Below are 55,653 nucleotides of genomic sequence, written 5' to 3'. Positions count from 1 at the left end.
CGCTGGCCTTCAGCAGGCCGGCGCCGTCCAGCCCGTTCTCGTCGGCGATCTGCGCCAGCGTGGCCGCGTCGGCGATGTTGCGCTGCTCGGCCCAGACCGCGCGCGTGATGGCGCCGGTCAGCGCCAGCGCGCGCGCCGTGCCATGGGCCAGCTGTGCCGCGATGATCAGCCGGGCGGCGGCATCGCCGGACACCGGGAAGAACGTCGGATGCAGGTTCAGCGGGATGTCCAGGAACCGGCTCCAGCGCTCCAGTTCCACCAGCCGGTACGCCTGGCGCTGCGGCGGACGCTGGGCCAGCGGCAGCCCGCCGGACACCGAGAACACGCGGCCCAGGTCCGCCGGCTTCAGCAGCACCTGCGCCTGGTGGCGGTTGGCGATCTCCATGAAGCGGGCGTGGCCCAGGTAGACGAACGGTGACTGGGGCGCCAGGAAATACTCGACCTGCTTGCTCATCACGACCTCATCGAAAACAGTTGGGATCCGACAGATTAGAACGGCTTTACGACAACCAGAATCACGATGGCCAGCAACACCAGCACCGGCAGCTCGTTGAACCAGCGGTAGAACGTGTGCGACCGGGCATTGGCGCCACGCTCGAACTTGCGCAGCAGCACGCCGCAGCCGTGGTGATAGCCGATCAGCACCAGCACCAGCGCCAGCTTGGCATGCATCCAGCCCTGCCCCGTGCCGCGCCCGATGCCGTAGCCCAGGTAGAGCCACAGCCCGAACACCACCGCCGGCACGGCCAGCATGGTCATGAAGCGGAACAGCTTGCGCGCCATCAGCAGCAGCCGCTGCACGGCGGCCGGCTCGGTCTCCATCGCCAGGTTGACGAAGATGCGCGGCAGGTAGAACAGCCCCGCGAACCACGACACGACGAACAGGATATGGAAGGTTTTGACCCAGAGCATCTACGTTCCCCGCCGTTGATCAGGTGCGCACTTCGCCGTGGCCGAAGACCACGTACTTCAGCGACGTCAGCCCTTCCAGCCCCACCGGGCCGCGGGCGTGCAGTTTGTCGTTCGAAATGCCGATCTCGGCGCCCAGGCCGTACTCGAAGCCGTCGGCAAAGCGCGTGGACGCGTTGATCATCACGCTGGCCGAATCCACCTCGCGCAGGAAGCGCATGCCGGTGCTGTAGTTCTCGGTGATGATCGAGTCGGTGTGGGCCGAGCCGTAGGTGTTGATGTGGGCGATGGCGGCGTCCAAGCCGTCCACGGTGCGGATGGCCAGCACCGGCGCCAGGTATTCGGTGTGCCAGTCCTGCTCGGTGGCGTCCACCAGGTTCGTGAACCCGGCCGCCTCCAGCGTGGCGCGGGTGTCGGTGCAGACGTGCAGTTCCACGCCCTTGTCCTGGTAGATGCGGCACAGCGGCGGCAGCACGGCCGGGGCGATCCGGCGCGACACCAGCAGCGTCTCCATCGTGTTGCACGGCGCGTAGCGCTGGGTCTTGGCGTTGTCGCAGACGCGCACGGCCTTTTCCACGTCGGCATCGTCGTCGACGTAGACGTGGCAGATGCCGTCCAGGTGCTTGATCATCGGCACGCGGCCTTCCTCGATCAGGCGCGCGATCAGGCTCTTGCCGCCGCGCGGCACGATCACGTCCACGTACTCGGTCATCGTGATCAGCCGGCCCACGGCGGCGCGGTCGGTGGTCTCGATGACCTGCACGGCCTCGGCCGGCAGCCCGGCGCTGGCCAGCCCCTCGGCCACCAGCGCGGCCAGCGCCGTGTTCGATTCGATGGCTTCGGACCCGCCGCGCAGGATCGTGGCGTTGCCCGACTTCAGGCACAGCGCCGCGGCGTCGATCGTCACGTTCGGGCGCGACTCGTAGATGATGCCGATCACGCCCAGCGGCACGCGCATCTGGCCCACCTGGATGCCGGTGGGGCGAAACTTCATGTTGCTGATCTCGCCGATCGGGTCCGGCAGCGCGGCAATCTGCTCCAGCCCGGCGGCCATCGTGTCGATCGCCTTGTCGGACAGCGTCAGGCGGTCCACGAACGCGGCGTCCTGGCCGTTGGCGCGGGCGCGCTCCACGTCGCGCGCGTTGATGGCCTTGAGCTTGCCGGCGTCGCGGCGGATGGCGGCGGCAATCGTCAACAGCGCGCGGTTCTTGTCGGCCGTGGAGGCCCGCGCCATGGCGCGCGACGCCGCGCGGGCCTGCTGGCCGACGCGGGACATGTAAGCGTGGAGATCGAACTCGGTCATGATGGTGTCCGGGCCGTGCCCGGTCTGCTGTGGGTGCCGCGATGTCGAGGCGCCGGCGCGGCTGCCGGCTGTGTTCGTTTTGGCTGGCGTGGCCGGCGCGTCAGGCTGGCCGCGCGATCCGCAGCGCCAGTTGCAGCAGCCCGTCCCATGGTTCGGCCGGCAGGCTGCCCGCCGCGCCACCCGCGCCTGGCAGGTCCGACAAGCCCTTGACCTGCCGGTCCAGCCGCGCGGCCATGGCCAGCGCGGCCTCCAGCTGCGGCATCGACAGCCGCTGCGCGGCCTGCGGCACCAGCCGTTCGCGCGGGCCCCAGACGCGCAGCTCGCGCATCAGCACGCCCGCCGGCTTGCCGGCCGCCAGCCCTTGCCGGACCTTGGATAATACGCGAATTTCCTCGGTCAGCGCCCACAGCACCAGCACCGTGGCCTCGCCCTCGCCGCGCAGCCCTTCGAGCATCCGGGTCAGGCGCGGCACGTCGCCGCCCAGCATGGCCTCGGACAGCTTGAAGACGTCGTAGCGGGCCACGTTCAGCACCGCGTCGTGCACTGCATCGAAGGTCAGCACGCCCGGCGGGTACAACAGGCCGAGTTTCTGGATTTCCTGGTGCGCGGCCAGCAGGTTGCCTTCCACCTTGTCGGCGATGAACTGCAGCGCACGCCGGCCGGCCTCGCCCGGCTCCACCCGCTGCTGCTGCAGCGCCAGCCGGTCGCCCACCCACGCCGGCAGCCGCGTGCGGTCCACCGCGTCGACCTTGATCGACACGCCGGCCGATTCCAGCGCCTGGAACCAGGCCGACTTGGACGCGGCGAAGTCCAGCCGCGGCAGCGTCACCAGCATCACCACGTCGGGCGACGGCTGGGCCGCCACGGCCCGCAGCGCCTCGCCGCCGTCCTTGCCGGGCTTGCCCGACGGCACGCGCAGTTCCACGATCTTGCGGTCGCCGAACAGCGACATCGACTGCTGGGCCTCGGTGAGCTGGCTCCAGTGGAACCCGCGTTCGGCCACCAGCACCTCGCGCTCGGTGTAGCCGGCCTCGCGCGCGGCGCGGCGCAGGCGGTCCACCGCCTCCAGCACCAGCAGGTGCTCGTCGCCATGCACCACGTAGAGCGGCGCCAGGCCCCTGGCCTGGGCCTGCTTCAGGTGGCCTTCGAGTCCGTCGAGCTTGAGCTGCATCCCGGCCCTGGCCGCCTCAGATCGTCTTGACCGCGGCCAGCCGGCGCATCAGTTGCTGCACGATGTCCTTCTGCATGTCGCGGTAGAGCTGCTGCTCTTCGTACGTCTTGGCCAGCGTGTTGGCTTCGTTGTAGGTCAGGTCGCGCGTCAGCAGCAGCGTGGACGGCGCGATCAGTTCCTTGCCGGCCGCGTCGCGCAGCCTGAAGGTGAAGCGCTGCGTCAGCCGGTATTCGCGCACCACGCCCTGGGCCGTGATCGACAGGATCGAGCGGTACTGCGCGTCCTGCAGCACGTCCAGCAGCGCGTCGGCCTGCGCCTGGTCCTCGACGATCAGCGTGTCGGAGCCGTTGCGGATGTTGCGGCGCAGGTCCGCGCCCATCAGCGAATTGGCCGGCAGCCCGATGTAAAGCTTCTTGAACGCGAAGTCCGCGCTGCCGCGCATGTGAAAGCCGCAACCGGCCAGCAGGCCGGCCGCCACCGTCGCCGCACCGAGGGCGAGAAATCCGCGGCGTCCCATGTCCGGTCGATCCATTGCCATGTCTTCCTGGTTAAGGGGTCTCAGAGCACCACGTTGACGAGCCGGCCCGGCACGACCACGATCTTCTTGGGCGCGCCGCCGTTGGCAAACTTCGCCACGATGTCGCTGCCGGCGGCCGCGGCCTCGATGGCGGCGCGGTCGGCATCGGCCGGCACCGTCAGGCTGCCCCGGACCTTGCCGTTGACCTGCAGCACCAGTTCGATCTCGCTGCGCACCAGCGCGGCCTCGTCCACCTGCGGCCAGGCGGCGTCGAGGATGTCGCCGGCCTCGGCCGCGTAGCCCAGCTCGGCCCACAGGCCGTGGGCGATGTGCGGCACCACCGGGTACAGCACGCGCAGCAGGATGCTGAAGCCCTCGCGGCGCGCGGCCGGCGACGCGCCCTTGGCGTCTTCCAGCGCGTTCAGCATCTTCATCGTGGCCGACACGACGGTGTTGTACTGGATCCGCTCGTAGTCGTAGTTGGCCTGCTTGAGCACCGTATGCAGCTCACGGCGCAGGTCGGCATCGGCGGCGGCCGGCTGGCTGCCCGCGCCGTCGCGGATTGCCGCGGCGTTGGCGTAGCCATAGTTCCACACGCGGCGCAGGAAGCGCGACGCGCCTTCCACGCCCGATCCGCTCCATTCAAGCTGCTGCTCGGGCGGCGCGGCGAACATCACGAACAGGCGCGCGGTGTCGGCGCCGTACTGGTCGATCAGGGCCTGCGGGTCGATGCCGTTGTTCTTGGACTTCGACATCTTCTCGACCCCGCCGATCACCACTGGCTGGCCGTCGGCCTGCAGCGTGGCGCCGGACGGGCGGCCGCGCTCGTCGGTCTGCACGTCGACCTCGGCCGGGTTGTACCAGGTCTTCTTGCCGCTGGCGTCCTCGCGGAAGTACGTCTCGTTGAGCACCATGCCCTGCGTCAGCAGGTTGGTGAACGGCTCGTCGAACTTGACCAGGCCCAGGTCGCGCATGACCTTGGTCCAGAAGCGCGCGTACAGCAGGTGCAGGATTGCGTGCTCGATCCCGCCGATGTACTGGTCCATCGGCATCCAGTAGTCGTTGCGGGCATCGACCATCGTGGCGGCGTCCGGGCACGTGTAGCGCATGTAGTACCAGCACGAGTCGATGAACGTGTCCATCGTGTCGGTCTCGCGGCGCGCCGGCTTGCCGCATGACGGGCAGGTGCATTCCAGGAAGCGTGCGTCCTTGTTCAGCGGGTTGCCCGTGCCGTCCGGCACCAGGTCTTCGGGCAGCACCACGGGCAGGTCCTGCTCGGGCACCGGCACCACGCCGCAGGCGTCGCAGTGGATCAGCGGGATCGGCGTGCCCCAGTAGCGCTGGCGCGAGATGCCCCAGTCGCGCAGGCGCCAGGTCACCTTCTTCTCGCCCAGGCCCTTGGCGGCCAGGTCCGCGGCGATGGCGTCCACCGCCGCCTTGTAGGCCAGGCCGTCGTACTTGCCGCTGTCGATGCAGACGCCCTGCTCCTTGTCGCCGTACCACTCCTGCCAAGCGTCGGTCGAATACGGCTGGCCCTTGACGTCGATGACCTGGCGGATCGGCAGGCCGTACTTGTTGGCAAACGCGAAGTCGCGCTCGTCGTGCGCCGGCACGCCCATGACCGCGCCGTCGCCGTAGCTCATCAGCACGTAGTTGCCCACCCAGACGTCCACCTGCTCGCCGGTCAGCGGGTGCGTGACCTGCAGGCCGGTGGGCATGCCTTTCTTCTCCATGGTCGCCATGTCGGCTTCCATGACCGAGCCGTGCTTGCATTCGTCGATGAAGGCGGCCAGTTCGGGGTTGGTGGCGGCGGCGTGCGTGGCCAGCGGGTGCTCGGCGGCCACGGCGCAGAACGTCACGCCCATGATCGTGTCGGCGCGCGTGGTGAACACGTAGAGCTTGCCGTCCTGGATCGGCTGGCCGGCGGCGTCGCGGATGTCATGCGGGAACGCAAAGCGCACGCCCTCGCTGCGGCCGATCCAGTTCTGCTGCATGATCTTGACGCGCTCGGGCCAGCCCAGGCCGTCCAGGTCGCCCAGCAGTTCCTGCGCGTAGTCGGTGATGCGCAGGTAGTACATCGGGATCTCGCGCTTTTCCACCACGGCGCCCGATCGCCAGCCGCGGCCGTCGATCACCTGCTCGTTGGCCAGCACGGTCTGGTCCACCGGGTCCCAGTTCACGGTGCCGGTCTTGCGGTAGGCAATGCCGCGCTCCAGCATCTTCAGGAACAGCCACTGGTTCCAGCGGTAGTAGTCGGGGCTGCACGTGGCCACCTCGCGCGACCAGTCGATCGCCAGGCCCATCGACTGCATCTGCTTCTTCATGTAAGCGATGTTGTCGTAGGTCCAGGCGGCCGGCGCCACCTTGTTGTTCAGCGCGGCGTTCTCGGCGGGCATGCCGAACGCGTCCCAGCCCATCGGCATCAGCACGTTGCGGCCGTTCATGCGCAGGTAGCGCGCCATCACGTCGTTGATCGTGTAGTTGCGCACGTGGCCCATGTGCAGCTTGCCCGACGGGTACGGCAGCATCGAGCAGGCGTAGAACTTGGCTTTTTCCTTGCCGTCCGGTCCGACCGCGTGCTCCGATACCCGGTAGGCATCGATGGCTTGCCAATGCTGCTGGGCGGCTTGTTCAACGGCGGACGGAAGATATTTGTCTTGCATGGTCGGGACGACGGGTCTGGACAACGGGCTCGCGCGGCAACGGGCGCGCCGGGCGGCCGGGGGGATCGGAATGCGAAAGCAGCGATTATAACCGTGGCCGGCCCCGAATCCGGGCCGCCACGGGGCGCTGCAAGTCTGCGGAAAGCCGGCGCCTGGCCGCCCCGAGGCGGCGCGCCGGACGGATTACTTCAGGCCCAGCACGTCCTGCATGTCGAACATGCCGGCCGGCTTGTCCGCGAGGAAGCGGGCGGCACGGACGGCACCATCGGCATACGACTGGCGGCTCGACGACTTGTGGCTGATCTCGATCCGCTCGCCGATGCCGGCGAACATCACGGTGTGATCGCCGACGATGTCGCCGCCGCGCACCGTGGCAAAGCCGATGCTGTTGGCGTCGCGCGGACCCGTGTGGCCTTCGCGGGCATAGACGGCGCAGTCGTCAAGGTTGCGACCGAGTGCATTGGCAATCACCTCACCCATCGTCAGCGCGGTGCCGGACGGGGCATCGACCTTGTGGCGATGGTGCGCCTCGATGACCTCGATGTCGTAGCCGGTGGACAGCAGCCGGGCGGCCACGTCGAGCAGCTTGAACGTGGCATTCACGCCCACGCTGAAGTTCGACGCGAACACGACGCCGATGGACTTGGCGGCGTCGGCCAGCGCCTGCTTGCCCGCCGCGTCGAAGCCCGTGGTGCCGACGACGATCTTCTTGCCCAGCCGGCGGGCCGCGTCCAGGTGCACGAGCGTGCCTTCCGGGCGTGTGAAATCGATCAGGCAGTCGGCGGCGGCCATGACGGCGTCGATGTCGGCCGTGATCGGCAGCCCGGTGTTGCGGCCCAGGAACAGCCCGGCGTCCTGGCCCAGCGCGGGCGAGGCGGCATGTTCGAGCGCCCCGGCCAGCGTCACGCCGTCGGTGTTCAGCACGGTTTCGATCAGCATGCGGCCCATGCGGCCGGAAGCCCCTGCGATGGCGATTTTCATGATGGGTATCGGGGAGACGGACGCCCGGCGGATCTGCCGGGCGCGGGGTGCGATGAGATGCCGGTCGGAACGGGCCGGCGGCCGTGGCCGGTCAGCTGGCCGGTTTGTCCTGGGCGGCGCTGGTGGCCGGTGCCTGCGCGGCCGGCTCGGACGCCGGCGGCGTGCCCACCGCCGCATCGGCAGCCGGGGTCGCCGGTGCAGCCGGGGCCGCCTGGGCGGCGGATGCGGCCGGGGCGGACGAAGAGGACGACGAGGACGACGACCCGACACCGATCTTCTGGTTGCGCTGGGCGGCCTTCATGCCGTCGATTTCGGCGATCAGTTCGTATTCCGACGGCAGGTCGTCACCCTGCCACTTGGTCAGCGTGTCGCCATCGAAGAACACCGTGAACTTGCGCGACTGGACTACCGGCGTGGCACCCCGGCGGAACGAGAAGTAGTAGTCCCAGCGGTTGCCGTGGAACACGTCCTGCAGCAGCGGCGTGCCCAGCAGGAAGCGCACCTGGTCGCGCGTCATGCCTTCGCGCAGTTGCGCCGCCGCCTCGCGCGAGACGAAGTTGCCCTGGACGATGTTGATGCGATAAGGCGTGATGGCTTCTGCCACCTTGCGCGACGTGCTGTCGTAGGCCGAGCAGGCACCGGCCAGCAGCGCGGCGGCCAGCAGGGATGAAACCAGCGCCGGGCGCATGGCGGACGAACGGAATGAACGCATGTATCTCGCTTCCAGACGGGAATGGTTCTGTGCCGGAACCGGCGCACCGCGCGAGAGCGGCGGCGTCCGGCACGGCCAGGCGCATCGCGGGTACGCCACCCTGCGGGCGGCGTCCGGGCGCCATGGCACCGGGGCGACTTTTGTCGCCAAAACCCTTATGATTCAACTATCCAGACATTGTACTCTAGGGAGTCACGCCCATGCCGAGTCCGGCGGACCTCAAAAACATCGGCCTCAAGGCGACCGTCCCCCGCCTGAAGATTCTTGAAATCTTCCAGACCAGCGAACAGCGCCATCTCAGCGCGGAAGACGTCTACCGGATCCTGCTCAACGAGCATATGGATATCGGCCTCGCCACGGTCTATCGCGTCCTGACCCAGTTCGAACAGGCGGGCCTGCTGTCCCGCAACAACTTCGAATCGGGCAAGGCCATCTTCGAACTCAACGAAGGCAAGCACCACGACCACCTGGTGTGCCTGGACTGCGGTCGCGTCGAGGAATTCTTCGACGGCGACATCGAGCAGCGCCAGCAGAGCATCGCGCGCGAGCGCGGCTTCGCCTTGCAGGAACATGCGTTGTCGCTGTACGGCAACTGCACCAAGAACGACTGTCCCCACCGACCCAAACGATAAGCCGCGCCGGCACTGGCCCTATGCCAGGCCGAGCCCCGCAGACAAAGAAAAACCGGCGCCTCGGCGCCGGTTTTTTCATGGTCCAGGCCGTCCGCCGGCGGGTTATTCCTGCGGCAGGTCGTCCGGCGCGGCTTCGGTCACCACGCGCAGGTTGCGCACGGTGGAAGCCTGCGGCAGCCCCACGAACTCGCCGACGACCTGGCGGAACAGGTTGCGGGCCCAGACCAGCATCGGATGGGTATTGCGGCTGCGGTGCCAGAACATGTTCAGGCCCAGCGTCGTATTGAGCTCGGCCGGCAGCGGGAACGCCTTGAGGCCGTAGGTCTCGCACGCCATGTCCTTGGTCAGCGCGCTGACGGTGAAGATCATGTCGGTCTGGGCGGCCAGTTCGGCCTGGGCGCGCCAGGAATGGACGGTCAGCGTGGCATTGCGCTTGAGGCCGCGCTGCTGCAGCGCGTAGTCCAGCGGGATCAGCGCCGTGGCCGGCCGGCCCGTGCCGCCCGAGTGCGCCATGAAGATATGGCTGCAGTCGAGATACTGTTCCAGCGTGCAATCGTTCTTCAGGACCGGATGGTTCTTGCGTGCGCAAACCCAGAGGTTCAGCGACGTGACCATTTCTTCGACGATTTCCGGGTGGCGGGTGGGAAATGGCGAAAATGCCAGGTCGAGTTCGTTGGCGCGCATCGACGCCACGTCACTTTCCCACGAATGCGACTCCACCAGCCGGATATGCAGGTCGGGCGCCAGTTGCTTGATACGCAGCACGAAGCGGTTGAAGACCGTATCGCCCAGTTCGGCCGCAAAGCCGATGCTCAGCGTGCCGGTGGCGACGGCCGGATCGAAATTGTCGGCGTCGCCCTCGTTGATCGACGACCAGAGGTCCAGCATGTCGCGGATCTTCGGGCCGAGTTCGAGCGCGCGGGGCGTCGGCGTCAGGCCGTGCGGCACACGGATAAAAAGAGGGTCGTCGAAGATTTCGCGCAGGCGGCCAAGCGAGTGCGAGACGGCAGGCGCCGTCATGTGCATTTTCTCGGCCACATAAGTGGCGTTTCGCTTGCTCAGCAGCTCGGTGAAAATCACCAGCAGCTTGGTATCCACGTTCACCATGATCACGCCCGGTTGGAAAGTCTCACGCGTCGACGGCCCACCACTTTCACTGGCTGCACATCAGATTTCAACAGATTCTTCCGAGTGTAAGAGAAAAAATCGGCAGCGGAAAGCAAATTCAGCATTTCTCGCACTACTTCAAATGCAGATAAGCGGATTTTTGACGACTTCGGGACAGATAATGTCAAAAAACCACGGCATCACGCGCCGACGGCCCGCCATATTGATCGATGTGGGCCGATTCCTGCCTTGCGCAGACGCATATTCTTAAGAATTTTCGGGTTTTTTAATAGCTCCCAGCCGCCAGCGCCCACAAAAAAACGCGCCCGAAGGCGCGTTTTCCGTGAAGCGGGGTCGATGCGGCCGATTACTTGGCCACGACGCGTGCCATTTCCAGGCACTTGTTCGAATAACCCCACTCGTTGTCGTACCAGCTCACGACCTTGATGAACGTGCCGTCCAGCGCGATACCGGCTTCGGCGTCGAAAATCGAGGTGCGCGCGTCGCCGCGGAAGTCCGTGGCCACGACCTTGTCTTCCGTGTAGCCCAGCACGCCCTTCAGCGCGCCCTGGCTCTGGGCCTTCATCTCGGCGCAGATTTCCTCGTACTTGGCCGGCTTTTCCAGCTCGACGGTCAGGTCGACCACCGACACATCCGAGGTCGGCACGCGGAACGACATGCCGGTCAGCTTCTTGTTCAACTGCGGAATCACCACGCCCACGGCCTTGGCGGCGCCGGTCGACGACGGGATGATGTTTTCCAGGATGCCGCGGCCACCGCGCCAGTCCTTGTTCGACGGGCCGTCGACGGTCTTCTGCGTCGCCGTGGCGGCGTGTACGGTCGTCATCAGGCCGCGCTTGATGCCCCACTTGTCGTTCAGCACCTTGGCCACCGGGGCCAGGCAGTTCGTGGTGCAGCTGGCGTTCGAGATGATCGCCTCGCCCTTGTACGAGTCGTGGTTCACGCCGTACACGAACATCGGGGTGTCGTCCTTCGACGGGGCCGACATGATCACCTTCTTGGCGCCCGCGTCGATGTGCTTCTGCGCGCCTTCCTTGGTCAGGAAGATGCCGGTCGACTCGATCACCACGTCCACGCCAGCCTCGCCCCACTTCAGCTCGGCCGGATCCTTGACGGCGGTCAGGCGAATCTTCTTGCCGTTCACGACCAGCGTGTTGCCGTCCACCGACACTTCGCCGTCGAAGCGGCCATGCACCGAGTCGTACTGGAGCATGTAGGCCAGGTAGTCCGGTTCGAGCAGGTCGTTGATGGCGACGACTTCCACGTCCTTGAAGTTCGCCACGGCGGCGCGGAACACCATGCGTCCGATGCGGCCGAAGCCGTTGATGCCGATCTTGATGGTCATGTCTATCTCCTAGAGTGCAATCGATGAAGCCGGTAGCGCGCGCCGGTTGCCGGCGCATCGCACCGGCCAACCGCGCGGGCGAGATTTACTGGGCCAGCGTGGCGCGGACGGTGTCCGCCACGTTTTCCACGGTGAAGCCGAAATGCTTGAACAGCACGCCGGCCGGGGCCGACTCGCCGAAGGTGTCGATGCCGACGACGGCCTGCACCTGGTATTTCCACCAGAAGTCCGTCACGCCGGCTTCCACGGCCACGCGCGGCACGCCGGCCGGCAGCACGCTGGCCTTGTAGGCGGCGTCCTGCTTGTCGAACACGGTCGTGGCCGGCACCGAGACCACGCGCACGTACACGCCATCGGCGGCCAGCGCGTCGGCCGCGCCCACGGCCAGGCCCACTTCCGAACCCGTGGCCAGAATCACGGCGTCCGGACGCTTGGTGCGCGGGTTCCTGGCGTCGCGCAGCACGTAGCCGCCGCGGGCGATGTTGGCGCGCGTCGCGTCGTCACGCTGCTGGAACGGCAGGTTCTGGCGGCTGAAGATCAGGCAGCTCGGGCCGTTCTCGCGGCGGATCGCCTGGGCCCAGGCCACGGCGGTCTCGGTGGTGTCGGCGGTACGCCAGACGTCCATGTTCGGGATCAGGCGCAGGCTGGCCACGTGCTCGATCGACTGGTGCGTCGGGCCGTCCTCGCCCAGGCCGATCGAATCGTGCGTGAACACGAACAGCGAGCGGATCTTCATCAGCGCGGCCATGCGCAGCGCGTTGCGGCTGTAGTCCGAGAACGTCAGGAACGTGGCGCCGTAGGGCACGTAGCCGCCATGCAGCGCGATGCCGTTCATGATGGCGCTCATGCCGAACTCGCGCACGCCGTAGTTGATGTGGTTGCCCCAGGCGTCCACGCGCACCGGCTGCGTGCCCGACCAGTTGGTCAGGTTCGAGCCGGTCAGGTCGGCCGAGCCGCCCAGGAATTCGGGCAGCACCGGCGCGAACGCCTCGATCGTGTTCTGGCTGGCCTTGCGCGTGGCGATGGTCTCGGCCTTTTCCTCGCACTTGGCGATGAAGGCGTCCACGGTGGCGTCAAACGCGGCCGGCAGTTCGCCACGCATGCGGCGCTTGAATTCGCCGGCCTCGTTCGGATGCAGTTCGGCGTAGGCGTCGAACAGTGCGTCCCAGGCCTTTTCCAGCGCCGCGCCGGTGGTCTTGGCGTTCCAGGCCGCGTAGACGTCCTCGGGCAGCTCGAACGGGGCGTGCGCCCAGCCCAGCGCCTCGCGCGTGGCCAGCACTTCGGCGCCGCCCAGCGGGGCGCCGTGCACGTCGTGGCCGCCGGCCTTGTTCGGCGCGCCCTTGCCGATGATCGTGCGGCAGCAGATCAGCGTCGGCTTGTCGCTGGCCTTGGCCTGGGCGATGGCGTTGTCCACGGCCACCACGTCATGGCCGTCCACGGCGCGGATCACGTTCCAGCCATAGGCCTCGAAGCGCTTGGGCGTGTCGTCGGCAAACCAGTGCACCACGTCGCCGTCGATCGAGATGCCGTTGTCGTCCCAGAACGCGATCAGCTTGTTCAGCTTCAGCGTGCCGGCCAGCGAGCAGGCCTCGTGGCTGATGCCTTCCATCAGGCAGCCGTCGCCCATGAACACGTACGTGTGGTGGTTGACGATGTCGAAGCCCGGGCGGTTGAATTCCTCGGCCAGCAGGCGTTCCGCCAGCGCCATGCCCACCGCGTTGGTGATGCCCTGGCCCAGCGGGCCGGTCGTGGTTTCCACGCCCGGCGTGATGCCGTACTCGGGGTGGCCCGCCGTCTTGCTGTGCAGCTGGCGGAAGTTGCGCAGCTCTTCCACGGGCAGGTCGTAGCCGGTCAGGTGCAGCAGGGCATAAATCAGCATCGATCCGTGGCCGTTAGACAGCACGAAGCGGTCGCGGTCGGCCCACTGCGGATTGACCGGGTTATGCTTCAGGTGCCGTCCCCACAGCGCCACGGCGATGTCCGCCATCCCCATCGGCGCGCCGGGGTGGCCGGAGTTGGCCTGCTGGACGGCGTCCATGGCGAGCACGCGGATGGCATCGGCCATCAGCTTGACGGGTTGGTTGGCGAAAGGACTGGTGGCGGGATGGGCGAGGGCAGACATGCGGGAACCTGACGGCGGGAAAACCGCAATTTTAGCAGAAGCAGGCGGCATTTCCGGGCGTCCGGACACGTCCCGAAGGGGGTCTCAGACGTGGACCGAATGGCTGGCGCCCGGCGTGGGCACCACGCTGGGCGAGATTGCCGTGCTGGCGGCCACGCGCACGCCCCACCAGCAGGTGGAAATTGGCGAGAACGCGCGCTTTGGCCGGATTTTCCGGCTGGATGGCCGCGTGATGAGCACCGAAGCCGACGCCTTCATCCAGCACGAGCTGATGACCATGCCGATGGCGGCAGTGCACGGTTCGCCACGTAGCGCGCTGGTCGTGGGCGGCGGCGACGGCGGCTCGGCCTTCGAACTGCTGCGGATTCCCACGATGCGGGAAGTCGTGGTGGCCGAACTGGACGCCGAAGTCGTGCGGTTGGCGCGCACGTGGCTGGCCGGCATCCACCGGGGCGCGCTCGACGAGCCCGGCGATGCACGCCTGCACATCGCCATCGGCGACGGCCTGGGGCTGATGGAAGCCTTTGCGCGGGCCGGCCGCCAGTTCGACCTGATCGTCTATGACCTGACCGAGGCCGACGACGGCAGTCCCGCCGCCGCCCTCTTCTCCCCGCACGGCATGCAGACCGCGCGCCGCTGCCTGACACCGGGCGGGGCGATCTCGATGCATCTCGGACCGCCGTGGCACCGGCCCGATGCCAGCCGCCTGCTGCTGGCCCGGCTGCGCCAGGTGTTCCGGCACGTGGCGCCGCTGACCACGTTCATCCCCGCGTATGGCGCGCTGTGGGGCATCGCACTGGCCAGCGACGCGCTTGACATCGCCACCCATCCGCCCGCGCGCATTGCCGACCGGCTGCGCCAGTGGCAGCTCGACGGCGCCCTGCGCGCCTACCGCGCCGAGCTGCATCCGGCGCTGTTCGATCACCCGCGCCACCTCCAGGCGATCTTCGACAGCGCTGGCCGTCCCGCGTAACATGCACGGACGCCACGCCGCGCCGTGCGGCCGGGCGCTTGTGCCATCCGGGAGACCCTCATGTCCAGACCGCCCAATACGCCCTGGCTGACGCCCTATCTCACGGTCGCCAGCGGACGCGCCGCCATCGATTTCTACCAGCGGGCCTTCGGCTTCGAAGCCGGCCACGTGGTCGACGAAAACGGCGTGCCCACCCATGCCGAGATGCATTACCGGGGCCAGCTCGTCATCATGTTCGCGCCCGAGGGCGCCTGGGGCAGCACGGCCCGCACGCCCCGCTCCATGGGCGTGGAAGCACCCCAGACGTTCTACGTCTACTGCGACGACGTGGACGCGCTGTACGCGCGCGCCATTGCTGCCGGCGCCACCAGCATCGCGCCGCCAGCCGACCAGTTCTGGGGCGACCGCTACTGCATGGTCGAGGACCCCGATGGATACCGATGGGGCTTCGCCACGCGGCTGGCCGCATCCCCCGACGCCACCCCCAACGCTTGATGCCACCGAGATTCTTTGTCGATACGGCGCTCGTCGCCGATGCCGTGCTGCCGTTGCCCGAACCCGTCGTCCGCCACGTGCAGGTGCTGCGCCTGGCCACCGGCGACGCCATCACGCTGTTCAACGGCCAGGGCGGCAGCCACGCCGCCACGCTGGCCGAGATCGGCAAGCGGCACGCGCTGGCCCGCGTGGGCGCCCACGACGCCACCGAGGCCGAAACGCCATTCGCCGTCACGCTGGCCCAGGGGCTGGCCGGCGGCGACAAGATGGACTGGCTGATCGAGAAAGCCGTGGAACTGGGAGTCACGGCGATCCAGCCGCTGCAGGCCAGCCGCTCGGTCGTGCGGCTGTCTGGCGACCGCGCGGCCAAGCGCCAGGCGCACTGGCAGGCGCTGGTGCAGGCCGCGTGCGAACAATGCGGACGCAATCGCTTGCCGGCCGTGGCGCCGGTCGCTACCTTGGAAGCGTGGCTGGCCAGCGCACCGGCCTCGGGCGCCCGGCTGCTGCTGTCGCCGCGCGCGTCCGGGTCGCTGGCGGACCTGGCCGCGACGCACCGTGACGCATGGCGTGCCACGGGCGTCACGCTGCTGATCGGGCCCGAAGGCGGCTTGTCCGCCGACGAGGAAGACGCCGCGCGCCGCGCCGGTTTCATCGGCGTGACGCTGGGGCCGCGCATCCTGCGCACGGAAACCGCCGGGCTGGCATGCCTGGCAACGCTGAACGCCATCCTTGGCGGATTTTGATAAGGAGTCTGAGATGGGACTACTCGATAGCGTGCTGGGTGGCGTGCTGGGCCAGCGGGGCGGCCAGCCGGGCCAGTCCGGCGGCGTCAATCCGAAGCTGATCATGGCCCTTGGCCTGCTGGCGATGCTGGCCATGCGCAACAAGCACCAGGGCGCCGACGGCAGCGTGGCGCCGGCCGACCCCGCCGACGCGGGCGCGGCGGGTGGCGGGCTGGGCGGACTCGGGGGTCTGGGTGGCCTGGGTGGCCTGGGCGGGATGCTCGGCGGCATGCTGGGCGGCGGCAGCGCGCCGGCGCCGGGCGGTCTCGACCTCGGATCGCTGCTGGGCGGCCTGCTGGGCGGCCAGGGCGAAGCCGGCGGATCGGCGCAGGCGATGGGCGCGGCGGCCGGCGGCATCGGCGCGTTGCGCGACATCCTGGGCCAGGCCGGGCTGGGCCATCAGGTGGATTCCTGGATCGGCACCGGCGCCAACGAGGCGGTCAGCCCGGCCGACCTGTCGTCGGCGCTGGGCGACACCGGCGCGCTGCAGTCGCTGGCGGAAACCACCGGCATGTCATCCGACGACGTGGCCGCGAGCCTCAGCGAGGGCCTGCCGGAACTGATCGACCGCCTCACGCCGAGCGGGCAGCTCCCGCCGGCGGCCTGAACGCCCGCGCCACGGCGCTCGCCCAAACAAAAAGCCCGCTGGCAGCAGCGGGCTTTTTTTCATCATGCCAGCGCGGAGCCGGCGCGGCGCTCAGGCGAACGAGTAGAACACCCGGAACTGCACCTTGCGCTCGCCCCAGAACTCGGCGGCGTCACGGAATACGTCGAGCAGCACCTCGCGCGCTTCCTTGTCGAACTTCTGCGCGATCGGCAGACCTTCCAGCACGATCACGAAACCGGGCTGCGGGCCCGACTTGTGGATCATGTCGGTCAGGCAGTCGGACAGGGCGTCGAAATTCTTGCCGAAATGCTTCGGGAACGTGAATTCCGTGGCAATCCGCTCCAGGATTTCCGCCTTGCTCGCGCAATCGGCGCAGTTGGCGTACAGGAAATGCTGGTTCAGCGCGGCGGCGGCCTGGGACAGCTCGGGCACCCGGAACGCGCGGATCGACTGGACGATGTTGGGACGCACCGTCTTGAACAGATTCATGGCTCCCTCGTTGGTGCCGTCGTCAGCCCACGTGACCATGACTGGCGCACAGGCGGGCGGAAGTCGGTGCGTCAGATCCTGGCGGGGCATCATCAGCACGTTGTCATATAGGTTCTGGGCGTGATGGTGAGCCCTTTGCCAGCCATCTCCGGCGCCGCGCTCCTCGCGGGCGGCAAGGGCGTCGCCCAGTCCGAAAATGTCAGTCATCATTTGGTTATCCGTTTGAAACTGTTGTAGTGGTCTTCCGTGTAATAGCAGTCGTTGGCGGCGCGTTGGTCACCACCGCACACGATCCGCCTGGCTCCCCGATTCCGGCTCTTGCTGTTCTTGACGGTGTATTCGCGGTAATACCCGCGAGGCTGCTGCGGCAGGATGCGTTCGTAGTTGCCGAACCGCGAACCATCCTTGTCATACGGGAACGGCCCGCCGGCCTGTATCAGCTCCAGCGTCTGCTGCGCCTCGTTGGGCAACTGCGGGGCCGCGATGGTTCCCACCATCCCGGCCAGGTCGGGCGACTGCCTTGCCATCGCACCCTGCGGCGCCAGGGACAGCGCCATCGTCAGCGCCGCGCCGGCCAACACGTGGCCCAGGCTCCGTACCAGGCTCAGGGACTGCCGACTTGACTGCCGCTGCGACTGGCTTTGCGAATTCCGGGAACCCACGATGGTGAATGAATCGTTGGCGAAGGTTGGTGGCGGGTCATTCCGGCGCCACGCAGAAAGGCCCGCGACGGCTCCGGCACGCCCAGGCGAGCGTCCGCATTCAAAGGCGTAAGGTTACGCGCAAGTCCACCATTAATCAATCCCCGCGCCGTGGCAGGCGGAATTTCTTCAATTGTTTCAATATGTTATTGATATGTGTGCGCATACTAACCTCGCAAGGGGCGCCGGGCGCGGACATGAAAAAAGCCGGGCGGACCCGGCTTCTGCATCACATGCGGACGATGGCCCGGCAGGCCGGTGCCGGCCCGCGGGCTTTTACGGCGATCAACCCTTGGCGGCGGCGTCCACCACGACCAGCGCGGTCATGTTGACGATACGGCGCACGGTGGCCGACGGTGTCAGGATATGCACCGGCGCCTTCACGCCCAGCAGGATTGGGCCGATGGCCACGTTGTTGCCGGCCGCCACCTTGAGCAGGTTGTACGAGATATTGGCCGCGTCGATGTTCGGGCAGACCAGCAGGTTGGCTTCGCCCTTGAGCGAGCCGTCCGGCACCAGCGAATCGCGCAGCTTCTCGTCCAGCGCGCTGTCGCCGTGCATTTCGCCATCGACTTCCAGGTCCGGCGCGCGGTCGCGCAGGATCTGCAGCGTATCGCGCATCTTGCGGGCCGACGGTGCCTCGGACGTGCCAAAGTTCGAATGCGACAGCAGCCCCACCTTCGGCTCGATGCCAAAGCGCTTCAGTTCCTCGGCCGCCATGATCGTGATCTCGGCCAGTTCCTCGGCGGTCGGGTCGACGTTCACGTGCGTGTCCACCAGGAAGATCTGGCGGCCCGGCAGCACCAGGCCGTTCATCGCGGCGTACACCTTGTTCGTGCCGCCGAGCACCTGGTCGATATAGCGCAGGTGGGCCGCCGTGGTGCTGACCGTGCCGCAGATCATGCCGTCGGCCTCGCCCTTCTTGACCAGCATCGCGCCGATCAGCGTGGTGCGGCGGCGCATTTCCAGCTTGGCGTACTGCTGGGTGACGCCCTCGCGGGCCATCATGCGGTAGTACGTGTCCGAGTAGTCGCGGAAGCGCTCGTCATGCTCGGGATTGACGACCGTGAAGTCCACGCCCATGCGCAGGCGCAGGCCAAAGCGCTCGATCCGGTGCGACAGCACGGCCGGACGGCCGATCAGGATCGGGTTGGCCAGCTTCTCGTCGACGATCACCTGCACGGCGCGCAGCACGCGTTCCTCTTCGCCCTCGGCAAAGACGATGCGCTTCTTTTCCATCTCCACCTTGCGCGCGGCCGCGTAGATCGGCTTCATCAGCGTGCCCGAGTGGTAGACGAACTGCTGCAGTTGCAGGCGATACGCGTCCATGTCCTCGATCGGCCGCGCGGCCACGCCGCTCTTGGCCGCCGCCTCGGCCACGGCCGGCGCGATCTTGACGATCAGGCGCGGGTCGAACGGCTTCGGGATCAGGTATTCGGGGCCGAACGACAGGTCCTGGATGCCATAGGCCGTGGCCACGATGTCGCTCTGTTCCTGGCGGGCCAGCTCTGCCACGGCGTTGGCCGCGGCAATCTCCATCTCGCGCGTGATCGTCGTCGCGCCGCAGTCCAGCGCGCCACGGAAGATGAACGGGAAGCAGAGGACGTTGTTGACCTGGTTCGGATAGTCGGTGCGGCCCGTGGCGATCACGGCGTCCGGACGCACTTCCTTGGCCAGTTCCGGCATGATTTCCGGGTTCGGGTTGGCCAGCGCCAGCACCAGCGGCTTGTCGGCCATCTTCTGCACCATTTCCGGCTTCAGCACGCCGGCGGCGGACAGGCCCAGGAAGATGTCGGCGCCGTCCATGACCTCGGCCAGCTTGCGCTTGTCGGTCTTCTGCGAGAAGCGCGCCTTTTCCGGGTCCATCAGCTCGGTGCGGCCCTCGTAGACCACGCCGGCCAGGTCCGTCACCCAGATGTTCTCGATCGGCAGGCCCATGTCGACCAGCAGGTCCAGGCAGGCCAGCGCAGCCGCGCCGGCGCCCGAGGCCACCAGCTTCACCTTGGAGATGTCCTTGCCGACGACCTTCAGCCCGTTGATGACCGCCGCGCCCACCACGATGGCGGTGCCGTGCTGGTCGTCGTGGAAGACGGGAATCTTCATCCGCTCGCGCAGCTTGCGCTCCACGTAGAAGCACTCCGGCGCCTTGATGTCTTCAAGGTTGATGCCGCCGAACGTGGGCTCCAGCGACGCGATGATGTCCACCAGCTTCTCGGGGTCCTTCTCGTCGATCTCGATGTCGAAGACGTCGATGCCGGCAAACTTCTTGAACAGCCCGCCCTTGCCTTCCATGACCGGCTTCGACGCCGCGGCGCCAATGTCGCCCAGGCCCAGCACGGCGGTACCGTTGGTGATCACGGCCACCAGGTTGCCACGGGCGGTATAGCGGAAGGAATTGGCCTGGTCGGCGACGATTTCCTCGCACGCGGCGGCCACGCCCGGCGAGTAGGCCAGGGCCAGGTCACGCTGGTTCGACAGCGGCTTGGTGGGGGTGACGGAAATCTTGCCGGGGGTCGGAAACTCGTGGTATTCGAGTGCGGCCTTGCGCAGCGCCTCACGCTGCTGCTGTTTCAGATCGTCTTGGGACGGGGACTGCTGAGGGCTTGTCATCTGCGCATCTTCCGATCAGTGGAGCCGCATGAATAACGCTGGGAATGAGCACGGGCCGGCTCCACGAACCCGCTGTCTCCGCTTTCACAGGCGCTTAGGCTGCTGCCTTGGAAATGGCGCATTTTATATTGTGAAAAACTATTTCACAATGGGCGTTTTGCGCGGGGCACCTTTGCGTTTCGGTACAATATGCCGCATGCCGCTGGGCTTGACCAGACGGTATGCCCCCCACCTTCATGCCAGATCCCAGCGCCGTCTCCCTTTCCGAATTCGACCTGATTCGCCGCTTCTTCACGCGCCCAGTGCATAAGGCGGCGCTCGGCGTGGGCGATGACTGCGCGCTGATCGACCCGCGCCCGGGCCACCAGCTGGCCATCAGCACCGACATGCTGGTCAGCGGCCGCCATTTCTTTCCCGATGTCCCGCCGCGCGCGCTGGGCCACAAGGCGCTGGCCGTGAACCTGTCGGACCTGGCCGCGATGGGCGCCGAGCCGCGCGCGTTCACGCTGGCGCTGGCGCTGCCGGAGGCCGATCCCGCCTGGCTGGAAGCCTTTGCCGGCGGCCTGCTGGCCCTGGCCGACGACCACGGCTGCGAGCTGATCGGCGGCGACACCACCAAGGGCCCGCTGACGCTGTCCATCACCGTGTTCGGCGACGTGCCGCTGCGCCAGGCGCTGCGCCGCGACGCCGCCCGGCCCGGCGACGACATCTGGATCTCGGGCACGCTCGGCGACGCCCGGCTGGCGCTGGGCGACTGCCGCGGCGAATGGCTGCTGCCCGAGCCCGATTTCACCGAGGTGCGGCCGCGCATGGACACCCCGACGCCGCGCGTGGCGCTGGGCATGGCGCTGCGCGGCGTGGCGCACGCGGCGCTGGACATTTCCGATGGCCTGATTGGCGACCTGGGCCACATCCTCGCCCGCTCGTCGGTCGGCGCCATCGTCGACGTCGACGTCCTGCCCCGCTCGGCCATCCTGGGCGCGCAGCCGATCGGCTGCCAGCGAGACTGCGTGCTGGCCGGCGGCGACGACTACGAACTGTGCTTCACCGCCCCGGTGGGTCAGCGCGAGGCCATCGCCGCCATCGGCCAGCAACTGGGCCTGCCGCTCACGCGTGTCGGATCGATCACTCCGGAGGCCGGGCTGCGGCTGGTCGACCGCCATGGCGACCCGTACACGTACGCGGGCGCGTCGTTCGATCATTTCACCGCGCCGTGACACACCGCCGCCAAGCCGTGTCATGATGCCGGGCATGCGCGCAACAGGGAGAGCCGTGCGCTTGCGCGCCATATATCACTAGAAAAGTCGAGCCAGGTTCTTGATGTCCGCCTATCCCCCCGGGGCCGCGCCGCGCGACCCCGCCCATCCTGCCGAGCCCGTCACGCTGGAGGCCGGCCAGACGTCCCGCATCACGCGCCCCACCGCGCGCTTCATGCTTGGCCATCCGGCCCGGCTGCTGGCGCTCGGCTTTGGCTCGGGCCTGTCGCCGGTCAGCCCCGGCACGGTCGGCACGCTCTACGGCTGGCTGTCGTTCGTCGTGATCTCGATGTGGATCGAGCCGACCACGTGGCTGTGGATCATCGCCGGGGGCTTCGTGCTCGGCATCTGGGCGTGCCTGCGCACCGCGCGCGACATGGGCGTCTACGACCACGGCAGCATGGTCTGGGACGAGATCGTGGCGTTCTGGCTGGTGCTGGTCTTCGTCACGCCCACCGGGTTCTGGGGCCAGTTCGCGGCCTTCCTGTGGTTCCGGCTGTTCGACATCGCCAAGCCGGCGCCGATCCGGTACTACGACCGCACGCTCAAGGGCCCCGGCTTCACGGGCGCCTTCGGCGTGATGTTCGACGATATCTTCGCGGCGTTCTACACGCTGCTCGTGTTCGCCCTGTGGCGCTCGTTCTGAGCGCCGCGCCCTTTCTGCACCAGGATTCGGGGAATCGCCGCCATGTCCGTCAGCCGCCTGCTTGACCAGCTAGCCATCCAGGCCGGAGCCGCCCTCGCGGAACGCTCGCTCATGCTCGCCACCGCGGAATCCTGCACGGGCGGGCTCGTGGCGGCGGCCATCACCGATATCTCAGGGTCGTCCGGCTGGTTCGAGCGCGGCTTCGTGACCTATTCGAACGAGGCCAAGACGACCATGATCGGCGTGCCCGCGAAGCTGATCCGCGACCACGGCGCGGTCAGCGAGGAAGTGGCCCACGCCATGGCCGAGGGCGCCCTGCTGAACAGCCGCGCCCAGGTGTCGCTGTCGATCACCGGCGTGGCCGGCCCCACCGGCGGCACCCCGGACAAGCCGGTCGGCATGGTCTGCTTTGGCTGGAGCAACCGCATCACCACCCGCACCGAAACCCAGCGCTTCAAGGGCGACCGCGCCCAGATCCGCCGCCAGGCGGCCGAGCACGCGATGCGCGGACTGATCGAGCTGATTCGGAACGAGGCGTAAGAATCCGCTGGTTGGCTCCCCTCTCCCGCACGGCGGGAGAGGGGTCGGGGGAGAGGGCGTTGAGCATCTGCTTGCCGACAAGTCGCAATTTGAGCCGCCGGCCCTCTCCCCCAGCCCCTCTCCCGCACGCGGGAGAGGGGAGCCCACTCCGAGCACAACGCTCAACCGTGCCGGAACCGGTTGATCGTCTCGCGCGTCTGCAACGCCACGTTGCGGGCGGCCGCGGCGAAGTTCTTGTCGCGGCTGGCGTACAGGATGGCGCGCGACGAGTTGATCATCATGCCGGTGCCGTCGGCCGTGCGGCCGGCCTTCACGGTGGCCTCGATGTCGCCGCCCTGGGCGCCGATGCCCGGGATCAGCAGCGGCATGTCGCCGACGATCTGGCGCACCCGGGCAATCTCGTTCGGGAACGTGGCGCCCACCACCAAGCCCATCTGGCCGTTCGTATTCCAGCGTTCGCGCGCGGCCTCGGCCACCACCTGGTACAGCGGCTTGCCGTCGACCTGCAGGAACTGCACGTCCGAGCCGCCCGGGTTGGACGTGCGGCACAGCACGATCACGCCCTTGCCCGGATGCGCCAGGTACGGCGACATCGAATCGAAACCCATGTACGGGCTGACGGTCACCGCGTCGGCCTTGTAGCGGTCGAACGCCTCGATCGCGTAGTGCTCGGCCGTGGAGCCGATGTCGCCGCGCTTGGCGTCCAGGATCACGGGGATCCCCGGGTGGGCGTCGTGGATGTATTCGATCAGCTGCTCGAGCTGGTCCTCGGCGCGCTGGGAATGGAAATAGGCAATCTGCGGCTTGAAGGCGCAGACCAGGTCGGCGGTGGCGTCGACGATTTCGCGGCAGAACGAGAAGATCGCCCCGCCCGTGCCGGTCATCGACAGCGGCAGCTTGGCCGGGTCCGGATCGAGCCCGACGCACAGCAGGGAATCGTTTCGCTGCCAGGCGCTGGACAGCAGCTCGGTAAAGGTCATGGGAGGCTCGGAGAAGTCGGGCGGGGCTGGCGTCCCGCCCGGGTTCGACAGTATGCACAGCATAACGCGCGCGACGGCCGGGCGGTTGGCCGCCGGCAGGGCGCGACGGGCGTCGCGCGGCGCGCCATGGTGGCGTCGGCGGCATTCTACCTGCTGGCATGCTATTGTCTGGAGCTTCCGCTTAAAAAGAGCGACCGCCACGTCGCCATTCCGCCGATCCATGCAACTCGACCGCCGCGGCGTGCTCCTGCTCGTCATCCTGACCCTTGCCTGGGGCCTGAACTGGCCGATCATGAAGCTTGGCGTGGCGCATTTCCCGGCCATGGGATTCCGGCTGCTATGCATGGCCGGCGGGCTCGTGGCGCTGGGGCTGGCGCTCAAGGTGCGCGGCGAATCGCTGCGCGTGCCGCGCCAGGCGTGGGGCACCGTGGTGCGGCTGGCCATCCCGAACATGGTCATCTGGCACCTGTTCGCGATCTGCGCGGTCAAGCTGCTGTCGTCGGGCCGCGCGGCCATCCTGGGCTACACCATGCCGATCTGGGCCGTGATCTGGGGGCTGGTGATCTTCCGCGAGCGGATTGCGCTGTCGGCCTGGATCGGCATCGGCTGCGCGCTGGCCGGCACGGTGCTGCTGCTGTCCGGCGAGATCGCCGCGCTGACCGGCAGCCCGGCCGGCACCGTGCTGATGCTGGTGGCGGCGGCCGGCTGGGGCTTTGGCACCCAGTTGATGAAACGCACGCCCATCGACGTCTCCATCGGCGCGCTGACGTTCTGGATGCTGGCCGTCACGCTGCCGTTCCTGGCCGTTGGCTCGGCGCTGTTCGAGACCGGCTGGCGCATGCCGACGGCCGTGGAATGGGCCGCCATCGGCTACAACGCCGTGGTGGTCTTTGCCTACTGCCACCTGGTCTGGTTCGCGCTGGCGCGCAGCCTGCCGCCGGTGGTGTCGAGCCTGTCGATCATGTTCATTCCGGTGGTGGGCGTGTTCTCGGGCATGTGGCTGCTGGGCGAGACGCCGCACTGGCAGGACTACGCGGCCATCGTACTGATGTTCGCGGCGCTGTCGTCGGTCATGCTGGCGCCGCTGCTGCGCCGGCGCCTCTGAGCAACACCAGAGATTTCACTTAACAAGCCCCCTCCCGTTGGATTACACTCGCGGCCATCAGAATCCCGGAGAAACTACGTGGGCAGTAGCATCGGGTGTTCGGGCTGCCGCGGCCGTGCCGCGTCATCGCCGGATGCCATGTCACTGCGGGCTGCGTAACGCCGATCCGCGCGGGGCCATCGCCCTGCTCGTCGCCGTGCTTGCCCGCAGACACCTGCGGGTGAGTGTGTCCTTCCGATTCCCGCGCGGTGCGTCTTGCTGACCGCCGCGTCGCGCACCGGATCTTCCCTCCCCCGGCTTGCCAGCCAGATACAGGCAACAGGCAAACGTCATCGCCTTGCCCCCGGACGCGGTCCCGCGCCCGCCGGCAGCCCGATCACGCTTGCCGGCCGCCTCATGGTCGCCTTGCTGGCCAAGCCTTGCCTGCGCACGTCTCCGACCCGCGCAATCAGTCACAAGGAATCCCAGGGATGATCAACCTGTTCGTCCTGCAGAAAGGCCGGCTTGCCCAGGAGCAGGTCGACGAGCGCAACGAGCTGCTGCAGCACAAGCCCATCTGGATCGACGTGGTCAGCCCTGACGACGAGGAACTGGCGTGGATCAAGGAAGCCTACAACGTGGTCCTGCCCGAGCTGGAGGACCTGGGCGACCTGGAGGCGTCGGCGCGCTACTTCGAGGGCGAGGACGAGAATATCCACATCCGCACCGACTTCCTGCTCGACGAGGACGAGGCGTCGCGCAACGTGCGCGTGGCCTTCGTGCTCACGCGCGACGTCCTGTTCTCGATCCACGACGAAGACCTGCCCGTGTTCCGCCTGGTGCGGCTGCGCGCCCGGATGCGTCCGGGGTCCGTGCGCAACGCCAAGGACGTGCTGATGGACCTCTACGCGACCGACGCCGAGTACTCGGCCGATTCGATCGAGGAGATCTACGAGCGCCTGGAGGAAGCCAGCCGCCGCGTGCTGGCCGAGAACGTGACCGATGCCGCCGCCGCCGACGTGCTGGAAACCATCGCCCGCGAGGAAGACCTGAACGGCCGCATCCGCCGCAACGTCATGGATACGCGCCGCGCCGTGTCGTTCCTGATGCGCAGCCAGCTGCTGTCGGCCGAGCAGCAGGACGAGGCGCGCCAGATCCTGCGCGACATCGACTCGATCGAGAACCACACCGCGTTCCTGTTCGACAAGATCAACTTCCTGATGGACGCCACGGTCGGTTTCATCAACATCAACCAGAACAAGATCATCAAGCTGTTCTCGGTGGTGTCGGTGGCGCTGATGCCGCCCACGCTGATCGCCAGCATCTACGGCATGAACTTCAAGCTGATGCCGGAACTGGACTGGGCCATCGGCTACCCGTGGGCCATCGCGCTGATGGCGGTATCGGCGGCAATTCCGCTGGTGTATTTCCGCCGGAAGGGCTGGCTGAGCTAGCAGGCTGGCCCTGGCTCCCCATCCCGCGAAGTGGGAGAAGGGAGCCCTCTCTCAATCCGGCAGCGTTGCCGCGCCCATGCGCCGGGCGATGATCGATGCCTTGGTGCGGAAGTTCACGCGGACGTTGGCGCAGTACTCCTTCTTGTCGAAGCACTTGGGCGCCGGCAGCGCGGCAGCCAGCCGGGCGGCCTGGCCGACGGTCAGCCGGGACGCCGACGTGTGGAAGTAGTGCTGCGCGGCGGCCTCCACGCCGAACACGCCCTCGCCCCACTCCACCGAGTTCAGGTAGATCTCGAAGATGCGCTGCTTGTCCAGCCAGAATTCGAGCATCCACGTGATGGCCAGTTCCTGGCCCTTGCGCACGTAGTATTGCTCCGAGGACAGGAACAGGTTCTTGGCAAGCTGCTGGGTGATCGTCGACCCGCCGCGCACGATGTGTCCGCGCTTCTTGTTGCGCTCCCAGGCGTCCAGCATGGCATCCAGCTCGTAGCCGGGGTGGTTCACGAAGTCGGCGTCCTCGCTGGCGATCACCGCGCGCTTGATGTTGCGCGACATCTCGCCGTAGCCCACCCACTTGCGGTCCACCGAGCAGCTCCAGACATTCAGCCCGCACAGCCGCCAGCGCTCGGCGCGCATGAACGACGTGGACGACGGGTCCAGGTATTGCCAGGCCGCGATCTGGAGGAAGAAGTACACCTGCAGCGCCAGCACGCCGACGATCAGGCATTCGCCCAGATAGCCAATCCAGCGCAGCGGATTGGCCGCGCCCGACGCTCTGGCGGGCGCGCGTGCGGCGGCGGTGCGCTGGCGAGCCAAGGCAGATGACGGGCGGTTAGCGCGCGGCTTCCGCCTGCAGCGCGGCGCGCAGCTCGGCCAGCACCGGGGTGGTCCCCGGGCGCACGCCGCGCCAGTTGTAGAACGCCTCGGCGGCCTGCTCCACGAGCATGCCCAGGCCATCGGCCGTGCGCGCGCCGCACCTGGCCGCGTAGGCCAGGAACACGGTCGGCCGGGCGCCGTACATCATGTCGTAGGCCAGCACGCCTTCGCCCAGCAGGTGCTCGGGCACCGGCGGCAGCTCGCCCTGCAGGCTGCTGGCCGATGCGTTGATGACCACGTCGCAGCCTTCGTCCTCGGACAGCGCGCCCAGCGCGTCCAGCCCGCCGGCCCACAACTCCACGCCGTACTGGTCGGCCGCCTCGACGAACGCCTCGACCATGTCGCTGGCCTTCTGCGCCGTGCGGTTGGCCACCACGATGCGGGCCGGCCGGCATTCGATCAGCGGCAGCATCGCGCCCATCGCCGCGCCGCCGGCGCCCAGCACCAGGATGCGCTTGTCTTCCAGCAGCACGTCGAGGTTGTCCTGGATGTCGCGCACCAGCCCGACGCCGTCGGTGTTGTCGCCATGGATCAGCCCGTCCTCGATCCACATCGTGTTGACCGCCCCGGCGGCCTCGGCGCGCGGCGTCAGGCGGTCGGACAGGTCGTAGGCTTCCAGCTTGAACGGCGTGGTCACGTTGCAGCCGTGGCCGCCCTCGGCCAGAAAGCGGCGCACGGTGTCGGCAAAGCCGTCCAGCGGCGCCTCCAGGCGGTCGTACTGCACGGCCTCGCCGGTCTGGCGCGCAAACGCGGCGTGGATGGCCGGCGAGCGGCTGTGCGAGACGGGGTTGCCGACCACGACGTAGCGGTCGGCGGGGGAAGACTGTTCTGCGGTCATCAGCGTCCTTGCAGGCGGACGTCGAGCCCGCTGCGGGTGAACTTGAAAGTGGAAATGACTTCGAGGATGTCCTGCTTCGACTGCATCTCGGCCGTGAACGGCCCGAACGGCGCCGCCGCACGGACAATCGCCACGGCCTGGCGGTCCAGCGCCGGGTCGCCAGAGCTCTTGGCCACGTCGATCGCGTCGATGTTGTAGCCGTCGCGGTTATAGCCGAGCTTGCCCTGCCGGTTCACGTTGATCACCAGGATCAGTTGCCCATAGAGCGGCTTGCCGTTCTTCTGCGGAAAATCGCTCGTGCCGCGCGCCTCGATCCGGCGGCGCAGGCGGTCGTAATACTGCGCGTACTCCACGCCCTGCGCGCTGGTGGCCGTAAGCTGCATGCGCTTGGGGCGCTTGGCGTAGTGTTCGAGATTGCGGCCGATCTCGGCCTCCAGCTTGGCCATCTCGTCGGTCGACGTACGGTCGTCCTGGCCGCGCAGCGGGGTGTCCAGGCGCTGCTCGCCCGGCTTCATGGGCTGGCTGCGCACGGCCGGCGCCGCCTCGCGGGCCTGCGTCATCAGCCGGCGCTGCTCTTCTTCCAGCTGCTCGATGCGGCGCTGGGTCAGGCGCACGAGGTCGCCGTCCTTCGATTCGGTCTGCGCCGGCAGCGGCGTGGTGGCGCGCTGGGCGTCATGGTCGCCGCCGCCGTCCAGGTTGGCCTGGGCCAGCACGGTCGGGTTGCGCGGCTTTTCGGCCGATTTCGCGTTGACCAGCACCACGTCGAGCTGGGGATCGGACCGCTTGATCTCGAACACCTCCGGCGCGGCAATGCGCACCATCAGCAGCGCCGCATGGATGGCGACCGACACGGCCAGCGCCTTGGCCAGCGTGCTGCTGGATCGCCACCAGTCGCGCGGATGCGAGGGGCGGAAAGCGGGAAGAACGGCGTTCACGATGGGTCAGGGACCAGGCGGTCGGCGTGGGAGGGCAATCGTTCGGCAAACCGGCCATCCCCCCTGCAGGGGGATGGCCGGAACGGACTTCGATTGTACGGGAGCCGCCCGGTTTACCGAAGGACTCAGGCGGGGGGGTTGGCGCCGGTGTCGCGTGGCGCCGACGCATCGTCCGGGGCCGTCTCGGCCGGGGCATCGGCGGCGCCTTCGGTGCCACCTTCCGCTGCGGCTTCGGCGGCATCCTCGGCCGCCGCCTCGGCGGCTGCCTCGGCGGAAACCTCCGCCATCTCGTCCTCGGTGTCGCCTTCCAGTTCCTCTTCCGGCAGTTCGCCCTCGCCGGCAAAGATCTCCAGCACGCGGCACGACACTTCCAGCGAGATCTCGTCGGTCGACGCAATCTCCAGCAGCACCTGCGTGCCGCGCACGGCCTGCGCCAGTTCCGGCACCCGCGTCACCAGCGGGATCTCGGCAAAGCGCACCGCGCCGTCCTTGAGCACCGTGGCCATCAGCTTGCCGCGGTTTTCCTGCGCGATCCAGCGCAGGCACCAGTAGCGCTCCATGGTCGACTGGTGGTCGGCATAGGCCGCGTAGGTGCCTTCGAAGTCCGCCACGGCGGCCAGCAGGTCGGCGTCCTTGGGCTTGAACGGCGCCACCAGCTTGGCGGTCACGCCATGCTGGGCCACCGCCAGGATCTGCCACTGGTTGACCAGGTCAACGTAGCGGCGCAGCGGCGACGTGCTCCACGCGTACTGCGCCACGCCCAGCCCCTCGTGCGGCGCCGGGTAGGTCTGCATGCGCGTGCGGTGCATGCCCCACGCCTTCTGGGTGCGGTAGATGCCCGGCACGCCGTGGTCGGCCAGCAGCTTGCCCCACGTGCTGTTGGCCAGGATCATCAGCTCGGCCACGATCTTGTCCAGCGGCGATCCGCGCCGGCGCTGCTCGATCCGCACGCGCTCGCCGCCGCCGTCCACCGAATCGATATAGAAGTTGAAGTCCGCGCGGTTGTGCGCCTCCGGGCGCAGGCCGCTGGCCAGACGCGCCTTCTGGCGCTCGTCGTGCAGGTGGTTGGCCAGCCGGAACAGTTCGCCAAGCTGCTTGCGGAACGGGTAGTCGCCGGTGCCGCTGGCCAGCGCGGCCTCGGTGACCACGTCCTCCAGCAGGTTGTGGCGCAGGTTGGCGGCAATCGGCACCAGTTCGGCGCGCGTCTCGCTGCCGACGATGGCCAGGCCGTCCGGCGTGTCCGGGTCCACCGTCACGTACAGCGACAGCGCCGGGCAGGTGCGGCCTTCCTGCAGCGTGTAGCGTTCCACCACGCTGTCGGGCAGCATCGTGATCTTGTCGCCGGGGAAATAGACCGTGGACAGGCGCTGGCGGGCAATGGCGTCGAGCGGCTCGCCGCGCGTGAAGCCCAGGCCCGGCGCGGCGATGTGGATGCCCACGCGCAGCTTGCCGTCGGCCAGGCGCGTCACCGACAGCGCATCGTCGATCTCGGTCGTCGTGACATCGTCGATCGAGAACGCCTCCACGTCGGCCACGGGCAGGCTGCCCGACGGGTCCGGCACGGCCACGTCCGGGAAGCCGGTGCCCTTCGGGAAGCAGTCGGCCAGGAACTTGGCCTCGTGCAGCGCGCGCGGGCTTTCCACGCCGCCCACGGCCACCATCAGGCGCATCGGCGTCATGCCCAGCGCCGTGCATGCGGCGTCCATGGCCTTGAATTCGAGACTGTTCTTGTCGGGCTTGAACAGCAGTTGCAGCACCTTGCCGCGGAACGCGTCGGGCAACTGGTGCGCCTTGAGCTGGGCCTCGTACTCGGCCTGCACCAGCAACTGCTGCTTCTTGCGCTCCACGGCGGCCAGGGCGGCCTTGAGCTGGTCTTCGGGCGCGCGCAGGTAGCGGCCGCGGCCCTTGCGGCGGAAATAGACGGGATTGCCATGCAGTGCCATCGCAAGTGCAGCCTGCTGCACTGCGCCGGCATCGGCCCCGTAGTATTCGGCAGCCAGGTCGGCAAAGCCGAATTCCTCGGCCGGCGCGCATTCCCAGAGGAAGTCGAGGTCGATCTCGGCGGTCAGCTCGCCGGTCTGCCGCACCATTTCACTGGCCGACGGCTGGGCAAACTGCAGCAGCACGTCCTTTGCCTTGACCTTGGTGCGCTTGCCCGCGGGCAATTCCACCTGGTAGGCCTCGCCCTGTTGGGCAAGGACGGTGCCGGCGCGGATTTCGCCGCCTTCTTCGAACAGCAACTGCATGGATCGGTACTTTCGGAAAGGGCCGGGACACGCCGCCACGGTGCGCGCACAAGCGCGCGGTCGAGCCGGCCCGTCCGGGCGGATATTCGACCCGGGATGATACCGCACCCAGCGTTGGCGCCGGCGGGCATCCCAGGGGCAGGGAATCAGAGCGACATGCAGCCCCCGGGCCCGGCGGCCCCGGCGACATCGCGGATCGCGCGCTCGATGGCGACCCGTCCTTCCAGTTTCATGCGGGTCTCGCTTCCTTGTGGTGGGTGTCGATCCGGCGGGGCAGCCGGGTGCCACCGGCGCCGATGTTGGGCGGCGCCGCCCGCGTGAGCAGGTCTGGCAGGAAGACCTCGGTCACAAGCATGGCGCCGCCGCCGCGCCGGAACACCGAGCGCCGCGCGGGCAGCATCGGCACCGATGCAAACGCCGGCAGCACCCGCTGCAGCGCCTGGCGCAGCGGGTGATGGACGGTCAGCCGCGCGAACTGGAACGGCTCGCGCCGCACGCGCGGATCGACAAACAGCGCGCCGCCCAGCGGCCGGTTGCCCAGCCCGCGCAGAAACGGCCAGTCGCGTCGCGCGCGGTACGGATCGACAATCGTGTGCGCAAAGACCGCGGGCACGTCGTCGCAGATCAGCAGCACTTCGCGCGTGATGGCCGGCACGGGCCGAATCAGGCCCAGCGCGCGCCATTCGTCGGCAAACGGCGGCCGTGGCGACTGGTTGATCCGCGTCACGCGGAACCGGCTGGACGCCGACATCAGCCGGGCCGTCAGCGAGCCCTCCCCGGCAATCCAGCGGCGCTGGTTCAGCGGGATGGCGGCGTCGTACGGCAGGTGGGCGTGCCACGCGGCGCGCAGGCCGCTCGGGCCATTCTGGCCGGGAACCGCCGCCGTCATGCCGGGCGGGCTGGCTGGCGTCCGTCGGGCCGATAGCCGCAGAAGGCGAGCACTTCGTCGACGTAGGCGTCGAATTCGCTGATGCCGTGGTCGCTGCCCTCGATCACGCGGATCTGGGCGCCGGGGCACGCCGCGACCATCTCGCGGTAGTCCAGCACCTCGTCGCCGGTGGTCGCCAGCAGGAAATAGCGCTCCGGGCGCGTGATGGTATCCACGCGCAGCGCCAGCAGTTCGTCCAGATGTTCGCGCTTGACCTCGACCGAGCCGCCGCCGTGGTACAGCGGCTGCTCGCCAAGATATTTCTCAAGGTCGGTCCAGGGATGGATGGCCGGATTCAGCAGCACGGCGCGGCAGCCGTGGCGCTCGGCCAGCCAGCGCGCGTAGAAGCCACCCAGCGACGAGCCGACGATGGCGATGTCGGTCTCGCCGCCGGCCTGGGCGCCCCGGATGGCCGCCTCGGCCTGGGCAATCGCCTGGGACGGCGACACATTGAGCATCGGGCAGGCGAAATACTTCTCCAGCCCCCAGGCGCGCATCCGTTCCTGCACGAGCCGCGACTTCATCGACTGCGGCGAGGAACGGAAGCCGTGCAGGTACAGCAGCATGGGATTCCCTGTGTGAAAGTGGCCGGCGGCCGTCAGCCCTTGGCGCCGATGGCGTCCAGCAGCTTCTGGTGGATGCCGCCGAAGCCGCCGTTGCTCATCACCAGCACGTGGTCGCCGGGGCGGGCGGCGGCGGTCACGGCCTGCACCAGTTCGCCCAGGTCCTGGAACGCGGCGGCCTTGTCGCCGATGGGCGCCAGCGCGTCGCCCAGGTTCCAGCCCAGCGCGTCCTTGCCGGACGGCGCGCCGTAGCCGAACACCAGATCGGCCGCTTCCAGGCTGGCCGGCAGTTGGGCCGCCATCACGCCCAGCTTCATCGTGTTCGAGCGCGGCTCCAGCACGGCGAGGATGCGGGCGTCGCCCACGCGGCGGCGCAGGCCGTCGAGCGTGGTCTGGATGGCCGTCGGATGGTGCGCGAAATCGTCATAGACCGTCACGCCGCTGGCCACGCCGCGCACTTCCATGCGGCGCTTGACGTTGGCAAAGCGGCCCAGCGACTCGATGGCCTGCGCCGGCGGCACGCCCACGTGGCGGGCGGCCGCGATGGCGGCAATCGCGTTCATGCGGTTGTGCGTGCCCTGCAGGTCCCAGACCACGGTGCCCTGCAGCGCCTCCTGGAAGTACACGTCGAACGCGTCCTTGCCGGCCGGCGCCTCGGTGCGGGCGTCGCCTTCGCGCCAGTCGCCCATGCCGAACTGCTCCACCTCGCTCCAGCACCCGCGTTCCAGCACGCGCGCCAGCGCGGGCTCCAGCCCGTTCACGACGAGCCGGCCCTGACCGGGCACCGTGCGCACCAGATGATGGAATTGGGTCTCGATCGCGGCCAGATCGGGGAAGATGTCGGCGTGATCGTATTCAAGGTTGTTCAGAATGGCCGTGCGCGGACGGTAGTGCACGAACTTGCTGCGCTTGTCGAAGAACGCGGTGTCGTATTCGTCGGCCTCGATGACAAAGAAGTCCGATTCTGTCAGCCGCGCCGAGATACCAAAGTTCTGCGGCACGCCGCCGACCAGGAAGCCGGGGTTGTAGCCGGCGTCCTGCAGCACCCAGGCCAGCATCGACGTGGTGGTGGTCTTGCCGTGCGTGCCGGCCACGGCCAGCGTCCACTTGCCGTTCAGCACGTGCTCGCCCAGCCATTGCGGGCCGGACACGTACGGCAGGTTGCGGTCCAGGATGGCTTCCATCAGCGGATTGCCGCGCGACACCACGTTGCCGATCACGTACAGGTCGGGGTTCAGCGATAGCTGCTGCGGGTCGAAGCCCTCGATCAGGTCGATGCCCTGGGCTTCCAGCTGGGTGCTCATCGGCGGGTAGACGTTGGCGTCGCAGCCGGTGACCCGGTGGCCCGCCTGCCGCGCCAGGACCGCGAGGCCCCCCATGAACGTACCGCAGATGCCAAGGATGTGAATATGCATGGGAGCTTCGGGAATGCGTGGGAATGCGTTGGGCCGCGCGGACGGGCCGGCGGCGCAGAAGTGAAGGGTCTGATTGTACCCGCATGCGTCCGGTTCCCGACCCGCTGCCGGCGCGGCGCCAGTCCCGCCGCGCGCCTGTGCCGCATGCCGGGCCCTGGCCGTGCGGGTATCATCGACCCATGTCCCGACGTACCCCCTCCGACCCCGCCCGCCTGCGCGAGGAAATTGCCCAGGCCGCGGCGCGCATGATTGCCGAAGACGGCGCCGACTACGCCACCGCCAAGCGCAAGGCCGCCCGCCAGTTGCTGGGCGACGTCCGCGTGGCCGGCGAATGGCTGCCCGACAACGAACTGATCGAGGAAGAAGTGCGCGCCTACCAGGCGCTGTTCCAGGGCGAGCACCAGCCGCGCATCCTGGCCCTGCTGCGGCAACTGGCCGTGCTGGCCATGGAAGATCTGGGCGGCTTCCGCCCCTATCTGGTCGGCGCCGTGCTCAACGGCACGGCCACCGAGCATTCCGACGTCTATATCCAGTGCTTCTGCGACAGCCCAAAGGACGTGGCGCTGCACCTGATCAACGCCGGCGTGGATTTCGAGACCAGCGAGAGCCGGCACTTCGCGGGCCGGGGCGACGTGGAGACGCTCAGTTTCCTGTGGCGCGGCCAGTGGCCGGCCGGCCGCGAGGCGCGCCTGCTGGCCGGCGAGGTGCGCGATATGCTGGGCGCCCCGGTGGGGGTCCACATCGCGCTGTATGATGCCGTCGACGAACGGGGCGCGGCGCGCGCCGACGCCAGCGGCCGCGTGGCCCGGGCCGACATCGACGCCGTCCGCGAGCTGATGGACGAGGCGGCCGGCGCGCCCGACCAGCCGCCGCCCCTATCTATATAGAACTGTCTTCTTCCGCCCCGAACATGACCGCTTCCACCCCCGACGCCAAGCCGGCCCGCCGCTCGTCCCTGGTCCTCTGGATCGTCGTCGCCCTGCTGGCCGCGGTGGCCGGCGCCGTGGCTGCCCACTTTGCCATGGCGCCCAAGCCGGCATCGGACCAGGCCGTCGAATCGCTGTTCCAGGCCAGGATGCCCGACCCAAGCGGCGCGGAGCTGGACCTGTCCAGGTATCGCGGCAAGACGCTGGTCGTGAACTTCTGGGCGCCGTGGTGCGGCCCGTGCGTCGAGGAAATGCCGGAGCTGACCGCGCTGCACGGCGAATACGCGCAGCGCAATGTCGAATTCATCGGCATCGGCATCGATTCGGCCGGCAACATTCAGGAATTTCTCAAGAAAGTCCCCGTGAAGTATCCGCTGGCCGTGGCCGGGTTCGCCGGCACCGAACTGGCCAAGAGTTTCGGCAACGCCCAGGGCGGGCTGCCCTACACGGTGGTCATCACGCCCGACGGCGACGTGAAGTACCGCAAGATGGGCCGTGTCCACGCCGACGAACTGCGCAAGGAGTTGCCGGGCGCCTGACGGGCCGGGCTGCCAGCTGCGCGGGAAATTTCCCGTAACTGCGCGCTTCTGCCTCTAAATGACGCAGAAGTGACGATGGATGGGCCGCCAGATTCGATGGTTTTCGGAAAATGTGATCCGTAAGGCGTGAGGCGCGTCTCATATGCCTTGGAGACGACTTCGGCCTTGTATCGCGTGCTAGACAAATCCCTCTAAGCTACGGTAATCTCCGCGCAATTTCGTTGAACTGGTCGAGTCGCCGTGTCGTCTACCCCCACCGTCAGCCGCGCCGCCCGCTATCGCAAAGTGCTGGTTCTGCATGGTCCGAACCTCAATTTGCTCGGGACCCGCGAGCCGCAGGTGTATGGGCATACCACGCTGGCCGATATCGACGCCGCGCTGGCCAAACATGCCGCCGCGGCCGGGGTCGACCTGCAGACCTTCCAGTCCAACCACGAGGGCGCCCTCGTGGATCGCGTCCAGGCCGCCCGTACCGAAGGGGTGGACTTCGTGATCATCAATCCCGCGGCGTTCACGCATACCAGCGTGGCCCTGCGGGACGCCCTGGCCGGCGTGGCGATTCCGTTCGTCGAGGTGCACCTGTCCAACGTGCATCGCCGCGAGCCGTTCCGCCATCACTCGTATTTCTCCGATCAGGCGATCGGGGTGATCTGCGGGCTGGGCTGGCGGGGTTACCTGCTGGCCCTGGACTACGCGCTGGCGCAGGAGCAGGACGCCCCGGGCAGCTAGCCCGACCTGGTAGGCAACCGAGACAACCGCGGCCTGTCGCGCCTGGCGAGGCGGGCCAACATCAATGACTGACCGCCGCCGTCCCCTTCCCTGACCCGAAGGTGACCGGACAACCCGATTCTGGAGGATAAGAAGATGGACCTGCGCAAGCTGAAGACGCTGATCGACCTGGTGGCCGAATCCGGCATTTCGGAGCTCGAAGTGACCGAGGGCGACGGCAAGGTTCGCATCGTCAAGCAACCCCCGCAGGTCGTGGCCGCCCCGGTTGCCGTGCCCCAGCTCCAGGCCCTGCCCATGGCTGGCGCCGCACCGGCAGCCGCCGCGCCGGCTGCCGCCCCCGCCGACGCCGCCCCGCAACTGCCGGCCGGCCACATCGTCACGTCGCCGATGGTCGGCACGTTCTACCGCGCCCCGTCGCCGGGCGCCGCCCCGTTCGTGAACGTGGGCGACACCGTCAAGGAAGGCCAGACCGTCTGCATCATCGAAGCCATGAAGCTGCTCAACGAGATCGAGTGCGACAAGGCCGGCGTGATCAAGGAAATCCTCGTCGAAAACGGCCAGGCCGTGGAGTACGGCCAGCCGCTGTTCGTGATCGGCTGAAGCCAGCCGCCGGCTGACGCGGCACAGCGGCCCGTGGCCCTGCCGCCAAGCGTTGGCCCGGCGCGCCATTCCGGCGTGCGCGGGCCCGCCCCTGTTCTCGCAGAGAGAGACCATGTTTGAAAAAATTCTGATCGCGAACCGCGGCGAGATCGCCCTTCGCATCCAGCGCGCCTGCCGCGAGCTGGGCATCAAGACCGTGGTGGTGTACTCGGAGGCCGACAAGGAAGCCAAGTACGTAAAGCTGGCCGACGAAGCCGTCTGCATCGGCCCGGCCCCCTCGCCGCTGTCGTACCTGAACATGCCGGCCATCATCTCGGCCGCCGAAGTCACCGACGCCCAGGCCATCCACCCGGGCTACGGCTTCCTGTCGGAGAACGCCGACTTTGCCGAGCGCGTGGAGAAATCCGGCTTCGTGTTCATCGGCCCGACGTCCGACAGCATCCGCCTGATGGGCGACAAGGTGTCGGCCAAGCAGGCGATGATCAAGTCCGGCGTGCCGTGCGTGCCGGGCTCGGACGGCGCACTGCCCGACGACCCCAAGGAAATCCTGGCCACCGCGCGCCGCGTGGGCTATCCCGTGATCATCAAGGCCGCCGGCGGCGGCGGTGGCCGCGGCATGCGCGTGGTGCACACCGAGGCCGCGCTGATCAACGCCGTCAACATGACGCGCGAGGAAGCGGGCCGTGCCTTCGGCAACCCCGAGGTCTACATGGAGAAGTTCCTTGAGAACCCGCGCCATGTGGAAATCCAGATCCTGGCCGACCAGCACAAGCAGGCCATCTGGCTGGGCGAGCGCGACTGCTCGATGCAGCGCCGCCACCAGAAGGTGATCGAGGAAGCGCCCGCGCCGCACATTCCGCGCCGCCTGATCGAGCGTATCGGCGACCGCTGCGCCGATGCATGCAAGAAGATCGGCTACCGGGGCGCCGGCACGTTCGAGTTCCTGTACGAGAACAACGAGTTCTACTTCATCGAGATGAACACCCGCGTGCAGGTGGAGCATCCGGTGACCGAGATGATCACCGGCATCGACATCGTGCAGGAGCAGATCCGCATCGCCTTTGGCGAGAAGCTGCGCTTCCGCCAGAAGGACGTGGAACTGCGCGGCCACGCCATCGAGTGCCGCATCAACGCCGAGGACCCGTTCAAGTTCACGCCGTCGCCGGGCCGCATCACCGCCTGGCACATGCCCGGCGGCCCCGGTGTCCGCGTGGACTCGCACGCGTATGATGGCTACTTCGTGCCGCCCAACTACGACTCGATGATCGGCAAGATCATCACGTACGGCGCCACGCGCGACCAGGCCATCGCCCGCATGCGCATCGCGCTGTCGGAGATGGTGGTGGACGGCATCCTGACCAACGTGCCGCTGCACCGCGACCTGATGCTCGACGCCAACTTCGTGGAAGGCGGCACCAGCATCCATTATCTTGAACACCGCCTGGCCCAGAAGGCCAACGCCCACGGCGAGAAAGCCTGAGGCGGGGCCCAGCGGCCGGCTTGCAGCAAAGGAACCCCGTGGCTTTCCAGGAATGTGTGATCGAAATTGCGCAGGATCAGGCGGAAGCCTGGTCCGATGCACTGTTCGACCTCGGCGCGCTGTCGGTATCGGTGGAAGACGCCGACGCCGACACGCCTGACGAGCAGCCGCTGTTCGGGGAGCCCGGGCTGGAGCCGACGCGGCTGGCGTGGAACCGGTCCCGCGTGGTGGCGCTGTTCGACGACGAGACCGATCCCGCGCTGGTGGTGACGGCCGCCGCCAACACGCTGGGCATCGACCCGGTGCCCGACTACACGCTGCGCCCGGTAGCCGACCAGGACTGGGTGCGGCTGACGCAGTCACAGTTCGAGCCGATCCGCGTGGGCGAGCGCATCTGGGTGGTGCCGTCGTGGCACGACGCGCCCGACCCCGACGCCGTGATCCTGGAGCTTGATCCGGGCCTGGCTTTCGGCACGGGCAGCCATCCGACCACGCGGCTGTGCATGCAGTGGCTCGAACAGAACGTGCGGGCCGGCGAGACGGTGCTGGACTACGGCTGCGGCTCGGGCATCCTGGCCATCGTGGCCAAGAAGCTCGGCGCCGGCGACACGGTCGGCATCGACATTGATCCGAATGCCGTGGAGGCATCGCGCTACAACGCCGAGCGCAACCGCGTGGCGGCGACCTTCGCGCTGCCCGAGGCGGTGTCCGAGGCCACCCACGATCTGGTGGTGGCCAACATTCTTTCCAACCCGCTCAAGCTGATGGCCGCGATGCTGACCGCGCGCGTGCGTCCGGGCGGCCGGCTGATCCTGTCCGGCGTGCTCGAACGGCAGGCCGACGAGGTGGCGGCGGCCTACGCGCCGTGGATCGCCATGTCGGTCTGGCGCAGCGAGGAAGGCTGGGTGTGCCTGCACGGCACGCGCCCGGCCGCGGCATCCCCCAACCAATCCTGATTCCCGACCATGGCCGCTGCCAAGCTCGTCACGCGCTGTCCGGCCTGCCGCACCGCGTTCCGGCTGGTGGCGGACCAGTTGCGGCTGCGCCAGGGCCTGGTCCGCTGCGGCCAGTGCGACACCGTCTTTGATGCGCGCGAACACCTGATCGAGGTGCCCACGCCGGGCGGTAGCGGCGCCGCTGGGGCTGCCAGCAGCGTCCCCACCGGTACGCCGGCGGCCGCGCCGCCCTCCTCGTCCGTGTCGATGGCCGCCGCGCTGGCCCACGCCGAGCAGGCGCAGGCGGCGGCGCGCGCCCGCGAGGCCGACGCGCCGTTCGATCCCGGCTTCGATCCAGGTTACGAGGTGCCGGCGCTGGATTCGCCGACGACGATGATGTCCGAGGCGGAAGCCGAGGAAGTGGTCGGCGTGGCGCCGGAAGTGCCCCCGGAAGTGGCGCCTGAACGGTCACCTGAACCCGAACCCGCCGAGCCGGGCGCGGTGGCCGATGCGGTACCTGAAGAGGCCGCCGCGCATTTCGACGAGGCTGCCGAGACCGACGCCGTGCTGCCGGACGAGGCCGCACCGCAAACCGCCCCGGAAGCCGACCCATCGCCCGAACCCGCCGAAACGCCGCTGACCGAGCCGCCCGTCCCGTGGCCGACGCTCGACCACGCCGCGTTCGACGACGCCCCGCCCCGCCCGGCGCCGACGGCCGCCGCGCCGGCGCCGCACTCGTCGCTCGATCCCGCCGCTGCGTTTGCATCGACGCGCCCCTCGGGCCTGCCGCCGTACGGCGCCTATAGCGCCAAGGCAAGCTGGCCGCCGCTGCGACCGTCCGAAGGCCCGACCTCCCATCCCGCCGACCACGGCACACCGGAACCCGAAGTGCCGGCCCCGGTGGAAGCGGCCGAACCCGGCGTCGTTGCACCTGATCCTGTCGCGGAACTGCCGCCCGAACCCGCCACGCCGGCCGACCCGGTGCCCAGCGCCAGCGGCTTCCTGCGCAGCGCGGACCCGGCCGACCCCGAGGCGGAAGCCTGGGCCGCGCAGGCCCGCGACGTCATCGAACACGACCTCGGCGTGACGCCGCGCGACGACACACCCAGCAGCGTGGCGCGCGAGACCACCACGCGCCGCTGGCTGCGCCGGGACGAACCGGCAGCCAGCGCCGGCCCGGTCTTCGCGCCCGATTTCCTGCGCCACACCCGCGAGCGCGAACAGGCGCGCGCGCCGCGCCCCAAGGTGACGGTGCCCGGCAGCCAGCGCACGTGGATCCGCGCGGCGGCCATGGTGCTGGGGCTGGGTATCCTGGTCCAGGGTGTCTTTCTGGCGCGTAGCCAGATTGCCGGCAGCGTGCCGGTGCTGCGGCCGGTACTCGAAGCGGCCTGCGCGCCGTTCGGCTGCGCCGTGCCGCCGTGGCGCGACCTGGAGGCGCTGCGCATCGACAGCTCGCAGTTGCAGAAGCAGGACGAAGGCGCCGACGTCTACCAGTTGGCCGTCACGCTGCGCAACCAGGGCCGCGCCACCACGGCCCTGCCCGCCATCGAACTCGTGATGACCGACCTGCAGGACCAGCTGCTGCTGCGCCGCGTGCTGCAGCCGGGCGAGTACCTGGAGCCGGCCCAGCGCGGCTTTGCCACCTCGGGCCTGCGCGCGGGCAGCGAGCTGCCGGTTCGGGTACGATTCCGGACGCAGCAGGCCGCGGCGAACTACCGCGTGCTGATCTTCTATCCCTGAATTCATCGCCCCCCGCCACGCCGGCCGGCAATGCACCGGACCGGCGGGCCGTACCTTCCTGACAGGAGCAACCATGAGCAACGTGACCCTCGGCGGCAACGCCATCGAAGTTGGCGGCAAGTTTCCCCAGGCTGGCGACAAGGCCCCGGCCTTCTCGCTGGTCGGCAAGGACCTCAAGGACGTGACGCTGGCCGACTTCGCCGGCAAGCGCAAGGTCCTGAACATCGTGCCCAGCCTGGACACGCCCGTGTGCCAGGCGTCGGCACGCAAGTTCAACGAGGCCGCCAGCAGCCTCGACAACACCGTGGTGCTGACGATCTCGGCCGACCTGCCGTTCGCGATGGGCCGCTTCTGCACGGCCGAGGGCCTGGCCAACGTGGTGACGCTGTCGACCATGCGCGGCGCCGATTTCAAGAACGCCTACGGCGTGGACATCAAGTCGGGCCCGCTGGCCGGCGTGTGCGCACGTGCCGTGGTGGTCGTGGACGAGAACGACGCCGTCAAGTACAGCCAGCTCGTGCCCGAGATCAAGCAGGAGCCTGATTACGACGCCGCGCTGGCCGCACTGAAATAATCTGTGCGGTAGCACACGATTTGCGAAGCGCCTCCGCCCGTCATGCACGGGCGGAATTATTTAACGTATCTGTTTCTGCCCGTCATCCCTGGGCCGGAACGCTTGGAGAAAAGATGTCCAGCCTGATCTGCGGCTCCGTCGCCTACGACACCATCATGACGTTCGACGGACGGTTCCGTGAACACATCCTTCCGGACCAGATCCAGATGCTGAACGTCTCGTTCCTGGTGCCCGGCATGCGGCGCGAGTTCGGCGGCTGCGCCGGCAACATCGCCTACACGCTGAAGATGCTGGGCGGCGAACCGGTGGTGATGGCGACGGTGGGCCAGGACGCCGGACCGTACCTGCAGCATCTGCGCGATCTGGGTATCGGCACCGGGCATATCCGTACGCTGCCGGACACGTTCACCGCGCAGGCGATGATCACGACCGACCTGGACAACAACCAGATCACGGCTTTCCACCCGGGCGCCATGGGCCAGTCGCAGCTCAATGCCGTGCAGGACGTGCTGGCGGCCGGCACGCGCCCGGCGCTGGGCATCGTCGCGCCGGACAGCCGCGAGGGCATGCTGCACCATGCGCGGCAGTTCGCCGAGGCCGGCATCCCGTTCATCTTCGACCTGGGCCAGGCCATGCCGCTGTTCAACGGCGAGGACCTGCGCCGGTTCGTTGAACTCGCCAGTTACGTGACGGTCAATGACTACGAAGCGCAGGTCATGCTGTCGCGCACCGCGTGGACCAGTGCCGACGTGGCCGCCAAGGTCCGCGCGTTCATCGTGACGCACGGCGAACGCGGCGCCACGATCTTCGCCGACGGCCAGCAGTACGCCATCCCGGCCGTGCAGGCCGAGCGCGTGGTGGACCCCACCGGCTGCGGCGACGCCTTCCGGGGCGGCCTGCTGCACGGCATCGAGCAGGGCATGGACTGGGAAACCACGGGCCGGCTGGCGTCGCTGATGGGCGCGCTCAAGATCGCCCAGCAGGGCCCCCAGAATCACTGGATTTCGCACGACGAGATCGCCAGCCGGTTCGCGTCGGCATTCGGCTACCAATACGCGTAAGATGGAACGGTGCACCGCGCGCACCGGGTGAGGACGAATGGCGCGGCCAACAGACGGGAGTTGCCATGCATCAGATACTTCGATTCGGCGGCGCGGCGGTACTGGCCGCGGCAGCACTGGTCGGCGGCTGCGCCAATTACTCGAACTCCGGCAGCGTCTACGCGCCCGGCCAGGCCAACCGCGAGCAGACGGTGCGCTACGGCGTGGTGCAGGGCGTGCGCGAGGTCATGATCCAGGGCGGTACCACGGGCGCCGGTACCATCGCCGGCGGCGCGCTGGGCGGCGTGGCGGCGGGCAGCACCATCGGCAGCGGTGGCGGATCGGTGGCGGCGGGCCTGCTTGGCGCGGTGCTGGGCGGCATTGCCGGCAGCGCGGCCGAGAACCGCATCACCCAGCGGCGCGGCCTGGAGATCACGGTGCAGCTCGAAGACGGCGACCTGCGCGCCATCACCCAGGAGGCCGACGAGGTGTTCCGCCCTGGCGACCGGGTGCGGCTGCTGTCGTCGGGCGGCGTGACGCGCGTCTCGCACTGACAACATTACACGGCTGCCATGCTGCAACGCCGCGTGCCTTCGGGCCGCGGCGTTTTGCTTTTGGGGAGTCGCCAGCGCGCGGGCATGAAAAAACCCGCCGGGCACGGAGGCCATCGGCGGGTTGGCAAGACTTGCTGTCTTGCTGACCGGATACCGCGTATCCGGTCAATGTGGCACGCGATGCGTGCTCTGGCGATTCCCTGTGGTGACCGCTCGCACGAGGCGAGGCGATTACGGACGGTTGCCCGTCGGGAACGGCCAGGCCGCGGCCGGGTTCAGCGTGGTCTTGGCCGGTGCAGCAGCAGCGGGAGCAACGGCAGGGGCCGCGGCAGGCTTGGCAGCCTTCTTGGCAGCCGGCTTCTTGGCAGCGGCCTTCTTGGCGGCCGGCTTCTTCGCAGCAGCAGCCTTCTTGGCCGGCGCAGCCTTCTTGGCAGCAGCCTTCTTGGCCGGTGCGGCCTTCTTGGCGGCAACCTTCTTCACTGCGGCCTTCTTGGCCGGTGCTGCCTTCTTGGCGGCGACCTTCTTGGTTGCAACCTTCTTGGCGGCAACCTTCTTCACCGCGGCCTTCTTGGCCGGTGCTGCCTTCTTGGCGGCTACCTTCTTGGTGGCGACCTTCTTGGCTGCAACCTTCTTCACAGCGGCCTTCTTGGCTGCCGGCTTCTTGGCGGCGACCTTCTTGGCGGCGACCTTCTTGGTTGCGACCTTCTTGGTTGCAGCCTTCTTGGCGGCCGGCGCTGCCTTCTTGGCGGCGACCTTCTTCACAGCGGCCTTCTTGGCGGCGGGCTTGGCAGCCTTCTTGGCCGCCGGCTTTTTCTTTGCAGCAGTTGCCATGGATAACTCCTTCACTAACGTGAAATATCGAATGACCTAAATGGACGACCCGACCGGCCCGAGGCGCGTTCCTGCCTGGCCCCAACCGAGCGAGCGATTCATCGGCGCACGACACTTCGTCAACCGCACGCTAATGAATTCGGTGACAGGGCACCGGCCGCGACCCGCATGGCGCGGCACGGTGTCTTCACGGCAGCGCAAGATCCGCGCGCGGGCTGCAACGCCAGCGTCCAGGCGGGTCTCCGGGGCATGCCGTGCCCTGGAATATTCGATTGGCCCGCGCCGTCCATCGTGGCGACGCGCTGCCTGATAAGAGGAGATATCGGTCAGCTTGCCTGCAGCACGGGCTTGGCCTCGCGCACTGCAGACGGCAATCCTACGGGGGTAGCTCGCCCATCCCGTCACTGGGCCACAGGAGACTGCACGCGTTGTAAGAAGCCTGATCGGCCCGGTCTGCGTCAAAGTTCTGGTGCTCCCTGGCTACCCGCATTCACTGCGCCGAAGCGTCGCGTCATCGTTGCTTCTTGCTTGCCTTCTTGCGACGCCCGCTTCGTCGAATCACGTCGATGCAATGAAGTGAGACTCTTGTCAAGGCGAATCATAATTCGTTTGTTCGATGATGTTAAGAAAAAAGTGCAAAAAAACTTGCGCGCAAGATCGAATCGATCTACTTCACGCGCGCGCTTCGATGACGACACCATCGACACCTTCTCTGATGACGACTCTCACGCGTCGATCGAAGTTCCGAAGCGCGTGAGTTTCGATCGCGTTCGACGGCGTCGCACACTGTCTCGCGCGGTGCGCGCGCACGTCGCGCACGCATCGTCGGACGACCGCTCGGGTACCGCATCGCACCCGCTCGCCACCACCATCCGCATACCCGCGCGCTGTCTCGAAAGCCGCATGAACAGTGGCTTTCCGGCCTGCGTACGATCACGCGCGCGATGCGCTGCCGCGTCGCTGCGCGTGGCTGCGGCACGCGCGTCCATCGGCGCCCCAACGTGTCCGACGCGCTTCCGCATCGACCACCGATCGGCACGCGCGCGATGCCACCGCGCATCGCGTCGACTGACCGCGCGTGCATCGACACGACAGTTGCGCGAGTACGACGAAAGAGTGATGCGCGCACGCAACGGTCGGTCGCTGCGACACGTGTTTGCATCCGCGTTTGGACATCGATGGCATGCACAACGATGTGTCGACGCACGCGCCGCGCGCACCGGATCGCCTGTCGACCCACCACGCGCATCGCGCGCTTCGTCGACCGTGTCTTGCGATGGCATTCGGGTTCTCACCAATGCATCGGCGGACGCGCGCGCCGACATGCCGACCACCTCCGGCGGCGCCGCGACGCCACCGCAACGCCACCGTTTTAGCCGGCTAGAGGAATGCCTCGGGTGGGCCCCGCGCGGGCGTGTTGCTGCAGGACAAAATCCACGCCAGGCGCCGGCTGGCGGGCGATGCGCGCCGCCCTTGCGCTACGCTCTGGTGCGTACGCAAACGGATGTTGGCCGTTGCGGTGTCCGGGCGGCGCCAGTAGATTGGCGTCGCGCGGCAAAGACGCCGACCGGTGGGCATCGGTGCAGCACCGGCCCGTGCAACCATCCGGGCCGCGTGCGGATATCCTGCTCGCCTTGTACGGCTTGCACGTCAGACCTGCAGAGGCGTCCGCCGCCGTACAGCCGACACCACCCGCGCCGCGACCTGGCGAATCCGCCGTCGCGGAAACACTGAACCTGGAGACTTTCATGCGCATGACCGCCCCCCGCGCCCTGCTTCGCACCACCGCCCGCGCCGCGCTGTTTGCCGCGGCGTTCACCGCCAGCACCTTCGCCATGGCGCAGTCGACGCCGGCCGGCACCTGGCACACGATCGACGACGCCACCGGCAAGCCGCGCGGCGTGATCGAGATCTCGGAGAAGGACGGCGTGTACAGCGGCAAGCTCGTGAAGAGCCTGGTGCCGTCCGAAGGTCCGCCCAAGGTGTGCGACAAATGCAACGACGCGCGCAAGGACCAGCCCATCATCGGCATGACGCTGCTGACCGGGCTGCGCAAGACGGGCGACAACGAGTGGACCGGTGGCGAGATCCTGGACCCGGAGACCGGCAAGCTCTACAAGTGCAAGATGTCGATGGCCGACGACGGCAAGAAGCTCAACGTGCGCGGCTTCATCGGCATCAGCCTGATCGGCCGGACCCAGACCTGGGTGCGCCAGCCGTGACGCCGCGCGGGAGCGGGGCCGCTGCCGCCCCGCTGCCCGCTTCCTTTCCCTGCCCACCCGGCCGCGCCTCCGTCCCGACTTTCCCGCCCCTGCCGCCCCCCGGCAGGTCGGCCGCAAGCCACGCCGTCCTACAGCCAACTGACAGGTTCGATCGGTAAGATCAAAAGCCCCGAATGGGCTACGACAAAGACTGGAGACCGATCATGCATTCCCCCCTGCGCTTTTCCCCGCGCCGCCGCACCCTGGCCCTGGCGCTTGCCGCCGTCTCGCTGGTGGCCACCACCGCCCACGCCGCAGACGCCTGGCCCAACCATGTGATCAAGTTCGTCGTGCCGTTCACGGCCGGCGGCGCCAACGACCTCGTGGCGCGGGCCGGCGCCGAGGCGGTGAGCAAGCGCATCGGCCAGCCGGTGGTGATCGAGAACCGTCCCGGTGCCGGCGGCATTGTCGGCGCCGACTACGTGGCCAAGAGCAAGCCCGACGGCTACACGTTCCTGGTGGGCGCCGTGGGCACCGTCACCAACAGCCTGATCCGCACCAAGATGCCGTACCAGCCGGACGACCTCGTGCCGGTCGGCCTGATCGCGGTCAGCCCGTCGGTGATCGTGGCGTCGCCGTCGCTGCCGGTGAACAACGTCAAGGAACTGGTCGAGTACTCGAAGAAGCAGGGTGGCGTGCCGTTTGCCACGGCCGGCAGCGGCAGCACGCCGCACTTCGTCGAAGAAATGCTTAAGGAAAAGGGTGCCCAGCTCACCGTGGTGCCCTACAAGAGCGGGTCGGAAAGCATTACCGCGGTGATTGGTGGACAGGTGGCGGCAACGTCGGAGGCGTCGATCGTGGTCTTGCCCCAGATCAAGGCGGGCAAGCTCAAGGCGCTGGGTGCCACCTGGGACAAGAAGATGCCGGCGGCACCGAACATCCCGACCACGGCCGAGCAGGGTCTGCCCGAGGTGCGCATTGGCCATTGGGCCGGCATCTTCGCGCCCAAGGGCACCGACCCGGCGATCATCAAGAAGCTCAACGCCGAGTTGACGGCCGGGATGCAGAATCCCGAGATCCGCGACCGGCTGATCCAGAACGGCATCGAGCCGGCCGGCGGTTCGGTCGAGAGCTTTGTGACTTTCATCAAGACCGAGCGCGAACGGCTGGGCCGCATCGCCAAGAACGCCAACATGACGTCCGAGTAAGCCACCGCACCCGGCTTGCCCAGGCACTGGCAGACGGCCCGCTCCATGCGGGCCTTTTTGTTGGGCGTCGCCGCTTCAGCCGAACTGCTCGGCCAGCGCCTGCCTGGCCTGTTCGATGAACTCGCCCTCCCCGCGCCGCGGGGCCAGTAGATAGAACTCGACCGACGGCAGCGCCGGCAGCTTCCAGCCGCTCGCGTCGGCGGCGTCCACCGGCATCACGCCGGGCCCGATGGCCGACGTGTTCAGGCACGACACACCGAGCCCGGCCGCCAGCGCCAGATGCAGCCCGGCCACCCCCGACGCCGAATGAGCGATGTCGAACTCGCGCCGGCGGCGCATCAGCAACTGCACCACGAACTGGTGCAGCGAGCACGAGTCGGGCAGCAGCACCAGCGGCAGCGTGGGCTGCGGCGCCTGCGCAATCTCGGGCGCCGCCACCCACGCCAGCGCCTCGCGCCGCAGCACCGTGCCGCCGCGCGCCGCGCCCTCGCGCCGGGCCTCCGGGCCGCGCGCGCCGATCAGCCGCATGCTCAGGCCGATGTCGAACGTGTCCAAGTCGGCCGCCGCCTCGATGGCGGCGCTCTTCATCACCGTGACGTGCAGTTTCAGATAGGGATAGCGGTCGCGCAGCCGGCGCAGCATGCCGGCAATCTCGCCGGGGCGGAAGTAGTCGGTCACGGCCAGCCGCAGCTCACCATCCAGCGTCTGGCCGCGCAGTTCGGCCATGGCCTGCTCGTTCAGCGACAGGATGCGCCGCGCGTAGTCCAGCAGCCGCGCCCCCGCCGGCGTCAGCGCGGCGCCCCGCTTGCCGCGCGTCAGCAGCGGCACGCCGGCGCGCGCCTCCAGCTTGCGCAACTGCTCGCTGACCGACGATTGCGACAGGAAAAGGCGCGGCGCCGCCGCCGACAGGCTGCCGCTTTCCGCCACCGCCACGAACGTCCGGAGCTGGTCTGTCTCGAATCCACGCATGATCGCCGCCTGCCTTTCCGATGTTTCGGATTACCCGATACATGCAATCGTATATTCCCGCTTTTCCGATGGCAAGGAGACGCCTACGATAGCGTTACCGCAGCCGCCAGAGCCCGCCAACGGGCGCAGCGGCAACGCGCATCCATCCACCCGAAAGGAGCCCGTCATGCCCCACGTTTCCCTGCAGATTTCCGGCCAGCCCGATACCGACCTGATGCGCCGCGCCGTTGCCACGGTGGGCGAACTGACCCAGCGCGTGCTGGGCAAGGAAGCGCCAGTCATCGCCACGACCGTGACGTTCATCCCGCGCGAGCAGTGGTTCATCGGCGGCCAGCCGCTGTCGGCGCGTGAGACGGGTCGCAACGCGTTCCAGCTCGATATCAGCGTGACCGACGAGACGAACACCAAGGCCGAGAAAGCCGACTACCTGCGGCAGGCGTTCGCGGCGCTGTCCGAGCTGATTGGCGACGTGAACGAGGTCTCGTATATCCACGTCATCGACGCGCGCGCGGCGGCCTACGGCTATGGCGGCCGGACGCAGGAGTACCGGCACCAGCACCGTTGAGCAGGCGGCCGGGGCGCCGGCCATTCCATCGCCCCGGTCAAAAGTGCCGTGCGGGCGGCGTGCTTGTGCCGCGCAGCGATGTTAACTAGTGTGGAGGGCGGATTTCCCGATACCGGAGGCATCGCATGAAGCAAGTCACGCTACCCGGCGGCGAGCGCGTTCCCGCGCTGGGCATGGGCACCTGGAACATGGGCGACGACCGCGGCACGCGCGCAGAGGAGATCGCCACGCTCCGGATGGGCCTGGACCTGGGCCTGCGGCTGGTGGACACGGCCGAGATGTATGGCGAGGGCTTGTCGGAATCGCTGATCGGCGAGGCGCTGGCCGGCCGTCGCGACGAGGCGTTCCTGGTCAGCAAGGTCTATCCGCACAACGCCAGCCGCAAGGGCGCCGTGGCCGCGTGCGAGCGCAGCCTGCGCCGACTGGGCACCGACCGGCTGGACCTGTACCTGCTGCACTGGCGCGGCGACGTACCGTTCGAGGAGACGATCGAGGCGTTCCAGGCGCTGCAGGCCGCCGGCAAGATACGGTATTTCGGCGTCAGCAACCTCGACCTCGACGATATGGAAGCTTTTTGCGACGTGCCCGGCGGCGACGCCGTGGCCGTCAACCAGTTGCTCTACAACCTGAGCCGGCGCGGCATCGAGTTCGACCTGCTGCCATGGTTGCGCGAACGCAACGTGCCGGTGATGGCCTACTCGCCCATCGAGCAGGCCCGGCTGTTACGCAACGCCGGCCTGCGGCGCTTTGCCGAGCGGCACGGCATGACGCCGGCCCAGGCCGCGCTGGCGTGGCTGCTGCGGACCGACGACATCATCGCCATCCCGAAGACCAGCCAGCGGGACCGGTTGCGCGAGAACGTCCGGGCGCTGGAAATCACGCTGACTCCCGAGCAACTGGACGAACTGGACGCGCTGTTCCCGCCGCCGCGCCACGCGCAGCCGCTGGCGATGCTGTAATGGATCAGGGGATCAGGGGGGATCAGCGGGATCCGCGGGGTCAGCGCTGGCCGGCCTTGTAGCGCTCGACCTCGACGTAGCGCGTCAGATAGGTACGCGCCTTTTCGCGCGTGTCGGTGGTCACGCGGTCGGCCGCCTGGCGGGCGCTGTTCTGGCCGTGGGCGCTACTCATCTGGGCGGAAAGGTACGACTGGAAGGCGTCGTGCATGACCTTCAGCTGATCCTTGCACGCGTCGATGGCACCGGCGGCCACGTCCTTGGACGTGCCCTTGCCCTTGGCGCCGTCGCTGGCCTTGTCCTGGACGCAATCCATGTACTTGGCGCGCTCGGCCTGCCAACCTGAATTCATCTGGGCCACTTCCTGCTTGGCCTCGGGCGACTCGACAGTCGGGGCCGAGCCGCAGGCCGCCAGCAACAGGGCCACCAGCGGCGTTACGGCGGCACCAAGGCGCACCCATCGACGGGGACGCTGCGACGCAGCATGCCCGACGGTCGGGGCGGCGGAAGAAATACCAGAAATGTTGGAGCGGGTGGAGATCGTCATGGGGGCGGTTGGCGTTGGCATGCACCAAAGACCGGGCTTGGCAAGCGGGGTTCCTGTCGCGGTTCCCTGATTTTGCAAGAAAGTATGACTATGTCATGTCAGAGCCCCCTCCCCCCCTTGTCAGACAAAATCGCATTTGCGGATGTGGCTTGTCCGCCTATGCTGTAGAGGCGGTTGCAACACATGACCCCCTCCTGGAGGAAATAATGAAACGTCGAACCTTCCTGTCCGCCGGCAGTGCTGGGCTTGTCGGCCTTACTGGTCTTTCTTTGGGCGCGCTGTCGCTGACGGGCTGCAGCGTGACCGGTCCCAAGGACTCTGGCGATAGCGCGTCCAAGCGTCGCGAGATCGATACTGGCGCCACCGATACGCTGAACCGTCTGTATGCGACGGCCAGCGGTGCGCGCGACCTTGGCGCCAAAGCCAAGGGCATCCTGATTTTCCCGAAACTGCTGTCCGCCGGCTTTATCGTCGGGGGCGAGTATGGCGACGGCGTGCTGCGTTCGGGCGGCGCCAACCGTGGCTACTACCGTGCCATTTCCGGCTCCATCGGCTGGCAGATCGGCGCCCAGTCCAAGGCCTTCGTGCTGATGTTCATGACGCAGGAAGCCTACGACAAGTTCGTGCGCAGCAGCGGCTGGCAGGTCGGCGCCGACGCCACGGTGGCTCTGGCCACCATCGGCGCGAACGGCCAGATCGATACCAACACGGCCCAGCAGCCGATCATCGGCTTTGCCATGACCAACGCCGGCGTGATGGCCGGCCTGAGCCTGGAAGGCACGAAGATCTCGAAGCTCGACATCTGACGGCCGGGCCGGCCACCGCGCCGGCCACCGCCACATGGCGTCCCGGGTGCGGCATTCCGATGCCGCATCCGGGACGCCATTTTTTCTTGGCCGCCCACCTGCCGCCCGAGCCGTTAGAATGCGTGCCTTGCCAATTCCAACCGTACGCGAGGCCGAATTCTCATGTGGTTCAAGAATCTCCAGATTCATCGTTTCTCCGCCCCGTGGACGCTTTCCGCCGAAGACGTCGAGGCCAGCCTGGCCAAGCATGCGTTCTACCCCGGCACCAGCCTTGAGATGCAAACCCAGGGCTGGGCATCGCCGCGCGACAACGGCCAGCTCGTGCACTGCGTGAACCGCCAGATGCTGCTGGTGCTGCGCACCGAGAAGAAGCTGCTGCCCGCCACCGTGGTCAACCAGGTCACCAAGGCCCGTGCCGCCGAGATCGAGGAGCAGCAGGGCTTCAAGCCCGGCCGCAAGCAGCTCAAGGAACTGAAGGAGCAGGTCACCGAGGAACTGCTCCCCCGCGCCTTCAGCATCCGCCGCGACACGCGCGTCTGGATCGATCCCGTGAACGGCTGGCTTGCCATCGACGCGGCCGGCACCGCCAAGGCGGACGAGGTACGCGGCATGCTGTTCAAGGCGCTGGACCCGCTGCCGGTGGTCGGCCTGCAGGTCAACCTGTCGCCGGTGGCCGCCATGACCGAGTGGCTGGCCACCGATACCGCCCCGGCCGGCTTTACGGTCGACCAGGAGATCGAGCTGCAGTCGAGCAGCGAGAGCAAGGCCACCGTGCGCTACGTCCGCCATCCGCTCGACCCGGAGGACCTGCGCCGCCACATCGCCGCCGGCAAGCGCTGCACGCGCCTGGCGATGACGTGGAACGACCGCGTGTCCTTCGTGCTGACCGACGCCCTGGCCGTCAAGCGCGTGAATCCGCTGGACGTGATCAAGGAACAGGCCGACGCCACGCTGCACGACGAGGACGAGCGCTTCGACGCCGACTTCGCGCTGATGGCCGGTGAACTGGCCGGCCTGCTGACCGACCTGACCGACGCCCTGGGCGGCGAGCGCAAGACCGAGTCGGCCATCACCGACGCGCCGCGCAAGGCCGCCTGACCCCGGCCGACCCCGGTCCCAACCCCGGCCTCACCGCCCCGCCTGATCCCGGCCCGCCTGATCCCGGCCCGCGCTCACTCCAGCGTCAGCACGACGCGCTGGCCGGTCTCGCCCACGCGCCGCCACGCCGCGGCCACCTCCTGCATGGCCATCTGCTCGGCGTCGACCGACAGGTGGCCCTCGCGCATGCAGCCCAGCACGTCCTCCACGAGCAGCCTCAGGTCTTCCGGGAGCGGATAGCTGGCGGGGCCGCAGCCCATCACCACGGCGCGGGAATCCCGCAGGGCCGACGGCGCCATCAGCACGCTCGGCGCCATGCGCCGGTCGGCAACCGTCACGATCCGCGTGCCGTGGTCGCGCGCCGACGCCGGCGGCCCGCCCGCCTGCACCAGCGCCGCCAGCAGCAGCTCAAGCACCTCGCCCCACAGGAAATCCACGACCACGTCGATGCCTTCCAGCGCGAAGCCCGCGAACGCCTGCTGCAGCGTGGCGGGCGGCTGCGCCAGGTCGACCATCGCATCGGCGCCGGTCACGTGGGCCAGGTCGATGCGGTGGCCCACCACGATCACGCGCGCCGCACCCTGCAGCCGTGCGGCCTGCACGGCCAGGCGCGCCGCCAGCCCTGCCGCGCCCAGGATCAGCACGGTCTCACCCGGCGCCAGATCGGCCCGCACCGCCAGCGGCAGCCACGCCTGCACGGCCGGCCCGACCAGCGCGGCCGCGGGGGCCGACTCCACCTCGTCCGGCACCGGCACCGTCCAGTGCGCCGGCACGAACTCGGCCATCGCGCCAAACGGACTGCGCTCGGCGCGGAAGTAGACGCGCTGGCCGTCCGCCAGGTAGCCCACGCCATCGCTGCCGCAGACATAGGGCAGTTCCAGCGGCATGCACGCGTGCAGGCCGCGCGCAATGGCCAGGTCCGCCGGCCGGATCACGGCGGCGCACACGCGCACCAACACTTCGCCGGCACGGGGTTCGGGGTCACGGAAGCTCATGAAGCGTGGGGCTTCGCCCATCTGTTGCAGTACGACCGCTCGCATCGGAATGCTCTCCTTCGTTGATGTCCGCAGTCGATCGTAGGGACTCGGCGTCCCACCGTCTTTGAGCCGATTCTGAAAATGGCGCGCGTAGAATCGCAGGGAACGACGCCACGCACAAAGACGTCGCCATTTCGCCAAACAGTTGAGGAGACCCCCTTGAAGTTCTTGCGCCCCCACGCCGGCCTGACGCTGGCCACGCTGCTGCTGGCCGCCGCCGGCACCGCCCACGCAGCCTGGCCCGAGCGGCCGATCAAGCTGATCGTGCCCTTCCCGCCGGGCCAGGCCACCGACATCTTTGCCCGCGCGCTGGCCGAAAAACTCGGCAAACAGCTAGGCCAGTCGATCGTCGTCGAGAATCGCGCCGGGGCCGGCGGCAACATCGGCATGGAAGTCGCCGCCAAGGCGGCCGCCGACGGCTACACGCTGGTCATGGCCGGCAGCGCGATGGCGATCAACCAGACGCTCTACAAGAAGGTCAACTACGATCCGCGCCAGGATTTCGCGCCGGTCTCGGGCGTGTTCTCGGTGCCGCTGGTGTTCCTGGCCACGCCGCAGTCGGGCTTCGGCTCGCTGCGCGACCTGATCGCCAAGGCCAAGGCGGCGCCGGGCAAGTACAGCTACGCCAGCGCGGGCATCGGCGGCACGCAACACCTGTCGGCCGAGATGCTCAAGGCGCAGACCGGCACCTTCATCGTCCATATCCCCTACAAGGGCAGCGGCCCGGCGCAGGCCGATTTCCTGGGCAACCAGGTGCCGCTGATGGTGGATTCCGTGACGGCCGCCATGCCGCTGATCCAGTCCGGCAAGGCCGTGCCGCTGGCCGTGACCACGGCGCAGCGGGTGCCGCAGTTACAGGCGGTGCCCACCGTGCGCGAGCAGGGCGTACCGGGCTTCGAGGCCCTGGGCTGGGCCGTGATGATGGCCCCGGCCGGCACGCCGCCCGCCATCGTCAGCCAGCTCAACGCGGAAACGGTCAAGGCGCTGCAATCGCCGGAGCTGCGCAAGTTCATCACCGACCGCGGCTCGGAACCGATGCCGATGACGCCGGCGGATACCGGCAAGTTCGTGGACAGCGAGATCCGCAAGTGGGCGTCGGTGGTGAAGCGGTCGGGAGCGACGGCGGATTGAGCCGGCCGGTGTGGCGCGCTCAGGCCAGCAGGCGCGCCACGGTTTCGTCGATGACCACATGGCGGATGGTGCGCAGCAGCCGCGCTTCACCCGCAAACGTGGCGCGGAGTTCGGGCCGCGCGGCGCCTAGCCGGTCGTTCTCGTCCAGGGTCTCGGCCAGCAGCGCATCGGCGTGCGCCGGGATCATCCGCAGCATGTCGTCGACCTGGCGCGTGGCCGTGGGGCGCGTCAGGCCCAGCGACTGGCCGGCATCGACCAGCAACGTGCGCGTGAACCCGGCATAGCGCCGCTCGCCCGCGATGGGGCTGGTGAATTCGACCAGGTCCGGCCAGCGCTCGCGCGGGCTGTAGGCACGGGTTTCGTAGGCGCTCTCGGACAACAGGTCGTAGTGCGGCGCCAGCGAGATGCCCTGGCGATCCACCAGGAAGCTCAGGTTCTTGAGGTGCGAATCGCCATTGCCGACCAGGATGCAGAACAGCAGCCAGCGGTAGATCCGCAGCCGCGCCGCGGCGGGCGCCCGGCACGCGTTGGCGAGCCGGGCCAGCGACGCCAGCGACCATGCCGAGTACTTCATGGCCGGCGACAGGTTCAGCAGCTGGCAGCCGTCGATGGCGTGCAGGCGCGTCGTCACGCCATTGGACACGGCCCGGTCGAAACGGCGGATCAGGTACACGGGCGCCGGCACGTAGCGACGCTCGACCTGGGGGACATCCAGTCCCACCCGGCCCGCCAGCCGCATGATGAACCACTCGTTGATCACCGAATACGGATAGTTGTCCGTCTGAGGATGGTCGGGCTTGAGAATGTGGGTCGACACGGCCTGCCCGCTGGGCTCGAACAACTGGCCGTCCCGCAGGACCACGGCCAGCTTGTGCTGCGCGCCTGCCAGGGACATCTTCTTGGGTGCATCGTGCGTCAGCGGGACGGTCGGCAGGTTGCGGATGCGCGTATCGAGTTCGGCGTCGGTGAGCGGCCGCAGCGTGTGGTCGGGCGGCGCGACGTCGTCCGGCCGGCGCAGCGTCAGCGATCCCGCCGATTCGCGTCCGTAGTATTCCAGCAGCGCGAAGGCGTCGTGGATGTCGCGCAGCCCGGCGTCGCGGGCCAGCAATGCCCGGGCGCCCTCTTCCGGCAGCAGATTGTCGAAATACCACTGGACCGCGCGCTCGGTGGCGCCGTCGGCCTGCGGACCGGCCTGCATCGGCAGGTGGGGGCTCAGCATGAACGCGGACGCGTCGGCCATCCACCATGGCGCGTACTCGAAACTCCAGAGATTGCCGTCCTCGCGC

Annotated in this window: 54 protein-coding genes (2 of these 54 only partly in view); 27 read left to right on the top strand and 27 right to left on the bottom strand. The window is 68.3% G+C overall.

Annotation, left to right across the window (positions count from 1 at the left end; translation table 11 throughout):
• The 8 genes from EHF44_RS08220 to EHF44_RS08185 form a co-directional block, all read right to left on the bottom strand.
• Positions 1 to 454, bottom strand: the 5' portion of a protein-coding gene (locus EHF44_RS08220; RefSeq protein ID WP_124683287.1) for a 2-hydroxychromene-2-carboxylate isomerase. 152 nt of this gene lie to the left of the window's left edge; the window shows 454 of its 606 coding nt (coding positions 1-454); its start codon is at positions 452 to 454; its stop codon lies beyond the left edge, outside the window.
• A 35-nt stretch (positions 455 to 489) separates the two neighbouring features.
• A complete protein-coding gene (locus tag EHF44_RS08215; protein WP_124683286.1) occupies positions 490 to 912 on the bottom strand; it encodes a CopD family protein in 423 nt (140 codons plus the stop codon).
• A gap of 19 nt (positions 913 to 931) precedes the next feature.
• Positions 932 to 2,212, bottom strand: a complete 1,281-nt coding sequence (locus EHF44_RS08210) for a glutamate-5-semialdehyde dehydrogenase (RefSeq protein ID WP_124683285.1) — start codon at positions 2,210 to 2,212, stop codon at positions 932 to 934.
• Positions 2,213 to 2,312: 100 nt separating this feature from the next.
• The gene (gene holA, locus EHF44_RS08205) at positions 2,313 to 3,383 is read right to left on the bottom strand and encodes a DNA polymerase III subunit delta (protein ID WP_124683284.1); all 1,071 of its coding nucleotides are present in this window, start codon (positions 3,381 to 3,383) and stop codon (positions 2,313 to 2,315) included.
• A 16-nt stretch (positions 3,384 to 3,399) separates the two neighbouring features.
• Positions 3,400 to 3,915 carry an LPS-assembly lipoprotein LptE gene (lptE, locus tag EHF44_RS08200; protein ID WP_124685036.1) on the bottom strand — a complete coding sequence of 172 codons (516 nt, stop codon included), beginning with the start codon at positions 3,913 to 3,915 and terminating at the stop codon, positions 3,400 to 3,402.
• A 26-nt stretch (positions 3,916 to 3,941) separates the two neighbouring features.
• The gene (gene leuS / locus EHF44_RS08195; protein ID WP_124683283.1) at positions 3,942 to 6,563 is read right to left on the bottom strand and encodes a leucine--tRNA ligase; all 2,622 of its coding nucleotides are present in this window, start codon (positions 6,561 to 6,563) and stop codon (positions 3,942 to 3,944) included.
• Positions 6,564 to 6,746: 183 nt separating this feature from the next.
• Positions 6,747 to 7,544: a 4-hydroxy-tetrahydrodipicolinate reductase gene (dapB, locus tag EHF44_RS08190; protein ID WP_124683282.1), complete on the bottom strand. Its 798-nt coding sequence runs from the start codon at positions 7,542 to 7,544 to the stop codon at positions 6,747 to 6,749.
• Between the two features lie 91 nt (positions 7,545 to 7,635).
• On the bottom strand, positions 7,636 to 8,256 hold the full coding sequence (locus EHF44_RS08185; protein ID WP_124683281.1) for an outer membrane protein assembly factor BamE: 621 nt from the start codon (positions 8,254 to 8,256) through the stop codon (positions 7,636 to 7,638).
• Positions 8,257 to 8,456: 200 nt separating this feature from the next.
• On the opposite strand from EHF44_RS08185, the gene fur reads away from it, so the two are divergent.
• Positions 8,457 to 8,888, top strand: a complete 432-nt coding sequence (gene fur, locus EHF44_RS08180; RefSeq protein ID WP_066732268.1) for a ferric iron uptake transcriptional regulator — start codon at positions 8,457 to 8,459, stop codon at positions 8,886 to 8,888.
• 102 nt (positions 8,889 to 8,990) lie between these two features.
• Here the strand turns inward: fur and EHF44_RS08175 are convergent, their stop codons facing one another.
• From EHF44_RS08175 to tkt, 3 genes are all read right to left on the bottom strand, one after another.
• Positions 8,991 to 9,995: a LysR family transcriptional regulator gene (locus EHF44_RS08175; RefSeq protein ID WP_124683280.1), complete on the bottom strand. Its 1,005-nt coding sequence runs from the start codon at positions 9,993 to 9,995 to the stop codon at positions 8,991 to 8,993.
• A gap of 367 nt (positions 9,996 to 10,362) precedes the next feature.
• On the bottom strand, positions 10,363 to 11,361 hold the full coding sequence (gap, locus tag EHF44_RS08170; protein ID WP_124683279.1) for a type I glyceraldehyde-3-phosphate dehydrogenase: 999 nt from the start codon (positions 11,359 to 11,361) through the stop codon (positions 10,363 to 10,365).
• Positions 11,362 to 11,446: 85 nt separating this feature from the next.
• On the bottom strand, positions 11,447 to 13,534 hold the full coding sequence (gene tkt, locus EHF44_RS08165; RefSeq protein ID WP_437340322.1) for a transketolase: 2,088 nt from the start codon (positions 13,532 to 13,534) through the stop codon (positions 11,447 to 11,449).
• 64 nt (positions 13,535 to 13,598) lie between these two features.
• Here tkt and EHF44_RS08160 point away from each other — a divergent pair, with 64 nt between their 5' ends.
• From EHF44_RS08160 to EHF44_RS08145, 4 genes are read left to right on the top strand one after another with little or no spacing between them, the layout of a single operon-like run.
• Entirely contained in the window at positions 13,599 to 14,456 is an 858-nt protein-coding gene (locus tag EHF44_RS08160) for a spermidine synthase (protein WP_253699998.1), read from the top strand.
• Between the two features lie 60 nt (positions 14,457 to 14,516).
• Positions 14,517 to 14,951, top strand: coding sequence for a VOC family protein (locus EHF44_RS08155; protein ID WP_124683276.1), 435 nt, complete (start codon positions 14,517 to 14,519; stop codon positions 14,949 to 14,951).
• Complete coding sequence (locus tag EHF44_RS08150) at positions 14,951 to 15,694, top strand: 16S rRNA (uracil(1498)-N(3))-methyltransferase (RefSeq protein WP_124683275.1); 744 nt, start codon at positions 14,951 to 14,953, stop codon at positions 15,692 to 15,694. The genes EHF44_RS08155 and EHF44_RS08150 overlap by 1 nt, the downstream gene beginning before the upstream one ends.
• A 13-nt stretch (positions 15,695 to 15,707) precedes the next feature.
• Positions 15,708 to 16,340, top strand: a complete 633-nt coding sequence (locus EHF44_RS08145; protein ID WP_124683274.1) for a YidB family protein — start codon at positions 15,708 to 15,710, stop codon at positions 16,338 to 16,340.
• A gap of 90 nt (positions 16,341 to 16,430) precedes the next feature.
• On the opposite strand, the gene EHF44_RS08140 is transcribed toward EHF44_RS08145, so the two are convergent.
• The 3 genes from EHF44_RS08140 to EHF44_RS08130 form a co-directional block, all read right to left on the bottom strand.
• Positions 16,431 to 17,039, bottom strand: coding sequence for a barstar family protein (locus EHF44_RS08140; RefSeq protein ID WP_124683273.1), 609 nt, complete (start codon positions 17,037 to 17,039; stop codon positions 16,431 to 16,433).
• Positions 17,036 to 17,386, bottom strand: coding sequence for a ribonuclease domain-containing protein (locus EHF44_RS08135; RefSeq protein ID WP_124683272.1), 351 nt, complete (start codon positions 17,384 to 17,386; stop codon positions 17,036 to 17,038). The genes EHF44_RS08140 and EHF44_RS08135 overlap by 4 nt, the downstream gene beginning before the upstream one ends.
• Positions 17,387 to 17,815: 429 nt before the next feature.
• Positions 17,816 to 20,140: an NADP-dependent malic enzyme gene (locus EHF44_RS08130; protein WP_124683271.1), complete on the bottom strand. Its 2,325-nt coding sequence runs from the start codon at positions 20,138 to 20,140 to the stop codon at positions 17,816 to 17,818.
• Positions 20,141 to 20,361: 221 nt separating this feature from the next.
• Here EHF44_RS08130 and thiL point away from each other — a divergent pair, with 221 nt between their 5' ends.
• The 3 genes from thiL (at position 20,362) to EHF44_RS08115 (ending at position 22,582) form a co-directional block, all read left to right on the top strand.
• Positions 20,362 to 21,357 (top strand): thiamine-phosphate kinase, encoded by a 996-nt coding sequence (gene thiL, locus EHF44_RS08125; RefSeq protein ID WP_437340321.1) that lies wholly within the window; start codon positions 20,362 to 20,364, stop codon positions 21,355 to 21,357.
• A 103-nt stretch (positions 21,358 to 21,460) separates the two neighbouring features.
• Positions 21,461 to 22,042: a phosphatidylglycerophosphatase A family protein gene (locus EHF44_RS08120; RefSeq protein ID WP_124683270.1), complete on the top strand. Its 582-nt coding sequence runs from the start codon at positions 21,461 to 21,463 to the stop codon at positions 22,040 to 22,042.
• A gap of 42 nt (positions 22,043 to 22,084) precedes the next feature.
• Entirely contained in the window at positions 22,085 to 22,582 is a 498-nt protein-coding gene (locus EHF44_RS08115; RefSeq protein ID WP_124683269.1) for a CinA family protein, read from the top strand.
• 161 nt (positions 22,583 to 22,743) lie between these two features.
• On the opposite strand, the gene pyrF is transcribed toward EHF44_RS08115, so the two are convergent.
• Positions 22,744 to 23,562: an orotidine-5'-phosphate decarboxylase gene (gene pyrF / locus EHF44_RS08110; protein ID WP_124683268.1), complete on the bottom strand. Its 819-nt coding sequence runs from the start codon at positions 23,560 to 23,562 to the stop codon at positions 22,744 to 22,746.
• A 220-nt stretch (positions 23,563 to 23,782) separates the two neighbouring features.
• On the opposite strand from pyrF, the gene EHF44_RS08105 reads away from it, so the two are divergent.
• Together EHF44_RS08105 and corA are read left to right on the top strand one after the other, a co-directional pair.
• Positions 23,783 to 24,667, top strand: coding sequence for a DMT family transporter (locus EHF44_RS08105; protein ID WP_124683267.1), 885 nt, complete (start codon positions 23,783 to 23,785; stop codon positions 24,665 to 24,667).
• Between the two features lie 470 nt (positions 24,668 to 25,137).
• Positions 25,138 to 26,100, top strand: a complete 963-nt coding sequence (gene corA, locus EHF44_RS08100) for a magnesium/cobalt transporter CorA (protein ID WP_124683266.1) — start codon at positions 25,138 to 25,140, stop codon at positions 26,098 to 26,100.
• A gap of 51 nt (positions 26,101 to 26,151) precedes the next feature.
• Here the strand turns inward: corA and mtgA are convergent, their stop codons facing one another.
• From mtgA to mpl, 7 genes are all read right to left on the bottom strand, one after another.
• A complete protein-coding gene (gene mtgA / locus EHF44_RS08095) occupies positions 26,152 to 26,853 on the bottom strand; it encodes a monofunctional biosynthetic peptidoglycan transglycosylase (RefSeq protein ID WP_124685034.1) in 702 nt (233 codons plus the stop codon).
• A 79-nt stretch (positions 26,854 to 26,932) separates the two neighbouring features.
• Positions 26,933 to 27,814 carry a shikimate dehydrogenase gene (aroE, locus tag EHF44_RS08090; RefSeq protein WP_124683265.1) on the bottom strand — a complete coding sequence of 294 codons (882 nt, stop codon included), beginning with the start codon at positions 27,812 to 27,814 and terminating at the stop codon, positions 26,933 to 26,935.
• The gene (locus EHF44_RS08085; protein WP_124683264.1) at positions 27,814 to 28,749 is read right to left on the bottom strand and encodes an energy transducer TonB family protein; all 936 of its coding nucleotides are present in this window, start codon (positions 28,747 to 28,749) and stop codon (positions 27,814 to 27,816) included. The genes aroE and EHF44_RS08085 overlap by 1 nt, the downstream gene beginning before the upstream one ends.
• 125 nt (positions 28,750 to 28,874) lie before the next feature.
• Entirely contained in the window at positions 28,875 to 30,995 is a 2,121-nt protein-coding gene (locus EHF44_RS08080; RefSeq protein ID WP_124683263.1) for a ribonuclease catalytic domain-containing protein, read from the bottom strand.
• Between the two features lie 229 nt (positions 30,996 to 31,224).
• On the bottom strand, positions 31,225 to 31,884 hold the full coding sequence (locus EHF44_RS08075; protein ID WP_124683262.1) for a chorismate--pyruvate lyase family protein: 660 nt from the start codon (positions 31,882 to 31,884) through the stop codon (positions 31,225 to 31,227).
• Positions 31,881 to 32,489 carry a YqiA/YcfP family alpha/beta fold hydrolase gene (locus EHF44_RS08070; RefSeq protein ID WP_124683261.1) on the bottom strand — a complete coding sequence of 203 codons (609 nt, stop codon included), beginning with the start codon at positions 32,487 to 32,489 and terminating at the stop codon, positions 31,881 to 31,883. The genes EHF44_RS08075 and EHF44_RS08070 overlap by 4 nt, the downstream gene beginning before the upstream one ends.
• Before the next feature lie 32 nt (positions 32,490 to 32,521).
• On the bottom strand, positions 32,522 to 33,901 hold the full coding sequence (gene mpl, locus EHF44_RS08065; protein ID WP_124683260.1) for a UDP-N-acetylmuramate:L-alanyl-gamma-D-glutamyl-meso-diaminopimelate ligase: 1,380 nt from the start codon (positions 33,899 to 33,901) through the stop codon (positions 32,522 to 32,524).
• A 179-nt stretch (positions 33,902 to 34,080) separates the two neighbouring features.
• Here mpl and EHF44_RS08060 point away from each other — a divergent pair, with 179 nt between their 5' ends.
• The 10 genes from EHF44_RS08060 (at position 34,081) to EHF44_RS08015 (ending at position 43,018) form a co-directional block, all read left to right on the top strand.
• Entirely contained in the window at positions 34,081 to 34,788 is a 708-nt protein-coding gene (locus EHF44_RS08060) for a UDP-N-acetylmuramate--alanine ligase (RefSeq protein ID WP_124683259.1), read from the top strand.
• A 23-nt stretch (positions 34,789 to 34,811) separates the two neighbouring features.
• Positions 34,812 to 35,366 carry a TlpA family protein disulfide reductase gene (locus EHF44_RS08055; protein ID WP_124683258.1) on the top strand — a complete coding sequence of 185 codons (555 nt, stop codon included), beginning with the start codon at positions 34,812 to 34,814 and terminating at the stop codon, positions 35,364 to 35,366.
• 240 nt (positions 35,367 to 35,606) lie between these two features.
• Positions 35,607 to 36,095, top strand: coding sequence for a type II 3-dehydroquinate dehydratase (aroQ, locus tag EHF44_RS08050; RefSeq protein ID WP_124683257.1), 489 nt, complete (start codon positions 35,607 to 35,609; stop codon positions 36,093 to 36,095).
• A gap of 135 nt (positions 36,096 to 36,230) precedes the next feature.
• A complete protein-coding gene (accB, locus tag EHF44_RS08045; protein WP_124683256.1) occupies positions 36,231 to 36,695 on the top strand; it encodes an acetyl-CoA carboxylase biotin carboxyl carrier protein in 465 nt (154 codons plus the stop codon).
• Positions 36,696 to 36,807: 112 nt separating this feature from the next.
• Positions 36,808 to 38,175, top strand: a complete 1,368-nt coding sequence (accC, locus tag EHF44_RS08040; protein WP_124683255.1) for an acetyl-CoA carboxylase biotin carboxylase subunit — start codon at positions 36,808 to 36,810, stop codon at positions 38,173 to 38,175.
• Positions 38,176 to 38,213: 38 nt separating this feature from the next.
• Positions 38,214 to 39,131 carry a 50S ribosomal protein L11 methyltransferase gene (gene prmA / locus EHF44_RS08035; protein WP_124683254.1) on the top strand — a complete coding sequence of 306 codons (918 nt, stop codon included), beginning with the start codon at positions 38,214 to 38,216 and terminating at the stop codon, positions 39,129 to 39,131.
• Positions 39,132 to 39,140: 9 nt separating this feature from the next.
• Entirely contained in the window at positions 39,141 to 40,850 is a 1,710-nt protein-coding gene (locus tag EHF44_RS08030) for a DUF3426 domain-containing protein (protein ID WP_124683253.1), read from the top strand.
• Between the two features lie 73 nt (positions 40,851 to 40,923).
• Positions 40,924 to 41,424 (top strand): thiol peroxidase, encoded by a 501-nt coding sequence (gene tpx, locus EHF44_RS08025; RefSeq protein WP_124683252.1) that lies wholly within the window; start codon positions 40,924 to 40,926, stop codon positions 41,422 to 41,424.
• A gap of 113 nt (positions 41,425 to 41,537) precedes the next feature.
• Positions 41,538 to 42,485 carry a carbohydrate kinase family protein gene (locus tag EHF44_RS08020; protein WP_124683251.1) on the top strand — a complete coding sequence of 316 codons (948 nt, stop codon included), beginning with the start codon at positions 41,538 to 41,540 and terminating at the stop codon, positions 42,483 to 42,485.
• A 65-nt stretch (positions 42,486 to 42,550) separates the two neighbouring features.
• A complete protein-coding gene (locus tag EHF44_RS08015) occupies positions 42,551 to 43,018 on the top strand; it encodes a hypothetical protein (protein ID WP_124683250.1) in 468 nt (155 codons plus the stop codon).
• Positions 43,019 to 43,249: 231 nt separating this feature from the next.
• On the opposite strand, the gene EHF44_RS08010 is transcribed toward EHF44_RS08015, so the two are convergent.
• Entirely contained in the window at positions 43,250 to 43,849 is a 600-nt protein-coding gene (locus EHF44_RS08010; protein WP_124683249.1) for a histone H1-like DNA-binding protein, read from the bottom strand.
• Between the two features lie 1,748 nt (positions 43,850 to 45,597).
• On the opposite strand from EHF44_RS08010, the gene EHF44_RS08000 reads away from it, so the two are divergent.
• Together EHF44_RS08000 and EHF44_RS07995 are read left to right on the top strand one after the other, a co-directional pair.
• Complete coding sequence (locus EHF44_RS08000) at positions 45,598 to 46,071, top strand: DUF2147 domain-containing protein (RefSeq protein ID WP_124683248.1); 474 nt, start codon at positions 45,598 to 45,600, stop codon at positions 46,069 to 46,071.
• A gap of 203 nt (positions 46,072 to 46,274) precedes the next feature.
• Positions 46,275 to 47,258 carry a Bug family tripartite tricarboxylate transporter substrate binding protein gene (locus EHF44_RS07995; RefSeq protein WP_437340320.1) on the top strand — a complete coding sequence of 328 codons (984 nt, stop codon included), beginning with the start codon at positions 46,275 to 46,277 and terminating at the stop codon, positions 47,256 to 47,258.
• A 75-nt stretch (positions 47,259 to 47,333) separates the two neighbouring features.
• Here EHF44_RS07995 and EHF44_RS07990 read toward each other — a convergent pair whose 3' ends face one another.
• Entirely contained in the window at positions 47,334 to 48,227 is an 894-nt protein-coding gene (locus EHF44_RS07990) for a LysR family transcriptional regulator (RefSeq protein ID WP_124683247.1), read from the bottom strand.
• A 166-nt stretch (positions 48,228 to 48,393) separates the two neighbouring features.
• Here EHF44_RS07990 and EHF44_RS07985 point away from each other — a divergent pair, with 166 nt between their 5' ends.
• Complete coding sequence (locus EHF44_RS07985) at positions 48,394 to 48,792, top strand: tautomerase family protein (protein ID WP_124683246.1); 399 nt, start codon at positions 48,394 to 48,396, stop codon at positions 48,790 to 48,792.
• 125 nt (positions 48,793 to 48,917) lie between these two features.
• The gene (locus tag EHF44_RS07980; protein WP_124683245.1) at positions 48,918 to 49,751 is read left to right on the top strand and encodes an aldo/keto reductase; all 834 of its coding nucleotides are present in this window, start codon (positions 48,918 to 48,920) and stop codon (positions 49,749 to 49,751) included.
• Between the two features lie 40 nt (positions 49,752 to 49,791).
• Here the strand turns inward: EHF44_RS07980 and EHF44_RS07975 are convergent, their stop codons facing one another.
• Positions 49,792 to 50,295, bottom strand: coding sequence for a hypothetical protein (locus EHF44_RS07975; protein ID WP_253699997.1), 504 nt, complete (start codon positions 50,293 to 50,295; stop codon positions 49,792 to 49,794).
• 206 nt (positions 50,296 to 50,501) lie between these two features.
• Here EHF44_RS07975 and EHF44_RS07970 point away from each other — a divergent pair, with 206 nt between their 5' ends.
• Together EHF44_RS07970 and EHF44_RS07965 are read left to right on the top strand one after the other, a co-directional pair.
• Positions 50,502 to 51,101 carry a BPSL1445 family SYLF domain-containing lipoprotein gene (locus EHF44_RS07970; RefSeq protein WP_124683244.1) on the top strand — a complete coding sequence of 200 codons (600 nt, stop codon included), beginning with the start codon at positions 50,502 to 50,504 and terminating at the stop codon, positions 51,099 to 51,101.
• A 162-nt stretch (positions 51,102 to 51,263) separates the two neighbouring features.
• On the top strand, positions 51,264 to 52,199 hold the full coding sequence (locus tag EHF44_RS07965) for a recombination-associated protein RdgC (RefSeq protein WP_124683243.1): 936 nt from the start codon (positions 51,264 to 51,266) through the stop codon (positions 52,197 to 52,199).
• Between the two features lie 74 nt (positions 52,200 to 52,273).
• Here EHF44_RS07965 and EHF44_RS07960 read toward each other — a convergent pair whose 3' ends face one another.
• The gene (locus tag EHF44_RS07960) at positions 52,274 to 53,239 is read right to left on the bottom strand and encodes a zinc-binding alcohol dehydrogenase family protein (protein WP_124683242.1); all 966 of its coding nucleotides are present in this window, start codon (positions 53,237 to 53,239) and stop codon (positions 52,274 to 52,276) included.
• A gap of 156 nt (positions 53,240 to 53,395) precedes the next feature.
• Here EHF44_RS07960 and EHF44_RS07955 point away from each other — a divergent pair, with 156 nt between their 5' ends.
• On the top strand, positions 53,396 to 54,367 hold the full coding sequence (locus tag EHF44_RS07955) for a tripartite tricarboxylate transporter substrate binding protein (protein WP_437340319.1): 972 nt from the start codon (positions 53,396 to 53,398) through the stop codon (positions 54,365 to 54,367).
• Between the two features lie 19 nt (positions 54,368 to 54,386).
• Here EHF44_RS07955 and EHF44_RS07950 read toward each other — a convergent pair whose 3' ends face one another.
• Positions 54,387 to 55,653 carry the 3' portion of a HipA domain-containing protein gene (locus EHF44_RS07950; RefSeq protein ID WP_124683241.1) on the bottom strand. It continues 53 nt past the right edge of the window, so 1,267 of the gene's 1,320 nt are visible here — the last part of the coding sequence; its start codon lies off the right edge, out of view; it ends in the stop codon at positions 54,387 to 54,389.

This window comes from Cupriavidus pauculus, assembly GCF_003854935.1.
Lineage (GTDB): Bacteria > Pseudomonadota > Gammaproteobacteria > Burkholderiales > Burkholderiaceae > Cupriavidus > Cupriavidus pauculus_C.
Note: the sequence above shows the minus strand (reverse complement) of the source record. Positions and strands in the feature narration are given on the sequence as shown.

Bases quoted from the DNA above. Each gene is read 5' to 3' on its own strand.
- EHF44_RS08120 (WP_124683270.1), top strand. From the start codon at position 21,461: ATGTCCGCCTATCCCCCCGGGGCCGCGCCGCGCGACCCCGCCCATCCT.
- pyrF (WP_124683268.1), bottom strand. From the start codon at position 23,562: ATGACCTTTACCGAGCTGCTGTCCAGCGCCTGGCAGCGAAACGATTCC.
- EHF44_RS08055 (WP_124683258.1), top strand. From the start codon at position 34,812: ATGACCGCTTCCACCCCCGACGCCAAGCCGGCCCGCCGCTCGTCCCTG.
- EHF44_RS08130 (WP_124683271.1), bottom strand. From the start codon at position 20,140: ATGACAAGCCCTCAGCAGTCCCCGTCCCAAGACGATCTGAAACAGCAG.
- EHF44_RS08115 (WP_124683269.1), top strand. From the start codon at position 22,085: ATGTCCGTCAGCCGCCTGCTTGACCAGCTAGCCATCCAGGCCGGAGCC.
- EHF44_RS08145 (WP_124683274.1), top strand. From the start codon at position 15,708: ATGGGACTACTCGATAGCGTGCTGGGTGGCGTGCTGGGCCAGCGGGGC.
- EHF44_RS08015 (WP_124683250.1), top strand. From the start codon at position 42,551: ATGCATCAGATACTTCGATTCGGCGGCGCGGCGGTACTGGCCGCGGCA.
- tpx (WP_124683252.1), top strand. From the start codon at position 40,924: ATGAGCAACGTGACCCTCGGCGGCAACGCCATCGAAGTTGGCGGCAAG.
- EHF44_RS08155 (WP_124683276.1), top strand. From the start codon at position 14,517: ATGTCCAGACCGCCCAATACGCCCTGGCTGACGCCCTATCTCACGGTC.
- EHF44_RS08105 (WP_124683267.1), top strand. From the start codon at position 23,783: ATGCAACTCGACCGCCGCGGCGTGCTCCTGCTCGTCATCCTGACCCTT.
- dapB (WP_124683282.1), bottom strand. From the start codon at position 7,544: ATGAAAATCGCCATCGCAGGGGCTTCCGGCCGCATGGGCCGCATGCTG.
- EHF44_RS08135 (WP_124683272.1), bottom strand. From the start codon at position 17,386: ATGGCGCTGTCCCTGGCGCCGCAGGGTGCGATGGCAAGGCAGTCGCCC.
- accC (WP_124683255.1), top strand. From the start codon at position 36,808: ATGTTTGAAAAAATTCTGATCGCGAACCGCGGCGAGATCGCCCTTCGC.
- aroE (WP_124683265.1), bottom strand. From the start codon at position 27,814: ATGACCGCAGAACAGTCTTCCCCCGCCGACCGCTACGTCGTGGTCGGC.
- fur (WP_066732268.1), top strand. From the start codon at position 8,457: ATGCCGAGTCCGGCGGACCTCAAAAACATCGGCCTCAAGGCGACCGTC.
- EHF44_RS08080 (WP_124683263.1), bottom strand. From the start codon at position 30,995: ATGCAGTTGCTGTTCGAAGAAGGCGGCGAAATCCGCGCCGGCACCGTC.
- lptE (WP_124685036.1), bottom strand. From the start codon at position 3,915: ATGGATCGACCGGACATGGGACGCCGCGGATTTCTCGCCCTCGGTGCG.
- EHF44_RS08075 (WP_124683262.1), bottom strand. From the start codon at position 31,884: ATGACGGCGGCGGTTCCCGGCCAGAATGGCCCGAGCGGCCTGCGCGCC.
- accB (WP_124683256.1), top strand. From the start codon at position 36,231: ATGGACCTGCGCAAGCTGAAGACGCTGATCGACCTGGTGGCCGAATCC.
- mpl (WP_124683260.1), bottom strand. From the start codon at position 33,901: ATGCATATTCACATCCTTGGCATCTGCGGTACGTTCATGGGGGGCCTC.
- EHF44_RS07995 (WP_437340320.1), top strand. From the start codon at position 46,275: ATGCATTCCCCCCTGCGCTTTTCCCCGCGCCGCCGCACCCTGGCCCTG.
- EHF44_RS08175 (WP_124683280.1), bottom strand. From the start codon at position 9,995: ATGGTGAACGTGGATACCAAGCTGCTGGTGATTTTCACCGAGCTGCTG.
- EHF44_RS07975 (WP_253699997.1), bottom strand. From the start codon at position 50,295: ATGACGATCTCCACCCGCTCCAACATTTCTGGTATTTCTTCCGCCGCC.
- EHF44_RS07985 (WP_124683246.1), top strand. From the start codon at position 48,394: ATGCCCCACGTTTCCCTGCAGATTTCCGGCCAGCCCGATACCGACCTG.
- thiL (WP_437340321.1), top strand. From the start codon at position 20,362: ATGCCCCCCACCTTCATGCCAGATCCCAGCGCCGTCTCCCTTTCCGAA.
- gap (WP_124683279.1), bottom strand. From the start codon at position 11,361: ATGACCATCAAGATCGGCATCAACGGCTTCGGCCGCATCGGACGCATG.
- EHF44_RS08030 (WP_124683253.1), top strand. From the start codon at position 39,141: ATGGCCGCTGCCAAGCTCGTCACGCGCTGTCCGGCCTGCCGCACCGCG.
- EHF44_RS08010 (WP_124683249.1), bottom strand. From the start codon at position 43,849: ATGGCAACTGCTGCAAAGAAAAAGCCGGCGGCCAAGAAGGCTGCCAAG.
- EHF44_RS08070 (WP_124683261.1), bottom strand. From the start codon at position 32,489: ATGCTGCTGTACCTGCACGGCTTCCGTTCCTCGCCGCAGTCGATGAAG.
- EHF44_RS08060 (WP_124683259.1), top strand. From the start codon at position 34,081: ATGTCCCGACGTACCCCCTCCGACCCCGCCCGCCTGCGCGAGGAAATT.
- EHF44_RS07965 (WP_124683243.1), top strand. From the start codon at position 51,264: ATGTGGTTCAAGAATCTCCAGATTCATCGTTTCTCCGCCCCGTGGACG.
- EHF44_RS08000 (WP_124683248.1), top strand. From the start codon at position 45,598: ATGCGCATGACCGCCCCCCGCGCCCTGCTTCGCACCACCGCCCGCGCC.
- leuS (WP_124683283.1), bottom strand. From the start codon at position 6,563: ATGCAAGACAAATATCTTCCGTCCGCCGTTGAACAAGCCGCCCAGCAG.
- corA (WP_124683266.1), top strand. From the start codon at position 25,138: ATGATCAACCTGTTCGTCCTGCAGAAAGGCCGGCTTGCCCAGGAGCAG.
- EHF44_RS08020 (WP_124683251.1), top strand. From the start codon at position 41,538: ATGTCCAGCCTGATCTGCGGCTCCGTCGCCTACGACACCATCATGACG.
- EHF44_RS08140 (WP_124683273.1), bottom strand. From the start codon at position 17,039: ATGATGACTGACATTTTCGGACTGGGCGACGCCCTTGCCGCCCGCGAG.
- EHF44_RS08150 (WP_124683275.1), top strand. From the start codon at position 14,951: ATGCCACCGAGATTCTTTGTCGATACGGCGCTCGTCGCCGATGCCGTG.
- EHF44_RS08210 (WP_124683285.1), bottom strand. From the start codon at position 2,212: ATGACCGAGTTCGATCTCCACGCTTACATGTCCCGCGTCGGCCAGCAG.
- EHF44_RS08215 (WP_124683286.1), bottom strand. From the start codon at position 912: ATGCTCTGGGTCAAAACCTTCCATATCCTGTTCGTCGTGTCGTGGTTC.
- EHF44_RS07960 (WP_124683242.1), bottom strand. From the start codon at position 53,239: ATGCGAGCGGTCGTACTGCAACAGATGGGCGAAGCCCCACGCTTCATG.
- EHF44_RS07970 (WP_124683244.1), top strand. From the start codon at position 50,502: ATGAAACGTCGAACCTTCCTGTCCGCCGGCAGTGCTGGGCTTGTCGGC.
- EHF44_RS07980 (WP_124683245.1), top strand. From the start codon at position 48,918: ATGAAGCAAGTCACGCTACCCGGCGGCGAGCGCGTTCCCGCGCTGGGC.
- holA (WP_124683284.1), bottom strand. From the start codon at position 3,383: ATGCAGCTCAAGCTCGACGGACTCGAAGGCCACCTGAAGCAGGCCCAG.
- tkt (WP_437340322.1), bottom strand. From the start codon at position 13,534: ATGCCGCCTGCTTCTGCTAAAATTGCGGTTTTCCCGCCGTCAGGTTCC.
- EHF44_RS07990 (WP_124683247.1), bottom strand. From the start codon at position 48,227: ATGCGTGGATTCGAGACAGACCAGCTCCGGACGTTCGTGGCGGTGGCG.
- EHF44_RS08185 (WP_124683281.1), bottom strand. From the start codon at position 8,256: ATGCGTTCATTCCGTTCGTCCGCCATGCGCCCGGCGCTGGTTTCATCC.